Origin of the sequence: Blautia sp. aa_0143, from assembly GCF_004167315.1 — a bacterium.
Classification (GTDB): Bacteria; Bacillota; Clostridia; order Lachnospirales; family Lachnospiraceae; genus Blautia_A; species Blautia_A fusiformis.
Genome location: NZ_RCXU01000011.1, coordinates 57,672 through 115,342 on the forward strand (window position 1 = coordinate 57,672; position 57,671 = coordinate 115,342).

At 46.1% G+C, this 57,671-nt stretch carries 55 protein-coding genes (2 of these 55 cut by a window edge); 52 read left to right on the top strand and 3 right to left on the bottom strand.

Annotated elements, in window-relative coordinates:
* The 27 genes from EAI83_RS07105 to EAI83_RS17220 form a co-directional block, all read left to right on the top strand.
* Positions 1–563, top strand: the 3' portion of a protein-coding gene (locus EAI83_RS07105; protein ID WP_015524825.1) for a sulfide/dihydroorotate dehydrogenase-like FAD/NAD-binding protein. Its footprint begins 325 nt before the window's first position; only the last 563 of its 888 coding nucleotides appear in the window; its start codon lies off the left edge, out of view; it ends in the stop codon at positions 561–563.
* Positions 563–1,957, top strand: a complete 1,395-nt coding sequence (gltA, locus tag EAI83_RS07110; RefSeq protein ID WP_021650554.1) for an NADPH-dependent glutamate synthase — start codon at positions 563–565, stop codon at positions 1,955–1,957. Before EAI83_RS07105 ends, gltA begins: the two co-directional genes overlap by 1 nt.
* Positions 1,958–2,137: 180 nt before the next feature.
* Positions 2,138–3,013 (top strand): undecaprenyl-diphosphate phosphatase, encoded by an 876-nt coding sequence (locus EAI83_RS07115; RefSeq protein WP_015524826.1) that lies wholly within the window; start codon positions 2,138–2,140, stop codon positions 3,011–3,013.
* A gap of 23 nt (positions 3,014–3,036) precedes the next feature.
* Positions 3,037–5,784, top strand: a complete 2,748-nt coding sequence (locus tag EAI83_RS07120; protein ID WP_129974878.1) for an FtsK/SpoIIIE family DNA translocase — start codon at positions 3,037–3,039, stop codon at positions 5,782–5,784.
* Entirely contained in the window at positions 5,781–6,260 is a 480-nt protein-coding gene (gene rlmH, locus EAI83_RS07125; protein ID WP_021650552.1) for a 23S rRNA (pseudouridine(1915)-N(3))-methyltransferase RlmH, read from the top strand. Before EAI83_RS07120 ends, rlmH begins: the two co-directional genes overlap by 4 nt.
* A 115-nt stretch (positions 6,261–6,375) precedes the next feature.
* Entirely contained in the window at positions 6,376–6,663 is a 288-nt protein-coding gene (gene groES / locus EAI83_RS07130) for a co-chaperone GroES (RefSeq protein WP_044960825.1), read from the top strand.
* Positions 6,663–7,157, top strand: coding sequence for an MATE family efflux transporter (locus EAI83_RS07135; RefSeq protein ID WP_330547771.1), 495 nt, complete (start codon positions 6,663–6,665; stop codon positions 7,155–7,157). The genes groES and EAI83_RS07135 overlap by 1 nt, the downstream gene beginning before the upstream one ends.
* 17 nt (positions 7,158–7,174) lie before the next feature.
* Entirely contained in the window at positions 7,175–7,420 is a 246-nt protein-coding gene (locus EAI83_RS17750) for a hypothetical protein (RefSeq protein WP_330547772.1), read from the top strand.
* Between the two features lie 222 nt (positions 7,421–7,642).
* On the top strand, positions 7,643–9,214 hold the full coding sequence (locus EAI83_RS07140) for an ABC transporter substrate-binding protein (RefSeq protein WP_129974879.1): 1,572 nt from the start codon (positions 7,643–7,645) through the stop codon (positions 9,212–9,214).
* Between the two features lie 99 nt (positions 9,215–9,313).
* Complete coding sequence (locus EAI83_RS07145; protein WP_192926473.1) at positions 9,314–10,264, top strand: ABC transporter permease; 951 nt, start codon at positions 9,314–9,316, stop codon at positions 10,262–10,264.
* Between the two features lie 13 nt (positions 10,265–10,277).
* Positions 10,278–11,111 (top strand): ABC transporter permease, encoded by an 834-nt coding sequence (locus EAI83_RS07150; protein WP_021650546.1) that lies wholly within the window; start codon positions 10,278–10,280, stop codon positions 11,109–11,111.
* 15 nt (positions 11,112–11,126) lie between these two features.
* Positions 11,127–12,086 (top strand): ABC transporter ATP-binding protein, encoded by a 960-nt coding sequence (locus EAI83_RS07155; protein WP_022426783.1) that lies wholly within the window; start codon positions 11,127–11,129, stop codon positions 12,084–12,086.
* On the top strand, positions 12,083–13,060 hold the full coding sequence (locus EAI83_RS07160) for an ABC transporter ATP-binding protein (protein WP_129974883.1): 978 nt from the start codon (positions 12,083–12,085) through the stop codon (positions 13,058–13,060). Before EAI83_RS07155 ends, EAI83_RS07160 begins: the two co-directional genes overlap by 4 nt.
* A 77-nt stretch (positions 13,061–13,137) precedes the next feature.
* On the top strand, positions 13,138–14,358 hold the full coding sequence (locus tag EAI83_RS07165) for an L-cysteine desulfidase family protein (protein WP_129974924.1): 1,221 nt from the start codon (positions 13,138–13,140) through the stop codon (positions 14,356–14,358).
* A 44-nt stretch (positions 14,359–14,402) separates the two neighbouring features.
* On the top strand, positions 14,403–15,194 hold the full coding sequence (locus tag EAI83_RS07170; protein ID WP_022426781.1) for an NYN domain-containing protein: 792 nt from the start codon (positions 14,403–14,405) through the stop codon (positions 15,192–15,194).
* Positions 15,191–16,153 (top strand): tRNA dihydrouridine synthase, encoded by a 963-nt coding sequence (locus tag EAI83_RS07175; RefSeq protein ID WP_129974885.1) that lies wholly within the window; start codon positions 15,191–15,193, stop codon positions 16,151–16,153. Before EAI83_RS07170 ends, EAI83_RS07175 begins: the two co-directional genes overlap by 4 nt.
* Positions 16,150–16,695 (top strand): DUF2284 domain-containing protein, encoded by a 546-nt coding sequence (locus tag EAI83_RS07180; RefSeq protein WP_015524841.1) that lies wholly within the window; start codon positions 16,150–16,152, stop codon positions 16,693–16,695. Before EAI83_RS07175 ends, EAI83_RS07180 begins: the two co-directional genes overlap by 4 nt.
* An 84-nt stretch (positions 16,696–16,779) precedes the next feature.
* Positions 16,780–17,043 carry a YabP/YqfC family sporulation protein gene (locus EAI83_RS07185; protein WP_015524842.1) on the top strand — a complete coding sequence of 88 codons (264 nt, stop codon included), beginning with the start codon at positions 16,780–16,782 and terminating at the stop codon, positions 17,041–17,043.
* Positions 17,043–18,248 carry a sporulation protein YqfD gene (locus EAI83_RS07190; protein ID WP_129974887.1) on the top strand — a complete coding sequence of 402 codons (1,206 nt, stop codon included), beginning with the start codon at positions 17,043–17,045 and terminating at the stop codon, positions 18,246–18,248. Before EAI83_RS07185 ends, EAI83_RS07190 begins: the two co-directional genes overlap by 1 nt.
* Positions 18,241–19,266 (top strand): PhoH family protein, encoded by a 1,026-nt coding sequence (locus EAI83_RS07195; protein WP_114002426.1) that lies wholly within the window; start codon positions 18,241–18,243, stop codon positions 19,264–19,266. The genes EAI83_RS07190 and EAI83_RS07195 overlap by 8 nt, the downstream gene beginning before the upstream one ends.
* Positions 19,263–19,757, top strand: coding sequence for an rRNA maturation RNase YbeY (gene ybeY / locus EAI83_RS07200; protein WP_129974889.1), 495 nt, complete (start codon positions 19,263–19,265; stop codon positions 19,755–19,757). The genes EAI83_RS07195 and ybeY overlap by 4 nt, the downstream gene beginning before the upstream one ends.
* A 63-nt stretch (positions 19,758–19,820) precedes the next feature.
* Positions 19,821–20,870 (top strand): DUF3048 domain-containing protein, encoded by a 1,050-nt coding sequence (locus EAI83_RS07205; RefSeq protein ID WP_243113457.1) that lies wholly within the window; start codon positions 19,821–19,823, stop codon positions 20,868–20,870.
* Positions 20,871–20,904: 34 nt separating this feature from the next.
* Entirely contained in the window at positions 20,905–21,768 is an 864-nt protein-coding gene (gene proB / locus EAI83_RS07210) for a glutamate 5-kinase (RefSeq protein WP_044960851.1), read from the top strand.
* A gap of 16 nt (positions 21,769–21,784) precedes the next feature.
* The gene (locus EAI83_RS07215; RefSeq protein WP_044960849.1) at positions 21,785–22,006 is read left to right on the top strand and encodes a DUF896 domain-containing protein; all 222 of its coding nucleotides are present in this window, start codon (positions 21,785–21,787) and stop codon (positions 22,004–22,006) included.
* Positions 21,984–22,544: a 5-formyltetrahydrofolate cyclo-ligase gene (locus tag EAI83_RS07220; RefSeq protein WP_022426775.1), complete on the top strand. Its 561-nt coding sequence runs from the start codon at positions 21,984–21,986 to the stop codon at positions 22,542–22,544. Before EAI83_RS07215 ends, EAI83_RS07220 begins: the two co-directional genes overlap by 23 nt.
* A 43-nt stretch (positions 22,545–22,587) precedes the next feature.
* On the top strand, positions 22,588–23,838 hold the full coding sequence (locus EAI83_RS07225; RefSeq protein WP_129974891.1) for a glutamate-5-semialdehyde dehydrogenase: 1,251 nt from the start codon (positions 22,588–22,590) through the stop codon (positions 23,836–23,838).
* A 112-nt stretch (positions 23,839–23,950) separates the two neighbouring features.
* Positions 23,951–27,016 carry a hypothetical protein gene (locus EAI83_RS17220; RefSeq protein WP_192926474.1) on the top strand — a complete coding sequence of 1,022 codons (3,066 nt, stop codon included), beginning with the start codon at positions 23,951–23,953 and terminating at the stop codon, positions 27,014–27,016.
* Between the two features lie 89 nt (positions 27,017–27,105).
* On the opposite strand, the gene EAI83_RS07235 is transcribed toward EAI83_RS17220, so the two are convergent.
* Entirely contained in the window at positions 27,106–27,837 is a 732-nt protein-coding gene (locus EAI83_RS07235; protein WP_021650531.1) for an ABC transporter permease, read from the bottom strand.
* 54 nt (positions 27,838–27,891) lie between these two features.
* Positions 27,892–28,734, bottom strand: coding sequence for an ABC transporter ATP-binding protein (locus EAI83_RS07240; RefSeq protein WP_021650530.1), 843 nt, complete (start codon positions 28,732–28,734; stop codon positions 27,892–27,894).
* Positions 28,735–28,883: 149 nt separating this feature from the next.
* On the opposite strand from EAI83_RS07240, the gene EAI83_RS07245 reads away from it, so the two are divergent.
* The 24 genes from EAI83_RS07245 to rpsA all read left to right on the top strand — a co-directional run bounded on the left by EAI83_RS07245 (position 28,884) and on the right by rpsA (position 55,387).
* Entirely contained in the window at positions 28,884–29,417 is a 534-nt protein-coding gene (locus EAI83_RS07245) for a hypothetical protein (protein WP_243113458.1), read from the top strand.
* Positions 29,418–29,494: 77 nt separating this feature from the next.
* The gene (locus EAI83_RS07250; protein WP_015524854.1) at positions 29,495–30,388 is read left to right on the top strand and encodes a M14 family zinc carboxypeptidase; all 894 of its coding nucleotides are present in this window, start codon (positions 29,495–29,497) and stop codon (positions 30,386–30,388) included.
* A 482-nt stretch (positions 30,389–30,870) separates the two neighbouring features.
* Complete coding sequence (locus EAI83_RS07255) at positions 30,871–31,350, top strand: signal peptidase I (protein WP_021650528.1); 480 nt, start codon at positions 30,871–30,873, stop codon at positions 31,348–31,350.
* A 2-nt stretch (positions 31,351–31,352) separates the two neighbouring features.
* Complete coding sequence (locus EAI83_RS07260; RefSeq protein ID WP_015524856.1) at positions 31,353–32,000, top strand: TasA family protein; 648 nt, start codon at positions 31,353–31,355, stop codon at positions 31,998–32,000.
* Positions 31,997–32,581: a hypothetical protein gene (locus tag EAI83_RS07265; protein WP_129974893.1), complete on the top strand. Its 585-nt coding sequence runs from the start codon at positions 31,997–31,999 to the stop codon at positions 32,579–32,581. The genes EAI83_RS07260 and EAI83_RS07265 overlap by 4 nt, the downstream gene beginning before the upstream one ends.
* Positions 32,578–33,801 (top strand): hypothetical protein, encoded by a 1,224-nt coding sequence (locus EAI83_RS07270; protein ID WP_129974895.1) that lies wholly within the window; start codon positions 32,578–32,580, stop codon positions 33,799–33,801. Before EAI83_RS07265 ends, EAI83_RS07270 begins: the two co-directional genes overlap by 4 nt.
* On the top strand, positions 33,798–37,070 hold the full coding sequence (locus EAI83_RS07275) for a SpaA isopeptide-forming pilin-related protein (RefSeq protein ID WP_129974897.1): 3,273 nt from the start codon (positions 33,798–33,800) through the stop codon (positions 37,068–37,070). The genes EAI83_RS07270 and EAI83_RS07275 overlap by 4 nt, the downstream gene beginning before the upstream one ends.
* 160 nt (positions 37,071–37,230) lie before the next feature.
* Positions 37,231–39,252 (top strand): GGDEF domain-containing protein, encoded by a 2,022-nt coding sequence (locus tag EAI83_RS07280; RefSeq protein WP_193758455.1) that lies wholly within the window; start codon positions 37,231–37,233, stop codon positions 39,250–39,252.
* A gap of 108 nt (positions 39,253–39,360) precedes the next feature.
* Positions 39,361–40,548 carry a D-alanyl-D-alanine carboxypeptidase family protein gene (locus tag EAI83_RS07285; RefSeq protein ID WP_129974901.1) on the top strand — a complete coding sequence of 396 codons (1,188 nt, stop codon included), beginning with the start codon at positions 39,361–39,363 and terminating at the stop codon, positions 40,546–40,548.
* 87 nt (positions 40,549–40,635) lie between these two features.
* Positions 40,636–41,670 (top strand): molybdopterin-binding protein, encoded by a 1,035-nt coding sequence (locus tag EAI83_RS07290; protein ID WP_129974903.1) that lies wholly within the window; start codon positions 40,636–40,638, stop codon positions 41,668–41,670.
* A 1-nt stretch (position 41,671) separates the two neighbouring features.
* Complete coding sequence (locus EAI83_RS07295; RefSeq protein ID WP_129974905.1) at positions 41,672–42,478, top strand: metallophosphoesterase; 807 nt, start codon at positions 41,672–41,674, stop codon at positions 42,476–42,478.
* A gap of 9 nt (positions 42,479–42,487) precedes the next feature.
* Complete coding sequence (locus tag EAI83_RS07300; protein ID WP_059085667.1) at positions 42,488–43,273, top strand: segregation and condensation protein A; 786 nt, start codon at positions 42,488–42,490, stop codon at positions 43,271–43,273.
* A 23-nt stretch (positions 43,274–43,296) separates the two neighbouring features.
* Entirely contained in the window at positions 43,297–43,866 is a 570-nt protein-coding gene (gene scpB / locus EAI83_RS07305; RefSeq protein WP_021650518.1) for an SMC-Scp complex subunit ScpB, read from the top strand.
* 73 nt (positions 43,867–43,939) lie between these two features.
* Positions 43,940–44,737: a zinc dependent phospholipase C family protein gene (locus EAI83_RS07310; protein ID WP_129974907.1), complete on the top strand. Its 798-nt coding sequence runs from the start codon at positions 43,940–43,942 to the stop codon at positions 44,735–44,737.
* A gap of 112 nt (positions 44,738–44,849) precedes the next feature.
* The gene (locus EAI83_RS07315) at positions 44,850–46,073 is read left to right on the top strand and encodes a D-alanyl-D-alanine carboxypeptidase family protein (RefSeq protein ID WP_129974909.1); all 1,224 of its coding nucleotides are present in this window, start codon (positions 44,850–44,852) and stop codon (positions 46,071–46,073) included.
* Between the two features lie 141 nt (positions 46,074–46,214).
* Positions 46,215–47,651 (top strand): acyl-CoA carboxylase subunit beta, encoded by a 1,437-nt coding sequence (locus EAI83_RS07320; protein WP_021650515.1) that lies wholly within the window; start codon positions 46,215–46,217, stop codon positions 47,649–47,651.
* Positions 47,652–47,664: 13 nt separating this feature from the next.
* Positions 47,665–48,426 carry an OadG family transporter subunit gene (locus EAI83_RS07325; RefSeq protein ID WP_021650514.1) on the top strand — a complete coding sequence of 254 codons (762 nt, stop codon included), beginning with the start codon at positions 47,665–47,667 and terminating at the stop codon, positions 48,424–48,426.
* 23 nt (positions 48,427–48,449) lie between these two features.
* Positions 48,450–48,830: a biotin/lipoyl-containing protein gene (locus EAI83_RS07330; RefSeq protein ID WP_015524870.1), complete on the top strand. Its 381-nt coding sequence runs from the start codon at positions 48,450–48,452 to the stop codon at positions 48,828–48,830.
* Positions 48,831–48,845: 15 nt separating this feature from the next.
* Positions 48,846–49,994, top strand: a complete 1,149-nt coding sequence (locus EAI83_RS07335) for a sodium ion-translocating decarboxylase subunit beta (RefSeq protein ID WP_015524871.1) — start codon at positions 48,846–48,848, stop codon at positions 49,992–49,994.
* A 36-nt stretch (positions 49,995–50,030) separates the two neighbouring features.
* Positions 50,031–51,443 carry an oxaloacetate decarboxylase subunit alpha gene (locus EAI83_RS07340; RefSeq protein ID WP_118608840.1) on the top strand — a complete coding sequence of 471 codons (1,413 nt, stop codon included), beginning with the start codon at positions 50,031–50,033 and terminating at the stop codon, positions 51,441–51,443.
* A gap of 103 nt (positions 51,444–51,546) precedes the next feature.
* Positions 51,547–52,776, top strand: a complete 1,230-nt coding sequence (locus EAI83_RS07345) for an NAD(P)/FAD-dependent oxidoreductase (RefSeq protein ID WP_092070645.1) — start codon at positions 51,547–51,549, stop codon at positions 52,774–52,776.
* Between the two features lie 25 nt (positions 52,777–52,801).
* Positions 52,802–53,467 (top strand): (d)CMP kinase, encoded by a 666-nt coding sequence (gene cmk, locus EAI83_RS07350; RefSeq protein ID WP_015524874.1) that lies wholly within the window; start codon positions 52,802–52,804, stop codon positions 53,465–53,467.
* Positions 53,464–54,330 (top strand): 4-hydroxy-3-methylbut-2-enyl diphosphate reductase, encoded by an 867-nt coding sequence (ispH, locus tag EAI83_RS07355; protein ID WP_114002443.1) that lies wholly within the window; start codon positions 53,464–53,466, stop codon positions 54,328–54,330. The genes cmk and ispH overlap by 4 nt, the downstream gene beginning before the upstream one ends.
* Positions 54,311–55,387, top strand: coding sequence for a 30S ribosomal protein S1 (gene rpsA / locus EAI83_RS07360; RefSeq protein WP_015524876.1), 1,077 nt, complete (start codon positions 54,311–54,313; stop codon positions 55,385–55,387). The genes ispH and rpsA overlap by 20 nt, the downstream gene beginning before the upstream one ends.
* A 102-nt stretch (positions 55,388–55,489) precedes the next feature.
* On the opposite strand, the gene EAI83_RS07365 is transcribed toward rpsA, so the two are convergent.
* Positions 55,490–56,509 (bottom strand): ribonuclease H-like domain-containing protein, encoded by a 1,020-nt coding sequence (locus EAI83_RS07365; RefSeq protein WP_129974911.1) that lies wholly within the window; start codon positions 56,507–56,509, stop codon positions 55,490–55,492.
* A 479-nt stretch (positions 56,510–56,988) separates the two neighbouring features.
* Between EAI83_RS07365 and rsxC the strand changes: the two genes are divergently transcribed.
* Positions 56,989–57,671 carry the 5' portion of an electron transport complex subunit RsxC gene (rsxC, locus tag EAI83_RS07370; RefSeq protein ID WP_021650509.1) on the top strand. It continues 643 nt past the right edge of the window, so only the first 683 of its 1,326 coding nucleotides appear in the window; its start codon is at positions 56,989–56,991; its stop codon lies off the right edge, out of view.

Here is a 57,671-nt window from a genome sequence, read left to right on the forward strand (position 1 = left end):
TATTCGTAGCCGGTGGTGTCGGTACCGCACCTGTTTATCCGCAGGTTAAATGGCTCCATGAGCACGGCATCACAGCGGATGTTATCCTTGGTTCCAAGACTAAGGATATGGTTATCCTTGAGAAAGAGCTTGGCGCTGTTTCCAATCTTTATGTTACAACAGATGACGGTTCCTATGGCCGTTCCGGTATGGTAACAAAGACTCTTGAGGATCTTGTGACAAACGAGGGCAAGCATTATGATGTCTGTGTAGCGATCGGACCGATGATCATGATGAAATTTGTCTGTCTTCTTACCAAGAAGCTTGGTATCCACACAATTGTCAGCATGAACCCGATCATGGTTGACGGAACCGGTATGTGCGGCGCTTGTCGTCTCCAGGTCGGTGATGAGATCAAATTTGCCTGCGTAGACGGACCGGAGTTCGACGGACATCTCGTTGATTTCGATCAGGCTATGAAGAGAAGCCAGATGTATAAGACCCAGGAGGGCCGTGCATTACTGAAGCTTCAGGAAGGCGATACCCACCACGGTGGATGCGGACATTGCGGAGGTGACAACTAATGGCAGATGCAAAAATGTTAAAAAAAGTTCCTGTAAGAGAGCAGGATCCGAAGGTACGTGCGACAAACTTCGAGGAAGTATGTCTTGGATATAATCAGGAAGAAGCAATGGAAGAGGCACAGAGATGTCTTGGCTGTAAGAAACCGAAATGTGTAGAGGGATGTCCGGTATCCATCAATATTCCGGGATTTATCGAGCACATCAAAGAAGGCAACATGGAAGAGGCTTACAAGGTGATCGGTTTATCTTCCGCACTTCCGGCTATCTGTGGTCGTGTATGTCCGCAGGAATCCCAGTGTGAGGGACAGTGTATCCGCGGTAAGAAGGGCGAGGCTGTTTCTATCGGTAAGCTGGAGAGATTCGTTGCAGACTATGCTCTGGAGCATGATATCAAACCTGCAGGAGCAGAGGTTAAGAACGGACATAAGGTTGCAGTGATCGGTTCCGGTCCATCCGGACTTACCTGTGCAGGTGACCTTGCAAAGGCAGGATACGATGTAACTGTATTCGAGGCTCTTCATGAGCTTGGCGGTGTTCTTGTTTACGGTATTCCGGAGTTCCGTCTTCCGAAGCAGAAGGTTGTTAAGAAAGAGATCGAGAAGGTCAAAGAGCTTGGCGTTAAATTCGAGACAAACGTTGTCATCGGTAAATCCACTACCATCGATCAGCTGATCGAGGATGAGGGATTTGAGGCTGTATTCATCGGTTCCGGTGCAGGACTTCCGATGTTCATGGGTATCCCGGGTGAGAATGCAAGCGGTGTATTCTCTGCAAACGAGTACCTGACAAGAAGCAACCTCATGAAAGCATTCGATGATTCCTATGATACACCGATCGCAGCAGGCAAAAAGGTTGCAGTTGTCGGCGGTGGTAACGTTGCCATGGATGCTGCAAGAACAGCGCTGAGACTTGGTGCTGAGGTACATATCGTATACAGAAGAAGTGAGGCAGAGCTTCCTGCACGAGCAGAGGAAGTTCATCACGCTAAGGAAGAGGGCATCATCTTTGATCTTCTTACAAATCCGAAGGAGATCCTCGTTGATGAGAACGGCCACGTAAACGGTATGAAGGTTGTCAAGATGGAGCTTGGTGAGCCGGATGCATCCGGAAGAAGACGTCCGGTAGAGATTCCTGGTTCCGAGTATGATATGGATGTAGATACTGTCATCATGTCTCTTGGTACTTCACCGAACCCGCTGATCTCTTCCACAACCAAGGGCCTTGACATCAACAAGAGAAGATGTATCGTTGCCGAGGAAGAAACCGGTAAGACATCCAAGGACGGCGTATATGCCGGTGGTGATGCCGTTACAGGTGCAGCTACCGTAATCCTTGCCATGGGTGCAGGTAAAGCTGGTGCAAAAGGTATCGACGAATATCTGAAAAATAAATAAGCAGAAAGTCTGTTTATAAACAGATCCTCCGACTGTGTTTTCTGATGCAGCCGGAGGATTTTTTTTCTTGCAGATCAAAAAAAGAACATTTGTTTGAAACTTTTGCCAAGTGAAGATTGTAAGTTTTACTCAGTTATGCTATAATGTGTTGGAAAAAATTTAAGAAAAGGAAATATCATTATGTCAGTGATACATGCGATTATATTGGGAATCATTCAGGGAATCACCGAATTTCTGCCGGTGAGCAGCTTCGGACATCTCTGTGGAGTGCAGGATCTTTTGGGCGGTACCAGAGGCTCCGGTGTGCTTTTTGAAGTGATGCTCCATCTGGGAACTATGATAGCTCTGATCCTTGTTTTTCTGAAGGACATCAAGAAGATCGGGATCGAGCTGATCGGAATGATACTGGATCTGATCGGAAATGCCAATATTTTTCTCTATAACCGTAGGACTGGGAAAGAGCTTACCTACGCAAAGATCATAAGCGGAACTTACCGGAAGCTTACTGCCCTGATCATGGTATCCACTATTCCTACAGTCCTGATCGGATATCAGTGCAAACGACTTGTTGTGCGAAGCGCATCCTCACACATGTTTTCCGGGATCGGAATCCTTCTTACAGGTGTGATCCTCCTTGTTGTGGACTACAGTAATGTCAATGGCAGCAAGGGAACAAAAGAAACCAGCTTCGGAGATGCTATGTGGATGGGTATCTGCCAGGGTCTTTCTGTGTTTCCGGGACTTTCCAGGCTTGGACTTACCATGAGCGCAGGACTTTTCTGCGGCCTCGGACGGAAGTTTGCAGTGAAATATTCGCTGCTGATGAGCATTCCGGCTGTGGTGGGAGCTTTTTTTGTGGAGATGGGAGAGTTCACTTCTGTTCATATGACTGTTGGCCAGGGATTTACTTATGTTCTTGGAATGATCGTGGCCGGGATCACAGGCTATCTGGTGATCCGTTTTATGCTTAAGCTTTCGAATCAGGTCAGACTGCGTTATTTTGCATTTTATTCTTTTGCAGCCGGAATCCTTATTCTGGCAGCGAATTATATTTGATATCAACTGGGAGGAGTCTGACAATGGCAGCTTCAAAAACGACAAAAAAAAGAAAAAGAAAACCTGCGGCGAAGCAGCAGCCTGTCGGTAACCGCTTTCAGACAGAGATTCTGATCCTTGTGATGTTTGCGGCCTGCCTGATCCTGATGATCAGTGCATTTGGTATGGGAGGGATCGTAGGAAATGCCATCAGTGCCGTATGCTTTGGCATCATGGGACTTTGTGCATATATTTTCCCGATCCTGCTTTTTGCCGGAGTTACGTTCCTGATCGTGAACAATACCAACCGCCTTGCCTACAAAAAGGTACTGGCGGGCGTGGTATTTTTTGTGTTCCTCTGCGGCTTTCTTCAGCTGATCACAGAGGGCTATACGCCAAGTACCACGTTTTCGGATTATTATTCACTGAGTTCGGAATACCGTACCGGTGGTGGAGTATTCGGTGGTGCAGTATGTATTTCCACAGCATCCGCTTTTGGCGTTGTGGGCGGAACTGTGATCATCGTTCTGGTGCTTCTTGTGTCTCTCATCATCATAACACAGAGATCCTTCTTCGGATTTATGAATAAGATCCTGGACTTTTTTACAGATGCAGCAAGAGAGGGCAGAGAAGCTTATCTTGAGGGACAGCCGGACAGAGAAAAGCAGAAGGAGCTTCGCAGAAAGATCCGTGCGGAAAAAAGAGCGGAGAAGATCCGCCGGCTGGAAGAAGAGCTGGAGGAAGAAGAACTTGCCCTTACAGAGAAAGATTCGGAAAATATCTCAAAAAAACAAAAGAAAAAAACAAGAAGATCGCAGAAAGAAAGACAGGCTGCGGTGAAGGCGAACCGGGAAGGAGAATTTAATCTTCCTTCTTTCCTTGATGAACAAAAGGCTGTACTTCCGGCAGATACAGATCTGACAGAAGAGGATCCAGGGCTTGATGAGAAACCGGAGGAGCATGCTCAGCCGCTTGAATTCCAGATCCACCGTTCACAGCCGCAGCCGGCCCGGGAAGAGTCGGAGGAGCCGGATTTCGAAAGAGAAATGCAGGAAGTCGAAGAGGAGGATGTTTATGCCGGCTATGAGGATGTAGATATTCCCGAGATGCAGCAGATCCTGCCGGCAAAAACTGAGACAGCAGCAAAAGCTTCCCGGGAAACAGGAAAGGCAGCCGTTCCTGCTGAGATAAAGGAGGATCCTCGGCCGGAAGCTGAACAGAAGGCATCCCATCAGCCCTCCAGAAACCCGAAGTCATCTCAGACAGAGATCGAGCATGGGATCAGAAATATCCAGCATGAGATCAGCCAGGGAGAAGCTCCGGAGAAGAAACCATATCAGTATCCGCCGCTGAAGCTTCTGAAGCGCGGAGATGGCAGATCTCAGGGAGATTCCGATGCACATCTGCGCAAAACAGCGCAGAAGCTTCAGGAAACCCTGCATAATTTCGGCGTCAATGTAACCGTTACCAATGTGAGCTGCGGACCTACCGTTACCCGCTATGAGCTGCAGCCGGAAATGGGTGTGAAGGTCAGCAAGATCGTTGGTCTTTCCGATGATATCAAGCTGAATCTTGCTACACCGGATATCCGCATCGAAGCACCGATACCGGGAAAGGCAGCCGTGGGGATCGAGGTTCCGAACAAGGAGAACAGCCCGGTCATGCTGCGGGATCTTCTTCAGTCAGAGGAGTTTAAAAATGCGAAATCCAAGCTGTCCTTTGCAGCAGGTAAGGATATTGCCGGAAAACCGGTAGTGGCAGATATTGCCAAGATGCCGCATCTTCTTATCGCCGGAGCAACCGGCTCCGGAAAATCCGTCTGCATCAATACGCTGATCATCAGCATCCTTTATAAGGCTACACCAGATGAGGTGCGTCTGATCATGATCGATCCGAAGGTGGTGGAGCTCAGTGTATATAACGGGATCCCGCACCTGTTCATTCCGGTGGTCACAGATCCGAAGAAAGCGGCCGGTGCGCTGAACTGGGCTGTTTCCGAGATGACCAGTCGTTACAATGCCTTTGCGGAATATGGGGTACGTAATCTTGGAGAATATAACAAAAAGGTTGCCAATATGCGGGTCCCGGAGGGAGAAAAGGCACCTGAGAAGATGCCGCAGATCGTGATCATCGTGGACGAGCTTGCGGATCTTATGATGGTTGCGCCGGGAGAAGTTGAGGATGCGATCTGCCGTCTGGCCCAGCTGGCACGTGCAGCAGGTATCCATCTGATCATTGCTACCCAGAGGCCATCGGTCAATGTCATCACAGGTCTGATCAAGGCCAATATGCCGTCCAGGATCGCATTTTCCGTATCCTCCGGCGTGGATTCCAGGACGATCCTGGATATGAACGGTGCCGAGAAACTTCTTGGCAAGGGCGATATGCTGTTTTATCCTCAGGGGTATCAGAAGCCGGCCAGACTGCAGGGTGCTTTTGTTTCCGATGAGGAGGTCAGTGCAGTCGTAGAATATGTTTCTGACAAAAATCAGGGTGCTGTTTATGATACCTCCATCGAGAAGCAGGTCAATACAGCCGGTGTCCCGGGAGGAGCCGGCGGCGGTGACAGAGATGTCTATTTTACAGAAGCCGGTAAATTTATCATTGAGAAGGAAAAGGCCTCCATCGGTATGCTTCAGCGTATGTTCAAGATCGGATTTAACCGTGCGGCAAGGATCATGGATCAGCTTTGTGACGCAGGAGTGGTAGGTCCGGAGGAAGGAACCAAGCCAAGGAAGGTTTTGATGTCAGCAGAAGAATTTGAGAATTATCTGGAGGAGAACGGCGGATGAAAATAAGTATCCTGACAGTAGGGAAGATCAAGGAAAAATATCTGCGGGATGCCATTGCGGAGTATTCCAAGCGCCTCGGGCGTTACTGCAAGCTGGAGATCATAGAAGTGTCCGACGAAAAAACACCGGATAATGCCAGCGAAACAGTAGAAGATGCCATTCGGAACAAGGAAGGGGAGCGTCTTCTTAAATATATCCGGGATGATGCGTTTGTGATCACTCTGGAGATCGGAGGCGAACAGCTGACCTCTGAGAACTTCGCACGGAAGATCAACGAGCTGGGAATACGTGGGACCAGCCATATCCAGTTTGTGATCGGCGGCTCTATCGGTCTTGGAAAAGAAGTACTGAAGAGATCAGACTATGCTTTAAGCTTTTCGAAGATGACATTTCCTCATCAGCTGATGCGTGTGATCCTTCTGGAACAGATCTACCGCAGCTATCGTATCATCAGCGGAGAGCCCTATCATAAATAATATCATACTACATATCCGCAAATATCTTGACAATTTTCGGATATGTAGTATGATAAAAAAAGAGTAGCACTCGGAGCTTAAGAGTGCTAATAATCACAGAAAGAAGGAAATGAATATGGCATTAAAACCAGTTGCAGACAGAGTTATCGTAAAATATTTTGAGACAGAAGACAAAACCGCATCCGGCATCGTACTTCCGGACAGCTCCAAGGAGAAAACCCAGCAGGCAGAGGTTATCGCAGTAGGTGGCGGTAAGGTCGTAGACGGTAAAGAAGTACCGGTACAGGTAAAGCCGGGCGACCGTGTGATCTACGGAAAATACACAGGAACCGAGATCAAATATGAGGGTGAGAAATATCTGGTGATCAACGCAGATGATATCATTGCCATCGTAAAAGACTGATGAAGAATTTTTATCGTAATTTTCTGAAATTATGCTCCATGCTGGTGCTGCAGAATGTAGTGACCTTAAGTGTCAATTTTGCGGACAACATTATGTTTGGAGCCTTCAGCGAAACTGCATTATCCGGTGTGACCACCGTAAACCAGGTACAGTTCGTCTTTCAGCAGCTGCTTATGGCTCTGGGAGACGGACTTGTCATATTCGGAAGTCAGTACTGGGGAAAGAAAGAGACAGAGCCGGTAAGGAAGATCGGTGCCTGGGCCATGCGCACAGGCTTTTTTATTGCCCTTGTGCTGTTTATCCTGGCCAGTCTTTTTCCAACACAGCTGCTGGGGCTTTTTACAACAGACCAGGCGATTATTGAAGCCGGTCTTTCCTATCTGGCGATCATCCGGTTTACTTACTTTTTCTTTGCAGTGACGCAGATCCTGTTTGCTACACTGCGCTGTGTGGAAATTGCAGGGGTTGCCTTCGGGCTTTCGGTAATGACTTAAGTGTAGTAATGGTGGGAATGTCCTATCAGATGCCGACAAACGGTGGTATCATCCGGGGAAGCGGAAGCATTGCCTATTCCATGAAGGTGGACCTGATCAGTACCTGGGGGATCGTGATCCCTCTGTCCATGTTTATGGCATTTGTGGTCAAGGCATCTCCGGCAGTGGTGGTATGCTGCCTGAATGCAGATCAGATCTTTAAATGCGTGCCTGCATTTTTGAAGTGCAATTACGGACACTGGATCAAAAATATGACGAATTAAGGAAATATATATAGATCAGAGGCAAGATACAGAAAATTTATCTTGACGCCTGTGTGATCTGTATGTAGAATAAATACAAGCTTTAACGAAATGCAGTAAAAAAATCTCTGAAGAGCTAGGGACAGCTTGACAAAGGTAATATGGTATAGTATTATCTTGCCTATATCATATTAAACTGGTGGGAAAAGAGGAATACTCACTGAAACACAGGAGGAACAGGAAATGAGAAAAAAAGTACTGGCAGCGCTTTTGGCAGCTGCAGTGGCAGGAACAACTGTTATGTCAGGAATGACTGTTTTTGCAGCAGAAACAGAAGGAACCAAGGCGGAAGGCGGAAATATTACCATTGCAGAAACAGCAGATCCGCAGAACATCAATCCGCTTTATGTTGTGGATCAGACAAGCTTCGATATGATGCAGGCACTGTACAGCCCGTTTTTTGAGATCGTGAACGGAGAGATGTATTACGGAAACGGACTTTGCGAAAGTGTAACAGCCAATGATGATGCCAGCGAATTCACACTGAAGCTCAAAGACGGACTGAAATGGCATGACGGTCAGCCGATCACAGCCGATGATGTGGTATTCACCATGCAGGTGCTGGTAGATGAGAAGCAGAATGTTCCGTATTCTTCTTACGGATACGTTAATGACAAGGCAGTAGAGGCAGAGAAGGTTGATGACCTTACAGTCAAGATTTCCCTTGGATCATCTTCCGCAGGATTTCTTGGCGGACTGAGCCAGGTTTACTGTATTCCGAAGCATATTTATGACGGCGTGGAGAATATCGGAGAAAGTGATCTCAACAATGAACCGGTGGGAAGTGGTCCTTTTAAGTTCGAGGAATACAAATCCGGAGAGTATTATAAAGTAACAAAATTCGATGACTATTTTGATGATGTAAATCTGGATTCCATCACCTTCAAGATCGTAAAGGATTCCAGCTCCGCCAATGCGGCACTTGCAAGCGGAGATCTGGATGCACGTCTGATCAGCGCAGATGATTACGATACCGTCAGTGCTTACGATAACGTAAACATCAATACCTATAATTCCGGACGTGTCAACGCCATGTTCATGAATGAGCTGAACGAAGATCTTCAGGATGTAAAGGTACGTCAGGCGATCGCATACGCACTGAATAAAGAGGAGTTCTGTCAGTTTGCTTTCCTTTCCGAGGATTATGCAGAGCCTGCAGATTCTATTTTTACACCGGATACACTCTACTATACAAAACCGGACAATACCTACGACAATGATCCGGCTAAAGCACAGGAGCTCCTTTCCGAAGCAGGAAAGACAAGTCTTTCTCTGAACCTGATGTATATCTCCACAGATAAGACAATGGAGAGTGAAGCTCTGTATGTACAGTCTGCCCTTGCCAATGTAGGAATCACCATCAATCTTCTTCCTACAGATGAGTCTACCTTCAAGAATAAGACAAAGGATACGGAGTGCACAGATTATGATCTGGTACTGAGCTTCTACACTCTGGGAGAAGAGCCGAGCCTTTATGCAGACATGAGTTCTTCCGACAGCCGTTCCAACTATTCCAGGATCAAGGATACAGATCTGGATGCATTGTGGGAAGATGGCAACAGCACTGCAGATGAGACAAAACGTGGCGAGATTTATAAGGAGATCCAGAATACGATCAATGATAACATGTATATCTATCCGATCGCTTATTCCAATGGTTTCTATGCGGTAAGTAAAGATTTCGGAGGCTTTGATGAATGTCTGTTAAAAACTATTTATTATGATTATTCCAAGATTTACACATTGGAGAAATAAATAATTTTATAGCGGATGAATACCGGAAACAGAAAGAGGCTGACGCGTTTTTTGCGCCAGCCGATTTCCTGTTTTCGGGGAAAATAAAGGAGGTACATTTTGAAGAAGATCGTAAACCGTCTGATACAGTGTATTCTGACACTGTTTATTGTCTCTGTTCTCTGCTTTGCACTGACAAAAGCAGCGCCCGGAGATCCTGTCCTGACTTATGTGGAACCAAATATGAGTGAAGAATATATCCAGAACCTGAGAGAAAGCCTGGGACTTACAAAGCCTGTCTATGAGCAGTACTTTCTGTGGCTGGGAAGGATCCTTCACGGGAATTTCGGAAATTCCCTGATGAATAACCGACCGGTCCTGACACAGATGCTGGAGAGGCTTCCCGCAACCGTGATCCTAATGGGAACCAGCATGCTGCTTGGTTTTCTCATTGCCATTGTACTGGGCCTGTATTCCGGAAAGAATAAAAATGGTGTTCTGGATAAGATCACCAGCATGTTCTGTTATGTAGGTATCTCCATTCCTACGTTCTGGTTCGGTATCATGCTGATCTATCTCTTCAGTGTGCATCTCCATATCCTGCCAAGTATCGGTATGCATTCAGACGGCAACTGTTCCTTAGGAGATCTGATCCTGCATATGGTCATGCCCTGCGCAGTTCTGACCTTTGCAAATGCGTCACAGTACATCCGGTATTTAAGAAGCAGTACCATTACGGAAATGTCCTCCGATTATGTTATGGTGCAGAAGGCTTACGGAATGAAAGAGTCTGGAATCCTTTTCCGGCATGTACTGAAAAATGCCATGCTTCCTATGATCACAGTTCTCGGAATGAGCCTGCAGTCTCTGGTTTCCGGTGCCATTATCACCGAGCAGGTTTTTGCATGGCCGGGAATCGGTCAGCTGGCAGTGACCGCTGTTATGCAGTATGATTATCCCCTGATCATGGGAATCACCATGTTTACCGCGCTTCTCGTGGTGCTCGGAAATCTTCTGGCAGATATCCTGTATGCTGTCTTTGATCCGAGGATCCGCAAAGCAGGATGTTAGGAGGTAAAGGGACATGAGAGAAAATATCTGGAAAAATATCAAACTTGGTTTTAAGACAAATAAACTTGCAGTGGTAGGTGCAGCAGCGATCATCCTGCTGGCACTGATCTCCATTTTTGCCTTTTTGTATCCGGTAGATCCCAATGCCATCAGCGCCACAGAGCGACTGAATGCTCCATCCATGGCACACCTTTTCGGTACGGATGATATGGGACGGGATTATCTGGCTCGCTGTATTTACGGAGGAAGAGCATCCCTTCTGGTGGGCTTCCTTTCCATGGTGCTTTCGACAGCCCTTGGTGTGATCATCGGTTCCATCAGCGGTTTTGTGGGAGGAACGGTGGATGCGGTGCTGATGCGTCTGGTGGATGCGCTGATGAGCCTTCCGACATTCCTGATCATGATCGTTATGAATGCCTTCCTGAAACCGGGACTTCAGAACATTGTCCTGATCATCGGCTTTCTGACCTGGATGAACATTGCCAGGATCGTCCGTGGCGAGACCATTTCCCTGAACGAGAGAGAGTATGTCATCTATGCAAAGATCTCCGGACAGAAGAAATTCTCCACCATTGTACATCATATCCTGCCTAACATCATGCCTACCATTATCGTGGCTGCAACCATGAACATTGCCAATGCCATCCTGATGGAATCTGCACTGAGCTTTTTCGGCCTGGGTATCCAGCCGCCTACGGCTTCCTGGGGAAGTATGTTGAGCAATGCACAGCGCTATATCCAGCAGGCACCGTATCTGGCTATTTTCCCCGGAATCCTGATCCTGATCACGGTCGTCAGCTTCAATTATCTGGGAGAAGTATTAAGAAAAGTATTCGAGCCCAAGTAAGGAGGACATTTACATATGGAAAAATTACTGGAAGTAAAAGATCTGAAGGTGTCTTTCTTTACAGACCTTGGAGAGACACAGGCAGTAAAAGGTGCAGGCTTTGCCATCGGTGAGGGGGATTTTTTCGGGATCGTAGGAGAGTCCGGAAGCGGAAAGAGCGTAACCACCAAATCCATTCTCCGTCTCGGACCATCCAACTGTAAGATCATGGGTGGTGAGATCCTGTTCCGGGGAGAAGATATCCTGAAGAAAAATGAAGCAGAGCTCCGTGAGATCCGCGGTGGTGAGATCGCCATGATCTTTCAGGATTCTCTTTCCGCACTGAATCCGGTTTACACTGTTGGTAATAAGATGGTAGAGCTGATCCGGCGCCATACCAATATGAACAAAAAAGAAGCAAAGGCCCGGGTGCTGGAGCTTCTCACAGCCGTTGGCATCACAGACCCGGAAAAGGCTATGAACAGCTATCCCCACGAGCTTTCCGGCGGTATGCGCCAGCGTGTGATGATCGCCATGGCCATGAGCAGTGACCCGAAGATCCTGATCGCAGATGAGCCCACCACAGCCCTGGACGTTACGATCCAGGCGCAGATCCTTCATCTGCTTCTGGAACTTCAGAAAAAAAACAATATGAGCATCATCCTGATCACCCATGATCTGGGCGTTGTAGCGCAGACCTGTAAACGGGTAGCTGTCATGTGTGGTGGCTACGTGGTGGAAGAAGGAACTGTAGAAGAAATCTTTCTTCATCCGGGACATCCCTATACACAGGCACTGATCGCAAGCATGCCGCGGGTGGGAGGTACCTTTGAACAGTTTCTGGAGAGAGATCTTTCGGACGGAAACGGTGATCTGTGTCCCTTCCTGAATCGTTGTAAATATGCGGACAAAACCTGTGAAGCCTGTCTTCCGAAATATTATGAGGCTTCAGAGGGACACAGGATATTCTGTCACAGAAGGGAGGAGAAGAGATGAGCAAGCCCTTAATTGAAGTAAAAGATCTGAAAGTATATTTTAAACAGAAATCTCCGAAGCTTCTGTCCTTTAAGCCGGGCATACTGAAGGCTGTGGATCAGGTAAGCTTTTCGATTGAAAAGGGGAAAACCTTCGGTCTGGTAGGAGAATCCGGAAGCGGAAAATCTACCATCGGAAAGGCAATCCTACGTTATCATAAACCCACAGGCGGTGAGATTTTTTATGAAGGAACAGAGATCGGAGCCATGGGTGAAAAAGAACTGCTTCCATACCGCAAAAAAATGCAGTCCGTTTTTCAGGATCCCTATTCCTCTCTGGACCCAAGCCATACAGTGCAGGATATCATCTGTGAGCCTATGGCAATCCATAAAATGTACACGCAGAAAGAACGTAAGGAGCGTGCAAAAGAACTGATCCGCGTGGTTGGCCTTAAAGAGCAGGATCTTCTGAAGTATCCTCATGAGTTTTCCGGCGGACAGCGTCAGAGGATTTCCATTGCAAGAGCACTTTCCGTACAGCCGGAATTTGTAGTCTGTGATGAGCCCATTTCTGCACTGGATGTTTCCCTGCAGGCCCAGATCGTCCAGATGCTTCAGGATCTTCAGGAAAAATACGGGCTGACCTATCTGTTCATCAGCCATCAGCTGCAGGTGGTCCAGAAGATCTGTGATGAGATCGGGGTGCTTTATCTTGGAAATCTCATGGAGATCGCAGATGCAGATAAGCTCTATTCCAATCCGCTGCATCCTTATACAAAAATGCTGATTTCCTCGATTCCGGTTCCTGACCCGAGAGCCAAAACTCTGGATCAGATCGTTACGGATACCGGAGTACAGTCCAGATCTATCGGGGGCTGTCGCTTCCATAACCGCTGTCCGTGGTGTGAGGAACGCTGCAGGCAGGAAACCCCGGCACTTCGTCAGGTGGAGCCGGGACATATGGTAGCATGTCATAAATATCAGGAAAAGAAATAATCATAAAATACGGGAAGGTAAATAAAAAAGTGGACAAAAATATATATAAAAACTATCTGGCGATCCTCCGTGAGGAGATGATCCCGGCTATGGGATGTACAGAACCGATCGCTCTGGCCTATGGTGCGGCAAGAGCAAGAGAGGTCCTTGGGAAAGAGCCGGAGCGTATCGTAGCAAAATGTTCCGGAAATATCATCAAAAATGTGCGTTGTGTGATCATTCCCAATTCAGGAGGCTTAAAGGGGATTCCTGCAGGTGTGATCCTTGGGGCGGTGGCAGGAGATGCCTCACTGAATATGGAAGTTCTTTCCAAAGTCGATGAAAAGGGCAGGGCACGCTGCCGGGAACTTCTGGAGGCAGATATCTGTAAGGTGGAGCTTCTGGACACGCCGGTAGTCCTTCACATTATCATCGAAATGTATGCCGGTGAAGATGCCGTCAGCCTGGAGATCAAATACGACCATATCAACGTGACCAGGATCAGCAAAAACGGAGAGATCCTCCTTGATGTAGATAAAGCAGTGGAAGAAAAGGAAGAGACGGACCGTGGCCTGTTAAATCTGGAGGATATTCGGGAATTTGCAGATACCGTAGAGCTTTCCGATGTAAAGGAGCTTCTGGATGCGCAGATCAGAAGCAATATGGCCATTGCTCATGAGGGAATGACCGGAAAATACGGCCTGGGTATCGGACGCGTGATCCGTGAAAATTATTCTCACGATATGCTCACCAGAATGAGAAGTCTTACCGCAGCAGCTTCTGAGGCACGTATGGGTGGCTGTGATATGCCGGTTGTTATCAATTCCGGAAGCGGAAATCAGGGAATTGCGTGCTCTGTTCCGCTGATCGTCTATGCAAGAGAGATGGAGCTGCCGGATTACAGCCTCTACAGGGCCCTGGTGTTTTCCAATCTCCTCACAGTTTATCAGAAGCAATATATAGGGAAGCTGTCTGCCTTCTGCGGTGCGGTATCGGCCTCCTGTGCAGCCGGAGCTGCCATTACCTATATGGTAGGCGGAGATATTTCCCTGATCAAAAAAACGATCGAGAATACCCTTGCCAATATTCCGGGAATCATCTGTGATGGGGCCAAGATTTCCTGTGCTGCCAAGATCGCAGCCTGTCTTGACGCAGCCTTCCTGGCGCATCATCTTGCCATGAACGGGCAGTCTTATGCACCTTATACAGGAATTCTCCAGGAAGAAACCGCAGAGACCATCAGCTGTGTGGGTCAGATCGGAAAAGACGGTATGAAGGAAACAGACAGAGAGATCCTCAAGATCATGCTGGAGCATTGATCCGTATCGGAGACGGCACAGATTAAACAGAAAAGGTTGGATTTATGGACAACGAATTAAGAATTGCAATACTGATCGATGCAGATAATGTATCAGACAAATACATCAAGATCATCGTGGATGAAGTGGCAAACATCGGCATAGCCACCTACAAACGGATCTATGGAGACTGGACCAGTGCACGGCTTTCCTCCTGGAAAAAGGTTCTTCTGGAGGATTCCATCATTCCTATCCAGCAGTACAGCTATACCACTGGAAAAAACGCCACCGATTCGGCGATGATCATTGATGCCATGGATATTCTGTATTCCGGAAATGTGGATGGATATTGTATTGTTTCTTCGGACAGTGATTTCACCCGTCTGGCAGCAAGGCTCCGGGAATCCGGAATGCTGGTCCTGGGTATGGGTGAGGAGAAGACGCCGAAGCCGTTTATTTCCGCATGCAACCAGTTTAAATATCTGGATCTTCTCTACCGCAACCAGCAGGAGGAAGAGAAGAAGGAAGATCTGGCTACTGCAGCAGAAGCTAAAAAATCCGGAAACAGCAGCAAACAGAGCAGCTCCGGCTCCAGGAAGAACAAAGATCTCAAGCGGGTGCGCAAGGCCATTAATGCCATCATCGAGAAATTTTCTGACGAAGAGGGATGGCTTTCCTCCGGACAGCTGGGCGATCAGCTTGGGAAACGACTTCCGGATTTTGATGTGCGTAATTACGGATATTCCAAGCTGACCCCCTTTATCAAATCTCTGGGAAATTATGAGACAGGCAGGATCCCCACAGGAAGCGGAGGGAGAAAGCAGATCTATTTCCGGATGAAGGAGGATAAACAATGAAGAATTATCTGGCACCTATGGAGGGCGTAACCAACTGGGTTTACCGGAATGCATATCATGACTGTTTTTATCCCATGGATAAATACTTTACGCCCTTCATCACTGCCAAGCCCAATAAACGTCTCAGCAGCAAGGAGATCAAAGAGGTATCACCGGAAACCAACGGAGATCTTCCGGTGATCCCCCAGATCCTGACCAACAATGCGGAGGATTTTGTGAAAACAGCGCATATCTTCCGGGATGAATACGGACACAGGGAAGTGAATCTCAATCTGGGATGCCCCTCGGGAACTGTCACAGCCAAGGGAAAGGGTGCCGGTTTCCTGGGCGAGCCGGATAAGCTGGAACGTTTTCTGGATGAGATCTTCGAAAAGACCGGGATGGAGATCTCCATAAAAACGAGAGTGGGAACGGATTATGAGGAAGACTGGGAACGGCTTCTTGAGATCTACGGCAGATATCCGCTGAAGGAGCTGATCATCCATCCACGCCTTCTGAAGGATCATTATAAGGGGGTTCCCAGATATGGACTGTATGAGGTGGCAAGGGAAAAGCTGAAGGTTCCCCTGGGATATAACGGGGATATTTTTTCGGTGGAGGCTTATCAGGAAATCCGGGAGAAATTTCCGGATGCAGACAGCGTCATGTACGGAAGAGGCCTGATCGCAAGGCCCTATCTTCTGGATGCCATTATGCAAAAAGAAGACGGAGAAGATCACCGGGAAGAATACCGAAAAAAGCTGCGGCAGTTCCATGACCGTCTTTACCGGGATTATCAGGAATATCTTTCGGGAGAACGAAATGTACTTTTCCGCATGAAGGAATTGTGGAGTTATATGGCACCGGGCTTTACCAATTATGCCAGATATCTGAAAAAGATCAAAAAATCCCAGCATTTTGGTGACTATGAGGCAGCAGTTATGAGCCTTTTTGGAGAACAGGAGATCTTAAAGGTATGAACAGTATAAAAGAAAAATTTGATGAGTTTATTTCCCAGTATCCCATTTTTGAGTATCGTGTGCTGGATACCGGGGATATTAAAGTACAGTCTCGTGTGCGTACGATCTGTAAACAGGAATGTGAACGTTATGGAAGCACATGGGCCTGTCCGCCGGCAGTGGGAGAGCTGTCAGAATGCGAAAAGAAGATCAGGAGCTATCCGAAAGCAGTTTTCTTTTCCAGCGTTGCGGAGGTATCGGATATCATGAACATGAAGGAGATGCTTTCCACAAGAATGGAACACGAAGCGCTTACAGAGAAGGTACGTGATTTTCTGGAGGGAGAGGGCTATGAGACCTTTACGCTTTCCACGGAATCCTGTGACTTCTGTGAACGCTGTGCCTATCTGGACGGAAAACCATGCCGTTTTCCGGAGCATATGCATCCATGTCTGGAAAGCTATGGCGTGGTAGTCAGTGAGATCGTAGAAAAGGAAGCTATGGAATACAATCTGGGTGGAAATACCATTCTCTGGTTTTCCATGGTGCTGATCCGCAGATAAAAGACAAAAAGCAGATACAGTGAAAGATACATAAGAAGAAATCCTCCGGCATAGATTAATGATAAAAGCCGGAGGATTTTTTTAATGAGAAAAATGTCAGCTTTTCTGGAGCTTCCCGGGGAACCGGCATTTCGGGAGGTGCAGGTGATACTTACGGGAAAACGCCGGGCAGTGATCGAAAATTACCGGAATATCCAGAGCTATACAAGGGAGGAGATCCTGATACTGACACCTTCCGGCAGACTTGTGATCCGTGGGAAAAACCTTGTGATCCCCTGCTACACAACCCTTGAACTATGTATCCGCGGGCAGATCGAAAGCATTATGCTGGAGGAGGGAAATAAGTAATGGTCCCAGGTTTTGTGCGGGTTTCTGTTAAGGGACAGCAATGCCAGCGGTTCGTGAACCTTTGCAGAGGCAGGGAAATGGATCTGAAAAGGATCATCCGCACCGGTGAGACGGAGCTTCAGCTGACCATGAAGGTAGCGGATTTTCTGCAGATCTCGCCACTGCGGAGAAAAACAGGGGTACATATCCACATCCTGAAAAAAAAAGGGCCTTTGTTTTTTCTGCTTTTCTGTAAAAGAAGAAAAATGATCCCCGCGGGGTTTCTGGCAGTTTGCTGCCTCCTTTTTTTTCTGTCAGGCAGAGTGTGGAACGTTGAGATCCGGGGAAATATTTTAAATCCCACACCCCAGCTGATGAGCTTTCTGAAAGAGCAGGGGGTCTGTTTCGGAGTATCCAGAAAAAAGATCAGTTGCAGTGCACTTGCAGCTTCCATGCGAAGAGAATTTCCGGAGATCACCTGGGTGTCTGCCGGATTTTCGGGAACGGGCCTGCGTTTTGATATCCGGGAGGGAACTGCCGGAGAAAAAGCAGAGTCGGAAGAAAAATCCTGCAGTTTGTTTTCAACTCTGGACGGTGTGATCGATTCCATGGTCACACGGCAGGGAACTCCTCTTGTCAGGGCCGGGGATGAAATAAAAAAAGGCCAGGAACTGGTTTCCGGGATCGTGGACATCACCGATGACAGTCAGGAGGTCATCCGCTATGCATATGTTCAGGCAGATGCGGATATTTACATCCGACATACCATTGCCTATTACGATACCTTTCCGTTGGACATAGAGAAAAAGGTATGGTCTGATAAAAAGAAAACAAGGCTTTTTTTTCAGCTGGGAAACTGGTTTCTGGACTTTTCCTCTCCTCTGAAACAAAATGAGGAACGCCTCGTCAGTCGGGAACCTCTTTTCAGTATCGGGATTTTTCGTTCTCCTGTTACCCTGGGGATCGCTGCGACCAGGAAGTACGAAGTACAGAAAGAGCAGCTGACAGAGGATGCCGCAAAAAAACAGGCTATACAAAGGCTTTATGCCTATGAAGAAAAATTAATAGAAAAAGGGGTTCAAATATCTGAAAATAATGTTAAAATAGAAATAAATCACCAGGACTGTGTCAGCAGAGGCACTCTTACCGTCATTGAACGGACCGGAAGAGAAGCCCCCACAGAAAAAAAGACGCAGCCAAAAGAAAGGACACCAGAGGATGGCTAGCAGCATTATCGAATTATATGTGGATGTGCCGGCAGACCGCCAGGCGAATATTTTCGGACAGTTTGACGAGCATCTGAAGCTGATCGAACGTACTCTGAACGTAACCATGATCTTCCGTGACGGTTCTCTTAAGATCCTGGGAAGCCAGGAGGGAGCCACACAGGCCAGGGCGATCGTGGAGGAACTGAACACACTTGCGGGCAGAGGCAATACCATCACACAGCAGAATGTGAATTACGCACTTTCCCTTGCCATGGAGAAGATCGGCTCCGTGATGGAGGAGATCGACAAGGATTTTATCTGTAATACCATACAGGGCAGACCCATCAAGCCCAAGACTCTCGGACAGAAGGATTATGTGGAACAGATCCGTAAGAAGATGATCGTGTTCGGCGTGGGACCTGCCGGAACCGGCAAAACCTATCTTGCCATGGCTATGGCAGTAACTGCTTTTCGCAATGAGGAGGTTTCCAGGATCATTCTTACCAGACCGGCCATTGAGGCAGGCGAGAAGCTGGGATTCCTTCCTGGCGATCTCCAGAGCAAGGTCGATCCCTATCTGCGTCCTCTTTATGACGCATTGTATCAGATCATGGGCGCAGACAGCTTTGCCAAAAACATGGAGAAGGGGCTCATCGAGGTTGCACCTCTTGCCTATATGAGGGGACGTACACTGGATAATGCCTTCATCATCCTGGATGAGGCACAGAATACCACACCTGCCCAGATGAAGATGTTCCTGACCAGGATCGGCTTCGGTTCCAAGGTGATCGTCACAGGAGATGCATCCCAGAAGGATCTTCCCAGGGACGCCACGTCTGGTCTGGATGTAGCGATGAAGGTGCTGAAGAAGATCGATGATATCGGATTCTGTCAGCTGACCAGCAAGGATGTTGTACGTCATCCACTTGTACAGCAGATCGTACAGGCCTATGACGATTATGAAAAAAAACAGAAGCCTGCCAAATCCAGGAAGGATGACAGGTATGCTGTGAAAAATAAGGAGTACAGAAGATGACCATAAATATCGAATATGAGACAGATCAGGAGTTAGGCATTGACTATGCTGCCCTTGCATCCCAGGTTGCGGACAAGGTTCTTGAAATGGAAAAATGTCCCTATGACGGACAGGTCAATCTTGTCCTGACAGACAACGAGGAGATCAAGAGGGTAAATACGGAATTCCGGAATATCCAGGCTCCTACGGATGTGCTGTCATTTCCTATGATCCCCTTTGAGACACCGGCGGATTATTCCGTTGTGGAAGAAGATGAGTCCTATTTTGATCTGGACAGTGATGAACTCCTTCTTGGAGATATCATGATCTCCGTGCCCAAGGTTTTTGCCCAGGCAGAGGAATACGGACATAGTGTGACAAGGGAATTCTGTTTCCTGGTGGCACACAGTATGCTGCACCTTCTGGGCTATGATCATATGACAGAGGATGAGGCGAAGGTCATGGAAACCAAGCAGGCAGCGGCACTGAAGGAGCTGGGGATCAACCGCTAGACGGGCTGTCCCACGGAAAAGCTAAGCGGAAAACTCTTCTGCTTTAAGAAAAGGAGGTAATATATGAGAATGAAAAAGACAGGTATCCTGGCAGGTATCACAGCTGCATGCATCTGCATTGCCCAGACTGTTCCCGCTTTTGGAGCAGGGCAGGATCTGGTAGGCTTTGTCCCCAATGAGGAAAAGCAGGAAGAAACCCAGGTAAAGAGCTATCTTACCGGCGAAAATGTTCCGGAGAGCATTGGACGGAGAAGACCGGTTGCCGTGATGATGGGCAACAACAGTGTCGGAGCTCCCCAGAGTGGTATCGGACATGCCGGTGTTGTCTACGAAGCGCCGGTGGAAGGTAATATTACCCGTCTTATGGGCATTCTCGAAGATTACAATGGGCTGGAACGGATCGGTTCCGTTCGCAGCTGCCGTGACTATTATCTCTTTTATGCCAACGAATTTAATGCGATCTATGCCCACTACGGACAGGCTGCCTATGCACTGCCTTATCTGGAGCAGCATGTGATCGATAACCTCAACGGGATCCAGATTGGCAAGCTTGCTTTTTTCCGCACAACAGACAGGAAGGCACCTCACAATGCCTACACAGATGCCAGTCACCTTCAGGCAGGCATAGATGCCATGGGATACAGCCAGGAATATAAAGAAGAATATACCGGACATTATCTTTTTGCAGAAGATGGTACAGAGACTGTACCGGATGGGATCACAGCCAGCCTTGTGAAGCTGGATAATTTTACTGACAATCATCCGTGGTATGAATACGATGAAGAGACAAAGGAATATAAGAGATTCCAGTTTGGCAAGGAACATGTGGATCAGCTGGATAATGAACCGCTTACCTGCGACAATATCATCCTTCAGTATTCATCCTGCCCGGCCTACGATGGAAACGGCTATCTGAATATTGATGCCATTTCCGGCGGAGAGGGCAAGTTTATTACCAGAGGCAAAGCTATTGATATCCGCTGGGAGAAGGATTCTCCATGGGGGATCACGCATTATTACGACGGAAATGAACAGGAGATCCGCCTGAATCCGGGTACTACCTGGGTGGAGATCGTACAGAATGACCGGATCGATTCCGTTACTTATCAGTAAGACTAATATACAGGTATCAGGAGAAACAAAAAACATGAACGCAAATTACAGGGAACGACTGAAAGACAAGAAACGCATTGTTATCAAGATCGGATCATCATCACTGATCCACGCAGAAACAGGAAGACTGGATTTCCGTAAGCTGGAGATCCTGGCCAGAGAGCTCAGTGACCTTCATAACCAGGGGAAAGACGTAGTGCTGGTATCCTCCGGAGCCATTGCGGTAGGTGCAGCTGCACTGGGTATGAAGGGAAAGCCGGCAGAGCTTGAGAAAAAGCAGGCCTGTGCAGCTGTGGGACAGGCCAGGCTGATGACCATTTATCAGAAGCTTTTCGGGGAATACAATCAGATGGTGGCACAGATCCTGATGACCAAGAATACCATGGTCAACAATACCAACCGCAGGAATGCCCAGAATACCTTCCAGCAGCTTCTGGCAGAAAAGGTGATCCCTATTGTAAATGAGAACGACTCGGTATCCTCCTACGAATTCCAGAACCTGGTAAAATTCGGAGACAACGATACCCTTTCCTCTGTGGTTGCTGCACTGATCGATGCGGATCTTCTGATCCTCATGTCCGATATTGACGGTCTTTTTACAGACGATCCCAATTCCAATCCGGATGCACAGTTTATCGACATTGTAGAAAACATGGATGATAATATGCGTAAGCTTGGCAAATCCTCCACAGGAAGCAATGTCGGTACCGGTGGAATGGCAACCAAGCTTACCGCTGCGATCATCGCCACTGCGGCAGGGGCGGACATGGTCATTGCCAACGGAAACGACTTCCACAACATCCACAGGATCGTGGAAGGCAGGAGCTGCGGAACATTATTTGTAGGAAACAAGAAGGAAGAATTCTTCCTCATTGATTATATCGAAAAACTGCTTTAAGGAGAATAACATTATGATGGACAATATCAAGATCGACAGGATCAACGCACTGGCACATAAACAGAAAAGTGTAGGTCTTACCGAGGAAGAAAAGGTGGAACAGGCGAAGCTTCGGAGAGAATATCTGGATGCAGTGAAAGGAAATCTCCGTGCGCATCTGAATAATATCGATATCAAAGAAAAGGATGGCAGCATCACCAATCTTGGAGAAAAATATGGAAGAAAAAAAGGAAATTAGAAAAAAGATCTTCAAAGCCAGAAAAGAACATACCGATGCCTGGATCCGGGAAAACAGTCTCCGGATCACAGAGGCCCTGACACAGCTTCCGGAATACCGGAATGCAGAACGGATCATGGCATACGCAGATTATAACCATGAAGTGATCACACGCTATATCATCGAGCAAGCCTGGAAAGACGGCAAGGAAGTGGCAGTGCCAAAGGTTTTCGGAAAGGATATGGTATTTTACAGACTGACCGATTTCAGTCAGCTAGAATCCGGCTACTTCGGGATCCCTGAGCCAAAGGAAGACGGAGAAACGGTTTCTTGGGAAGAAGCCATGATGGTCATGCCCGGGGTGGCTTTTGACGTGAATTGCAACCGGGTAGGCTATGGCGGCGGTTTTTATGACCGTTTTCTGGAAAAACATCCGGAGGTCTGCCGCGTTGCAGTAGGATTTTCCTTCCAGATCCTTCCGGAGGTTCCCACAGAGCCTACGGATATCCGTCCGCAGGTCATTGTGACGGAAGAGAATATATACCGCGATGCACAGTAAGATATTGCTGTAAAGACAGAAAGAAAGGCAGGAATATTTGGAAATGAATGAAATGCTTGAAAAACTGGGACAGAATGCGAAAGATGCGGAGACAGTCCTTCGAAATCTTTCCACAAATGACAAAAATATAACCCTGGAAGCTGTGGCAAAGGCTCTTGTCGCTCATACAGATGAGATCCTGAAGGCCAATGCCCTGGATGTGGAAAACGGCAAAAAGAATCAGATGCCGGAAGGACTGATTGACCGTCTGATGCTGACACCGGAGCGGATCGAAGGAATGGCAGACGGACTTCGTCAGCTTACCGGTCTTGAAGATCCCATCGGGGAAGTTACCGGTATGAAAAAACGTCCCAACGGACTTCTGATCGGACAGAAACGTGTTCCCTTAGGTGTGATCGGCATCATTTACGAAGCGCGTCCCAATGTTACCTCAGATGCATTCGGTCTCTGCTTCAAAACCGGAAATGTCGTGATCCTGAAGGGTGGAAGCGACGCAATTCATTCCAATACTGCCATTGTCAACTGTATCCGTGAGGCATTGAAGGCCTGCGGCATTATCGAGGATGCTATCCAGCTGATCCAGGATACCTCCAGAGAAACGGCTGCGGAATTTATGAAGCTGAACCGGTATGTGGATGTACTGATCCCACGTGGCGGAAGAGGACTGATCAAAGCAGTGGTAAACCAGAGTACGATCCCTGTCATCGAGACCGGAACCGGAAACTGCCATATCTATGTGGACGAGACTGCAGACCTTCAGATGGCAGCGGATATTGTGATCAATGCAAAGACCCAGCGTGTGGGTGTATGCAATGCATGCGAGTCCCTTCTTGTAAACCGTAAGGTGAAGGATGATTTTCTGCCGGTACTGGCCGGACGCCTTAAGGAGAAGCATGTGGAGGTCCGTGCAGATGAAGCGGCAAAGGCTCTGATGCCGGGAGCAGTTCCTGCAACAGAAGAGGACTGGGGAACAGAATATCTTGACTATATCCTTTCTGTAAAGGTAGTGGATTCCGTGGAGGAAGCCATTGCACATATCAATAAATATAATACAAAGCATTCGGAGGCTATCATTACCAATGATTATACCCATGCCCAGAAATTCCTGGATGAGGTAGATGCAGCGGCAGTTTATGTGAACGCTTCTACCAGATTCACCGATGGAAACGAATTTGGATTCGGTGCGGAGATCGGGATCAGCACCCAGAAGCTCCATGCCAGAGGCCCAATGGGACTCCTTGCACTGACCACCACCAAGTATATCATTTATGGTAATGGACAGGTACGTCCGTAAAACAGATAAAGTAAAGCGGATTCTTTGGTCCGCTTTACTTTTTTGAAGCGTTGTGCTATACTTTTTTGTAATTGGATTTAAACAGACTAACTCATAACAGGAGGACTTATAAATGAAAAAAAAGCAGCTTTTTGCAGTCCTGCTTGCAGGTTCCATGACTGTTGGAATGGCACCTGCCGCAGCGTTTGCCGCTGAAGATACCGGAGCGGTAACAGAGGCAGAAGCACCGACTGCAGACGAGAATACAGAAACACCAGATGACGGAGCAGCTGTGGATGACCAGTCCCAGAGTGAAGCCGACGCCCAGGCGGCAGCAGAAGCCCAGGCAGCGGCTCAGGCAGAGGCCGAAGCCCAGGCAGCAGCCCAGGCTCAGGCGGAGGCAGAAGCGCAGGCAGCAGCCCAGGCCCAGGCGGAAGCAGAAGCCCAGGCAGCAGCTCAGGCTCAGGCGGAAGAGGCGCAGCAGGAGCAGCAAACTACTGCGGCAGATGCAACGGTTACTACTGCGGCAGAACTTCAGGTAGCGATTAATAATGCACCTGATTTTGCAGGGTCTATTGATGATAGTGATTTATATACATCTGCTTATAAGATTCTGATCAGTGCATCGTTTAATCTCACAGATACTATTACCGTTCCTGCCAATAAAAATATTGCAATTTTTGGTGCAACAAATGCTACAACTGTAGTTGGACGTGGAAGTGTTGCAGGAGATATGTTCAAAGTAAGTGCAGGAAGTATTTTGTCCATGACACAGAATGAAGGTGACGGCTCCTCAGAAATCGGTAAACTTTCTGTTGAAGGTAATAAAGACGATGGAACTGCAGCCGATGGATCGATCGTTTCAGTAGAAGCTGGCGCTAAATTTGTGATGACGACAGGTGTTACCCTTTCCAAGAATGTTTCCACTGCAGCAGGAGCGGCAGTTAAAAACAGCGGTAAACTTGTAATTACAGGTGGAGAGATCAAAGATAATGTATCTACAGGCGGAGCTGTTTACAGCACAGGTACAGTTTCACTTGAAAAAGGTGAGGGTGCGTCTGATGACGAACCAAAGATCATCGAGAACTATACAAGCGCAGAAAAGAGCGTAAAATCCAATATCGTATTAGGACAGCAGGATCAGAGTGCTGGAAGTATCATCATTGCTGGTGCATTTGAGAACCAGAATGTTGGATATTCCGTAGAGAATCCGGCAGTTGACTATACAGTTTTCCAGAAGCCTGAATCTTTAGCTGCGGATGCATTTGCAAAGGCAATTAAGGCGATGAGCTATGAAGGCGACCAGAGTTATGGAATAAATACAGCTACAGGTCTGCTTGTTTCCAACATTCCAACGATTAATATTGATAATCCTACAAGTAAAGAAGCAAATACTGTTTCTGTAACCTTCACATCTGATAAAGCAGGTACATATTACTATAAATATGTTGCAAAAGGTGCGGAAGCTCCGACCATCGAGACAGCTACAGAAGGTGGAACGGTTAAGGCAGGAGAAACTACTTCCCTGAAACTTACCAAGGTCACAGACAAGACTATTGACCTTTATGTATGGGTAAAAGAAAGTGAAAGTGGTAACGCCATTGTTGGTGAAGGTGTAAAGAAGGATATTGCAGTAACACAGGCACAGAATCCAGTTGATCCGAAACCGGCAGCACCAAAGGTTACAAAAATCAGCGCAGAAAGTAAAACAGCAACAACTGCAGAAGTAGTTCTTCAGTCTGATAAGAGTGGTACATGCTATTACAAATGGGTGGCAAAGGGAGCGGATAAACCTTCCATTACAACTAAAGACAGCAAGATTGCGGTCACCGCAAAAAAAGATTGTAAGATTGATCTGAAAAATCTGGAAGGTGATGCGATTGATCTCTATGTGCAGGTAGTAGCAAAAGATGGATCAAAGACAGCAGTGACCAAGATTGCAACTGTTACTTTGAAAGAAACAGCTAAAACACCTGCGAAGATTTCCAACGTAAGCTACAAATGGAAAGGTCATACATCTGCGACTGTAACTATGCGTTCTGATAAAGCAGGTGTGTACTATTATGAATGGGTAAAACGTGGTTCCAAAGCTCCGACAGTTGATAAAATGAGCAAAGGAACAAAGGTTTCCGCAAATAAGGATTTCACGATCAGTTTGAAAGATTTGGATGCAAACAATGCGATTGATGTTTATGTGAGTATCAAAGGAACTGACGGAACTGTAAGTACACCAAAGAAGATTACATTGGATGAAGCTAAGCGTCCGGCAAATGTCAGATGGGTTGGCTTTTCATGGATCAACCATACATCTGCGAATGTTACCCTTATTTCGAATAAGAGCGGTACCTGTTATTATAAATGGGTTTCTCGTAACAGTGATGGCACATCTGCCACTCCGAAAGATCTTACATCTACCGGAAAACAGATAACATTTACTGCTGATAAGAAATTTAATATCGGTCTTGAGGATTTAGATTCTGACAACCCAATTGATCTTTATATCCAGATCAAAGATAAAAATGGTGTTTTGACGAATCCATTGAAAATAGCATTTAAAGAAGATTCCAGACCGAAAGTTGCAGATCCAACTCCGACTGACACACCGGATGCATACATCCCAAATGTAAAAGAGAGCGTAGTACAGGGACTGGATGAGGCAATTCAGTTCTATCCGAATCAGTTCTATGAATTTACTGTGATCGGTGCAGGAACAACCAATCAGGATCCAAATGAGGGTGATGTGAAGTGGGTTCCGGTTTACTGGAGTACAGCTGCAAACCCAACCCAGAGCCAGATGCATACAGCATGGAAGATTGGTTCCGGCAAGGGAATCAACAAAGACGCTACATACAACCTGTACGTATTCTTCCAGAAATACATCTACACCGGTGGTCAGTGGCAGGAGACAGACACCATTGAATCCGCAGTATATCAGTTTAGGTCTGCAAAACTGACACCTACCGGAACTCCGGGAGCAGACGGTACATACGGTACCGGCGGCCAGACAGGTTCTGATCCGGATGCAACCATAACAGGAGAGGCATCTGCAACATCCTCCAATGGAGGCAACGGAACCAGATCTAAGAATGCAGTATCAACAGCCGATAACTCACCGATCGGAACCATGTCCGCACTGGCAGTGGCATCCCTTCTTGCAGGTGGATATGTGATCGTGAGAAGAAGAAAAAAGAACATCTAAACGCACAATAGCCAAAATAGCATAACAAATAAAAAAACACCGGTTTTCCGAAAGAACAGGAAAGCCGGTGTTTTTTTGTAAAGATAAATTTACAGATTTTTTTTCTTATAGATAAACCAGGAAGCTGCAATGCTGAATGCAATTAGATAGACTGTCAGGATCAGGACACTGAGGTAATTGACACCACCGCCGGAAGCAATGGTACGGATCAGATGACTGGTCTGTGACAGTGGAAGAGCAGCTACAAAATTCCCAAGAAAGCCCGGGATCTTCTCTGTAGAGAAGAAGGTGTTGCACAAAAAAGCCATTGGCATAATGATATAATTGGAAAAACGAGGTACATCCGCATGGTTTTTGGCAAGGAAAGAAACCACAACACCGATGGCTGAAAATACAGCACCGTTGAGGAACATCACCAGCAATGACCATCCGTTGAACACAAGACCGGTTCCGATCGGCATGGTCAGAAGAAGGATGATTCCTCCTGCATAAAGCCCGCGGAGACTGCCTCCGATGATCTGTCCGGCAATAAACTGCCACAGAGGTGTCGGAGATATCATAACCTGGTCAAAGGCTTTCTCATAAAGACGCTGCACATTCAGATTCTGTGCGATAGCATTAAAGCTTCCGTTCATTGTAGTCAGTGAAACTACACCAGGGATCAGGAAATTCAGATAAGGCTCTCCGTGTGAGGAGGTCTGAATCCCCATTCCAAAAACAATCAGATACATCAGCGGCGCGATCATGGCCGCCAGCGTGATCTTATAGAAATCCCTTCGGAACTCCACCCATTTTTCCCATAAAATAGTAAGTATTCCCATGATAATTCATCGTCCATTCTATTAAATTATAAGATAACTGTGGCTGACGCCGGCTTATCGCTGCATCAGATGCCTGCCTGCGCGCTCCACAAAAACATCCTCCAGAGTTGTCTCGCGAAGGGTGCACTGTCCGTCCAGAGAGGACAGAAAAGAGATGGCTTCTTCCCGACTGTGGAAGTAGTGGCTTTTTGCCCCTTCCGGTGTTTCCTGATCTACGGTGTATTTGCCCAGTCCGTCGATCAGGCCCGATGGAGTATTGATCTCCTCTAGTTTTCCGTGATCCATAAGTGCTACCCGGTTGCAGAGAGACTGTGCCTCTTCCATATAGTGGGTTGTCAGAAGAATGGTCAGATTTTTTCCGTTCAGCTGACGGAGAAGATTCCACATTTGTCGTCTGGATAGCGCGTCCATGCCTGCAGTGGGCTCGTCCAGAAGAAGGATCTCCGGACTTGTGAGAAGTGCCCGGCATACCATAAGCTTTCGTTTCATACCACCGGAAAGCTTCCTTACAGTCCGCTTGCGGAAGGGAAGAAGTCCACAGAAATCCAGAAGCTCTTCAGTTTTCCGTTTGATCTCTTTTCGTGGCATGAAATAAAGACGGCCCTGATATTCCATGATCTCGTCCATGTTCATATCCTGGCGCATGGAATATTCCTGCGTGATCACGCTGATCTTGCGCTTCAGATCCGGTCGGTTGCGTCCAAGTGTCTGCCCATCAATGAGGATTTCGCCCTCTGTGGGCAGGAGCAGAGTGGAAAGCAGACTGATCGTGGTGGTCTTTCCGGCACCGTTGGGTCCCAGCAGACCGAAAAATTCGCCGGTTTCTATGCGAAGATCCAGAGAATCCACAGCAGTAAAACTGTCGAATTTTTTTGTGAGATTTTTTGTTTCGATCATCTCTGTTCATTTCCTTTCGTTTGTATACAAATTTCACTCTATTATACTGGAAAAGAAGAGACATTTCAACAATTCTGAGATGTTCTTTACAGAAAAGGGGCGTTGTGTTATAGTGATACGAAGGAAAAACAGAAAACGGAGAGAAAACCATGAAACACAGGATGAGAACAATAATGCTGCTTCTTCTGACTATGCTGCTGCTATGCCCGATACAGGTTCTGGCTGCAGGTGGAGAGAACGCAGTGAAGACAGATCTGGAGGACGGAGAATATTCCATACAGGTGGAGCTGGAAGGCGGAAGCGGAAAGGCCAGCGTTTCTTCCCCCACATTGATGCTGGTAAAGAATGGGAAGATGTATGCACGGCTCCAGTGGAGCAGCTCCAACTATGATTATATGATCGTAGATGGGGAAAAATATCTCAACGAGAGCGAGGAAGGCAGAAATTCTGTTTTTACTGTCCCGGTAACTGCCCTGGATGATAAGATGGAAGTGATCGCAGATACACTGGCCATGGGCGCCCCGCATGAGATCGATTATACGCTGACCTTTTATGAGGCTTCCATTGGCTCCAAGGGCCAGCTTCCTCAGGAGGCAGCAAAAAGAGTGGTTGCAGTTGCGCTGGTGATCATCATCGGCGGCGGTATCCTGAATTATTTTGTAAACAAAAGGAATCGGTGTTAAACCGGTTCTTTTTTTATGCCCTTTCGCATAATATACATAATAATGAACATGTATAAAGATGGAAGGAAGGGAACATCATGGATACAGTACAGGATAAAACCTACGAAGCAATTTATTATTCACTGTGGGAGGCAGCCAGGCGTTACAGCAGCTTTACACAGTTTCGGGTAATCGGAAAAAGCCACGATGACCGGATGATCCCTATGCTGGAGATCGGACAGGGAGATGCCTGTATTTTCTGTGTGGCCGGTTTTTCCGGAACGGATGGACAGATGACGGACAGGCTTACCAGGATGGCACTGGAGCTTTGCAGAATATATGAATGCAACTGGACCGTGGACGAGCTTTATGAGGTAAAAAAGCTCCTGGATCAGACCAGGCTTTGTATCATACCGGTGGTCAATCCGGATGGATATGAGATCTGCCGGAAGGGCTACAATACTGTGCGAAATCCCATTTTCCGTCAGATGCTGAAAATGCAGGATGTTCCCTGCGATGAATTCGAGGGAAATGCAAGAGGAATGGATACTGCAAGGAATTTTCCTACTACCTTCTGCAGCAGAAAAAAGATCCATCAGCAGCCTGCCAGTGAAAATGAGACACGTGCACTGATCCGGATCTTTCAGGAATACGGAGGACGTGGCCTGCTGGTTTTCTGCGGATATGGAAAAAAGGTGGTTTATTATCGGCGGGATCAGAATTTTTCCACTGGTCAGAGATGCTACCGTCTTGCACGTCACTTAAAAAAATGTACCAGGGGAAAGCTGGAGCAGCTTGCAATAGAACGAGAAGCGCAGAACGGGCGAAGGAGCACAGGCAGGCCGGAACAGTATTACGGAGAAATGATCCGCCAGCCGGCTTTCCGGATCGAATTGCCGGTAAATTCCGGAAATAAAGAAGAGGAAGAACGGGAAATCCGTGATCTGATGCTGCTTCCATTGGAATATATTTACTCTCTGGTACAGCTGTAAAAAAATCTGGCGTTGCACGGATGCAGGGTCTGTCAGCTTATGAAAAATAGGGTGACAGACATACCCGCTGAGAAACCAGTGTCGAATCCTGTCGGACGAATTTGATTGACTTCCGGATCTGCGGACCCTATAATAACATCATCTGAAACAAATCTTTTTTAACAAATGTCGCAGGAATCTTTCACCTCTGTAAGTAATGAGAGGAACTGCACATCTGAGCATATCTGCTCGAATAATTTCCATTCAGTATTTTTGCTGTATTATTATTTTGATCATGCTTGTCCTCACTTCAAAATCTGTGAGTTTAAGTGATGGGAGCATGTTGCGAATTGCCATATTAACTGCTATACAGGGAGGACTTTTTTATGGCTCAATTTATGTGGGGCAGGTCTCCGCCGGAATTTTCCTGATATCCGAACACTGTTTCTTTCCCTGCAGAGGGAAGTGATCATCAAATATCGTATGTAGAACAGAATACAGGAATGAAAATATTTTTTCGATGTATCGGCAACACAGTTCTGGGACTGATGCTGGTGATGGCATTGGTGCTTCTTATTCCCGGACTTTTCGGGATCCGGCCCTATGTGGTCTATTCCGGATCCATGGAACCTGAGATCCCAACCGGAGCTGTGGTTTTTACAAAGGAAGGAGAGTTTTCTCCGAAAAAGGGAGATATCATTACTTTTCATAACGGAGATACCGTTGTCACCCACAGAGTGGTTAAAAAAGAAAAGGATATCTTTATCACAAAAGGTGACGCCAACAAGACAGAAGATCCTGTTCCCGCAGAGGCGTCACAGATCATCGGGCGGGTAGTCTTTCACCTGCCTTATCTGGGCTACGTGATCCATTTTCTGAAAGCCCGGATCCCTTTTGCCGCAGTTTGCATAGCGGCATGTCTGTCAGTACTCTTTGATCTGGCATATACCCCAAAAAAGAAAAAAATACAGGGAGGAATTTAATCATGATGAAAAACAGAAAACTGGTAAAAGGAATTGCACTTGCTGCTGTGATCACTGCACTGGCAGCCGGAGGAACAGCTGCATATCTTACGGATTTTGAAACGGCAACCAACAGCTTTACCGTAGGAAAAGTGGATATCGACCTGGATGAGCCTAACTGGAAACCGGAGGACAATACAGATCTGGTTCCTACTCAGGTGATCCGGAAGGATCCCTATGTAGCAAATAAAGGAGTAAATGAAGCATTTGTCTATCTGGAAGTTTCTGTTCCGGTTCGAAATGTGATCACGGTAGCCAAGGATGGCACCAGAAATGCACTTGCAAAAACAGAGCTGTTCAGCTTCACCAAAAACAAGGACTGGACACAGCTGGAGCGGACCGAAGTGGGGCAGAATATGGTTTACACCTATGCATATAACCACATCCTGAAGCCGGGAACAAAGACAACAACTCTTTTTGATACAGTAACCTTTGCCAATATCATCGAAGGTCAGCTAGATACACAGCAGATCGATATGCCGGTACGGGCTTATGCGATCCAGGCTACCAATACCGGGGATGACAAGACTACGGTTCTGGAGCAGGCAACTGCTGCTTACCAGAAATATGTAAATCAGAATAAAGGACAGGCCGGTGGTGTCACGAAATGAATAAATTAAAAAGACCCTTTTTCCTTCTCCTGATAACAGGGCTCCTGTGCGCAACAGGGACTGCGGCGTATTTTTCAGACTTCGAAAAAAAGATAAATTCTGCTGCAGTAGGGTATGTGACAACGGAGATCGAGGAAGATTTTCCGGATCCTACACCTACGCCTATGGAGAATGGTCCATCCTACAGAAAAGAGATCCGGATCGGAAATTTTTCCGGCAGTGTGAAAGGGTTCCAGGCAGACTGCTATGTGAGGATGTCCCTTTCCTACTCCAATGACGATATCGGCAGAGGCGTGAAATTAACAGGTCTGGATACGGCAAACTGGGTGTATAACAGTCAGGACGGCTATTATTACTACCGGAAAAAAATATCCGAGGGTGAAAAAACAGCTCCTCTGTGTACCGGATTTCAGATCGATCCCCAAAAGATCGATGATACTTACAGGGACAGCATTAAGGATTTTGAGATCAATGTTTATGAGGAAGCTGTACAGGCAGAAGGATTTTCAGATTATGAAAGTGCGTGGAGGTATTTTTCAGATCCGGTTTCTGCTCAGGCAGAAAGGAGGGGGAATGCTTGAAAAAACACCTTAAAGCCCTGCTGGCAGGTGCTGCTGTGGCAGGCAGTATCCTGGCGTGCACGGCTGCTTATGCCAGATTTTCAGATTCCGTGACAGTGACCAATCACATATCAGTGGGAGATATCAATATTTCTCTTCAAGAACTGGAAAAAAAGGACGGCCGAGAAATGAAATATCAAGATCGCCGGATCGTTCTTCCGGGAGATGAAATATCCAAGATCCCAAGGATCACCAATCGCTCAGAGCCCTGCTGGGTAAGGGTGAAGATCTCTTATACAGATGATCTGGAAGGTTTGGATGGTCTGGATGACAGGAATCTTACAGGAATGTCACCGAGATGGATCCGGAAGGGAGAGTATTTTTATTATACCAGGAAGCTGGAACAGGGAGATAGCGTGGATATTTTTACCGGTGTGACTGTACCATCTCAATGGGATGAATCCTACCAGGATAAGAAGCTGGGGATCACCATCGTGGCGGATGCTGTCCAGGCGGCAAATTTTGCACCGGATTTCCGTGCCATGTCACCCTGGGGAAATCAGAAGATCTTAAGATGTATCCACGATACCGATGGTCTTGTGGTTCAGAAAAAAAGTCCGGTGGATCTGAAGGTGGAGTTTGAAGGAAATGCGCACAAACTGATCGCGGCTCCGGAAGACTTTTTTTCCGGATTTTCCACGGCAATGCCGGGAGATGTTTTTCATGATTCTGTAGAGATCCGTAACACAACGGAGCATGCTGCAGAGATATTCTTCCGCACATCACCGGAATGTAAATCGGTAAAGGATCAGGAATTTCTGAAAAATCTGAAGCTGGTGATCACCATGAATGATAAAAGGCTGTATTCCGGGGATCTTCTGGCTGCGTCTCTCAATAAAGCCGTGTCCCTGGGGGAATTTTCCAGCGGAGAAAAAGGAAACATGAGATTTGAGGTTACGGTTCCGGCAGAGCTGGATAATCTATATGCTTTGCGGGCAGCAGATGTGAAATGGATCTTTTCTGTGGAGGAGGATCAGGAGACGGTGGATACTAGCCCTGTTCCACGCCGGAATGGCAGGAAAGAAAGCACAGAAAGAGCTTCCGGAAATAACAGTTCTTCGGTAAGGACAACACCAGTGAAGACAGGAGATGAATCTCCTGTGATCCTGTTTGCACTGATGGCTGGTATGGCGCTGCTTACCTGCAGTCTGACGCTATGGAAAGGAGGACGAAAAAATTGAAAAGAAGAATGATCGGTGCATGGCTGGCATTGATGATCACAGCTTCTTCTCTTGTGGTTTCGGCCAGTCCTGCAGCAGATATGAGTTCGGTATCAGCAGATCCGCAGCAGGAACAGACAGAACCGGAGGAAGAAGAGGAGGCCCCGGATATTCCGGTAACAGATCAGCCTGGGGAGGCTGAGATGCCGGTTCCGACAGCCTTGCCTGAACCGGAAACGGTGGAGGAAGCTTTTGAAGAAAGTAAAGACAATACTGAAAATACGGACAGTGATGAGCTGATCGAACCGGAAGCTGTTTCAAAAGAAGGAGAAAATATAGCTCTGACAGAGATACCGGAGCAGACAAAGGATCCGGGATTTACTGTATTCACGGAAGAAAACGCGGAAATCCTTACAGGAGAAAGTGAAGAGGATCAGGAACTGATCCAGGATATCGAAAACGGAGAGATTATTGCTCTTTCTGCAGCACTTCCCGGGGAGTTCCGGGAAGCTGGCAGTGCGGAAGTAATCTCAGAAGGAGAGGATGCTATCGCAGCTACAGCACTTTCCCCGTCCCAGTATTATCTGGACAGCTGGACCAGGGTTTACTGCGATGAGATCTGGACAGCTGCCAATGATTTTCTTGGTCCCGGAAATAAAACCCGTATGGGATGTACGTATCGTTCTGTACATTATATCGATGATACAGGAGAGGAAAAGGTTTCACCTCTGTATTGCCTGAAAGCAACTCAGGATGGACTGGACAGTATGACGCTGAAGAATGAGGCAGTAAAAGCACTGACTAATTCTGTAATCCAGAAGCTTTTGTACTTTGGTTACGGAGGACCGGGGGATCTGGGAACCGGATACGACCCCTCCTGCAGTCACATAGACTGGTCAAAATGGCAGAACCGTTATGTATTTACGCATATTGCGCTGTCAAAGGTATATTTTAATGACTGTGGATATGCCACAGCAGCAGAAGTAGAACATACAGGGATAAACCGCCTGATCGATAAGATCCAGACATTGACGATCCCTGCAAGAAACAAAGCTGCCGTTTATGTTTCCGAAGACGGTTCCTGGGCAGCAGCATCCGGAAAGACGATCCCGTTAAGTGTATTTCGAAGCAGACCTGCAGGTTTTCCCTTTGTTCCGGACAGTATGAAGGACGGATTTCAGATGAGTACTCTTATGAAAGTGACGGATGGAGCAAAAGCAGGAAACGGGATCACCATAACAAGAGGATCCGCAGAAAAATGGCAGCTGGCCTACTGGACGAGCGCAGCGGATTATAATTCACAGAAAACCAATCCCAAAATGATGTCGGGGACAAGCCTGAGCCTTAAGGATGGGGCATATTTTTTTCTGATCTTTCCGTTAAATGCATCTGCGACAAAGAAGTTTTCCTGTAAAATGCTGCTTCAGCCGGTTTCCTATATCCTGGTTGACGGAAGTGCCCAGGCAGGAAAAGATGGAGTACAGGATTTTGGTGCTTACGTATACCAGGGAACAAGAGGAAGCCTTTCGTTTTCAGTAAAGCCTTCGGTTTACGGCAATGCAAAGCTGGTCAAGAAGGAACCCAACACGGGAAAACTGATCCAGGGAGCGCAGTACGGACTGTTTGCAGCAGAAGCTCTGACCTCCGGATACCGGACTATGTACAGTAAGGATCAGAAGGTTTCAACCGGAACAACAAACGCCAGTGGAGAGATCCTTTTTTCAAAACTGGTTCCGGGAAAATACTATGTGAAAGAAACGAAAGCCGCTGCAGGCTATAAACTGAACACCGCTATCAAAAATGTTACAGTAACCGGCGGAAAGACGACAACCGTCAGCGTAACGGATATCATGGATATCAGCGGAACAGTATCCATCAGAAAGAAAGACGGAAATACCGGCGATCCACTGGCAGGAGCTGAATTCACCCTGTATCAGTGGAGTAAAAAAAGCAAAGCCTACGTAACCTTAAAAAAACTGGCTTATGATGGACAGAAGCGTACCTATAACTCCGGGAAATTTAATTATACCGAAGACAATCAGGGAAAATTCCGTGTGCGTGAGACAAAATCTCCTCCCAATTACACCGGAAACTGGCAGAAGAATTTTACGCTGGATAAGCCGGGAGAAAAGCAGGAATTTCTGTTTGAAGCAGTGAACTACCAGACTGAAAAACGAAGGATTGAAGTTCGTAAGATCGATGCGAAAACCGGTGAGATCCTGAAAGGTGCGGAATTTACACTTTATGAATACAGTGCAGCCAAAAAAGCTTATAAAGAAAAAGGAACTCTTCTGGATTATGACATCTCCAGTGAACTTTATGTAAGTGGTGAACTTTTGAAGACTTCGGATAATGAGGGAAAATATAAGATCGCGGAAACAAAGACTCCGCCCGGATATACAGGAAGCTGGGAAGAAGAGGTGAATATCACAGACAAGGATGCACGCCTTTCCTTTGAAGTTGTCAATGAAAAGGAAAAGGAATATAAAGGGGTGATCCGTCTGAGAAAAACAGACATCTATACCGGGGAAGTTCTGGAAGATGCTGAATTTACCGTGCTTCAGTGGAATAGAGGGAAGCAGACTTACCAGAATGACCTGGGCGGGCAGAGCATCCTGAAGTTTGACGGAGAAACCGGATGGTACTCTACCGAAGAGCTGGTGCTCACAGATGACAATCAGGGAAGGTTCAAAGTAGTGGAAACAAAAAATCCGGAAAACTATACAGGCAAATACGAAAAGGAGGTAATCTTTCAGAAAAAAGAAAACACAGATACAGACATTGTGGATTTAAAAGCAGAGAATACTCCGGTGACACTTCCACTGGGAAGCATCACCATCATAAAAAAGATCAAAGAGGAGGATATTACCTGGGCTCATGGAAATCCAACCTTTTCCTTTGTGGCAGAAGGTACGGATCTATCCGGAAATCCTCACAGATATGAGGATTATGTGACCTTTACCAGAGGAAGCTATGAAACCGATAAAAATGGCTATGCAACATTATCGGTCACTCTCAGGAATATCCCGCTGGGGCAGTATACGGTCTGGGAAAAACCGGTACTACGCTACTATCTGAAAGATGTACGGGCAAATACAGAGAATGTCCGCATCATAAAAGGCGCTGCACCTGCATATGGTACAGATCCCCGGAAGATTGCTTCCGGTACGGCTGCTCTGACAATGCAAAACAAAAATGCATCGCTGACTTTTGTAAATGAGAAATCCAGATATGATCGATATTCCCACAATGACAGCATAAAAAATACCATACCAGTATCATTTTCATGAAAAAAGACAGTAGGGCAGGAGTAATCCTGCCCTCCGCAGCGTATTTTATATAGTAAAAAACAAACTGTAAAAAGAAATAAAAGAACTACATATATACCCAAAGATATGGTATACTTTTTTACAAATACTGTGAACTCAAGAACTCTCTGGGAGGTCGATGATGAAAACAGACGAAAAAAATCCCGTTTTTGATATTCGGGATACATTGGAAAAATACGCTTGCATTTATCGAAATACTACACTGAAGCTTTTTCAGTACTGTCAGGAGACGGACATATATGAACGTTTGGATGAATACCTGAGACCTGTAAAAAATATTACGGATTTTAAGACCAGTGGACAGAAATACAGCAATGTTTATAAAGACGACTGGAAGTACCTGACGGATTTTCTGACATCCCGGGAAGGCGGGACGATAGAAGTGCGGTGTATCAATAAAGACGGTAATGCGAGTCTTCTGACAGTACGGGGATTTATAGCACAGGATAAAAATACCGGATATCATTATTTCATAGGAAGCTCCAGAGATATCACCAGGGAGAAGCTGCAGGAAGAATTTCTTGAGGAACGTGCCCAGAAAGATCCTCTGACCGGAGTGTATAACCGCTTTTTCGGAAAAGAACTGATCGATGAATACCTTGCATCCAGAAATCCCTATGCAGGATGCGGGATGATGGTGCTTGATGTAGATTATTTTAAAAATGTAAATGATACTTACGGACATATGTTCGGTGATGAAGTCCTGAAACGTTTTGCGGAGCTGTTTGTGGCTTTGTTCGACATTAATGATGTGATCATGCGTCTGGGTGGCGATGAATTTGTGATCCTTTTGAAGGATATCAGCCATGCAGCGATCATGAAAAAGGCAGGAAAACTGATACGGGAAGTGCAGAAACTTAAATTTCCGGGAACCACGTATCTGGCAACCTGCAGTGTGGGGATCTGCTTTCTTCCGGAAAATGTTTCCGGATATACATATCAGCAGCTCTTTGAAAATGCAGACTGGGCACTTTACCAGGCAAAGAAAAATGGAAAAAACCGCTATGCTTTCTGTGATAATCTGAGACGTTTTGAGGATAAGACAGAGGAAAAGCAGGAATTATACGAGGGTGTTGAGATAGATGCCAGATATCTTCATAATGATATTGTTTCTACTGCATTTGAAATATTTGAAAAAATGAGCAGCTTTCAGGCAGCGATTGAACTTCTGATGAAAGTGATCGGTCTGAAATTCCGGCTTAACCGGATCACAGTCCTGCATACCAAGGTGGCAGAGCAGAAAATAAACAGGGTTTTTCAATGGGTTTCGGAAGAAGAATACAGGCTTTTGATAGATGAGATACATTTCTCAAAAAGTGATTTTATCACATTGTTTCGCCACAATGATGAATATGGTACTGTGGTGATTCAGGAGAATGATCTGGCTGAATATTCGGAACAGGGAAGAAAGAATGTGTTACAGTGCGGAGCAAAAACTGTAGTCTGTGCTGCTATGTATTACGAGGGAAGCTATACAGGGGCCATTGCATATGTGACCTGCCAGGAAAAAAGGCTCTGGTCCAGAGAAGATCGTAAGCTGTTGGGAGAAGTGACCAAGATCATTTCCGCGCATTATGCCAAGAACCAGGCATTTAACAGTGCTTATCGTAGCATTGCTGCAGAATCCGGACGGGATCAGCTTACCGGATTGTCTTCTTTTTCAAGATTTCGCGAAAATGTGGAGAAAATGCTGATCGGAGGTTACGGGCCGGGACATGCAGTGATATATACCGATTTTGAAAAATTTAAACGTATTAATGCAAAATACGGATATCGTGTGGGAGATCAGATCCTGCGGCAGTTTTCCGAGTATGTGATAAGCGTTCTAAAAACAGATATGGATGTATATTTTACCAGGGCGATCTCTGATCATTTTATCCTTTTCACTCCATGTGATATGGATGTTGATCCGGAAACATCTGTTTTAAAGACCAATCAGGAGTTCTTACGGCAGATGAAAGAGAAATATCCGGATATGGAGCTCTGTCTCCGCACTGGGATCTATCTGATCACCAAAGAATGTGACAATGCATCTGAGGCGATCGATGCAGCGAATTATGCAAGAAAATATGCTGCTGGAAATTGTGAAACAGGTGTTAAGCTGTATGACGAAGAACTGAAAAAGCAAAGCGATGCAGAGTGAAAGATACAGGAATACGGCCCGGAATCTATGCTTTTTCAGAATTTCAGGAATAATCTTTCAGGAAAGCTTTTACAATAGAACAGAGATGTTTGCGGCAGGAGTGAGCTTATGAACAGAAGTGTTCCGGAAAGTCTTTTGATCTGTATTTTAGTCTTATGCCTGGCTCTGACACCCATTGGTGTCAGGGGAGAAACGGAAGATAGTGGAAAAGCACAGCAGCTGATCGAAGCGCCGGGTGCAGTCCTTATGGAAAAAGAAACCGGTACCGTGATCTATTCCAGGGATCCTGACACCCGAAGAAGCCCGGCCAGTATTACAAAGATCATGACATTGATTCTGATCTTTGATGCTATCCGTGAGGGAACCCTGCATCTGGAGGATAGCATTACCACCAGTGCTTATGCCAGATCCATGGGAGGGTCTCAGGTATTTCTGGAAGAAGGAGAAAAGCAGACTGCAGAAACCATGATCAAATGTATTGTGATCGCTTCCGGAAATGATGCCAGCGTAGCTATGGCGGAGCATGTTGCGGGAACAGAACAAGCCTTTGTGGAGAGGATGAACGAGAGGGCGAAGGATCTTGGAATGAAAAATACCCATTTTGTGGATTGCTGCGGGCTGACGGAATCACAGGAGCATTATACAACTCCCTATGACATTGCACTTATGAGCAGGGAGCTCATCAGCAGATATCCGGAAGTTCTTACATATTCATCTGTCTGGATGGAGGATATCACACACGTTACCAGAAAAGGATCCTCGAAATTTACACTGACCAACACAAATAAACTGCTGCGCAGCTATGAGGGGTGTATGGGACTTAAAACAGGCAGCACCAGTATTGCAAAATACTGTCTCAGTGCTGTGGCAGAACGAAATGGGATCACACTGATCGCCTCAGTGATGGCCGCACCGAACCCGAAAACAAGATTCCGGGATGCAGCAGCTCTTTTAAATTACGGCTTTTCTAAATGCACATTGTATCTGGATGATGCTCTGGAGCCACTGAAACCTATGAAGCTCCACAAAGGAGTCAAAGAGCAGGTTCCGCTTGTATATAGAGGGAAATTCCGATATATCAGCACAGATGGAACGAAACCTGACAATGTTAAGAAAAAGTTGATCCTTCCCAAAGAACAAAGTGCGCCGGTGAAAAAAGGGCAGAAAGCAGGGGCACAGGAATACTATCAGGATGGGAAAAAGATCGGTAGTCTGGATATCCTGTACGGGGAAACAATAAAAAAGGCCGGATACCATGACTGGCTGGAAAGAACCTGTCAGGCATTTCTTTTGTGATGCCTGCAACATATTTTGACAAAAAGGGCAGACTGGATGTATAATACAACGGATTGAAGAAATAGCAGAACAGGGAAGGGATTTTGGATGAAAGAAATCAGAACAGAAGACGCAGTGGGACACATTCTGTGCCATGATATCACGCAGATCATAAAAGATGAGAAAAAAGGCGTTCTTTTCAAAAAGGGGCATGTAGTGAAAGAAGAGGATATACCACTGCTGCTCTCTGTAGGAAAAGAACACCTTTTTGTGTGGGAGAAAAAACCGGGGATTCTTCACGAAAATGAAGCTGCAGAGATCCTTTACAAAATCTGTGCTGGAAATTCTTCCAAAGTACATGGAACTGAGATCAAAGAAGGTAAGATCGAGGTGGTATCAAAGATCGATGGTATTCTGAAAATACGTCGTGATGCACTTGTGGCTGTGAATTCTCTGGGAGAAATGATGATTGCTTCCAGACATGGCGATTTTCCGATAAAAAAAGGTGATAAGGTTGCAGGAACCAGGATCATTCCGCTTGTGATCGAGAAAGAGAAAATGGATGCAGCAGAGAAGGCAGCAGGAAACCTTCCGATCTTTGACATTCTCCCTTACCAGCAGAAAAAAGTAGGGATCGTCACAACCGGAAGTGAGATCAAAAAAGGACTGATCCAGGATACCTTCACACCGGTACTCCGGGAAAAGCTTTCCGGGTTTCCGACAGAAGTGACAGGCCAGGTGATGCCGGGAGATGATAAGGAAGAGATCACAAAGGCAATTCTTTCTTTCGCAGATGCAGGAGCAGATCTGATCATCTGTACCGGCGGAATGAGTGTGGATCCCGATGATCGTACTCCGGGCGGGATCCGGGATACCGGAGCAAAAATCGTAACCTATGGAGCACCTGTACTTCCGGGAGCTATGCTGCTTGTGGCATATCTTGAGAGGAACGGAAGATCCATACCGGTACTTGGACTTCCGGGCTGCGTCATGTACGCAAAAAGAACGGTATTTGATCTGATCCTGCCCAGAGTAATGGCGGATGATGAGATCAAGGCAGAGGAGATCGCCAGGCTGGGAGAGGGCGGACTTTGTCTGAACTGTCCGGTTTGCACTTTCCCGAACTGCGGATTTGGAAAATAATATGAAAAAATTCAGAATCAAACAATATGAGATCCATATGGACAAGATCCATGCCCCACAGGGCGTGCGGATGATCCTTCTTGCGGATCTTCACGGGATATCCTACGGAAAAGACAATATACGGCTGACAGAGACGATCCGAAAACTTGCCCCGGACGTGATCCTTTCTGCCGGCGACATGGCTGTACGTACAGAAACGGATACTCTGGTAACTGCATGTAAGCTGCTGACAGAGCTTGCCAGGGATTTTCCCGTGTATTATGCACTTGGTAATCATGAATATAAAATGTGCCTTTCCGAAGAATATCGGCCATATTATGCGAAATATGAAAAGGCACTGAAAAAAGCTGGCGTGCATATTTTAAGGAACGGACATGAAGCTATGGTCCTGCAGGGAGAGCACTTCTGTTTCTGGGGCCTGGAGCTTCCCATCAAATATTATCACAAGCCGAGATCACCGAAGCTGAAAAAAGAAGTGATGGAAGAACTGATCGGAAAACCTGAAGATAAAGGGATGCAGATCCTGCTGGCACATAATCCAAAATACGGAAAAACCTATTTTGAATGGGGCGCGGATCTGATCCTGTCCGGACACTATCACGGAGGCGTTGTCCGCCTTAGTGAACATTACGGTCTTTCATCTCCTCAATATCTGTTTCTTCCGCCGTTTTGCTGTGGAGACTTTCACAAAGGGGATCAGCATATGATCGTCAGTGCTGGACTTGGAGAACATACCATTCCCCTTCGGATCCATAATCCAAGGGAACTGCTGGTGATCGATATAAAACCTTCCGAAAAAATGAAATGAGGAAACCCTATGGCATTATCTGTTAAGCTGAATGTATTTGAAGGCCCTCTGGATCTTCTGCTTCACCTGATCGACAAAAACAAGATCGATATCTATGATATTCCTATTGTGGAGATCACAGATCAGTATATGGAATATCTGCATTCCATGGAAAAAGAAGATCTGGGGATCATGAGTGAATTTCTTGTCATGGCAGCTACTCTTCTGGATATCAAATGTAAAATGCTTCTTCCGAAAGAAGTGAATGAGGAAGGAGAAGAGGAGGACCCCAGAGCAGAGCTTGTGCAGAAGCTGCTGGAATATAAGATGTACAAATATATGTCCTATGAATTACGGGACAGGCTTGGAGATGCGGCAGGGGTTTATTACCGAAAACAGGATCTTCCGGAAGAAGTGCTACAGTATACTCCACCGTCTGATCCCCAGGAACTTCTCCGGGGTCTGACATTGGAGCGGATGAGTGCGATCTATCAGGCTTTGATCCGCAGACAGGAAAATAAGATCGATCCGATCCGAAGTAAATTCGGAAGGATCGAAAAAGAGGAAATATCACTTTCCGATAAATTGCTGGAAATGAAGGAATATGCAAAAACTCACCGAAAATTCAGCTTTCGCAGGCTGATGGAAAACCAGCATTCCAAAATACAGCTGATCGTGACATTTCTGGCAATTCTGGAATTGATGAAAATGGGACATGTTCATGCAGAACAGGAAGATCTTTTTGATGATATTCATGTGGAAGTTATCACGGATCCGGACACATGGAAGAATCTGACAGAGTTCGCAGATGAATAATATAGTAGGAATGAGGACAATAAGTGGAAATCAAACGAATTGAAGGAGAAATCGAAGCCATCCTGTTTGCAATGGGAGAAGCAGTGGAATTACCCCGTATTGCCAGAGCGATCCGTCAGGATCCGACAACAACGGAAAATATCATCCGAAATATGATGATCCGTTATCAGGAAGAAGAGCGGGGGATCCAGATCATAGAGCTCGAAAACTCCTTTCAGCTTTGTACAAAAAAAGAATACTATGATTCTCTTATCCGGATCGCAGCGCAGCCAAAGAAACCCACGCTGACAGACGTTATGCTTGAAACCCTTTCGATCATTGCCTACAAACAGCCCGTTACAAAAGCAGAGATCGAAAAGATCCGAGGGGTAAAATGTGATCATGCCATCAATAAGCTGATGGATTATGATCTGGTGAGAGAACTTGGACGTCTGGATGCTCCGGGTCGCCCGATCCTCCTGGGAACCACCGAAGAATTTCTGCGTTGCTTTGGTGTCCATGGGCTGGAAGACCTTCCGGAAATGGATCCGGTCCAGCTGGAGGATTTCAAGGCGGAAGCAGAGGAAGAGATCCAGCTGAAGCTGGACGTATAACAAATAACACGGACAGATGCCGGTTTACCGGGACCTGCCGGACAGATCAGAAAACAGAAGAGGAGTGACGAAAATGCCCACAACATACGCACATGATCTTTTTGGAAAAAGGGTTTACCGGAAACTTTCCGCAAAATTACAGCATCTGATCCGAAGCAACGGAAATCTGTACCGGATCGGACAGCATGGTCCGGATATCCTGTTTTATTATTTTATATCCAAAAATCCGGTGACACAGTACGGAGTGCAGATGCATGGACGGAAAGCAAGAGAATTCTTTGAAAAGGGCATGGCGAAGGTCCGAGAGGAAAAAAATCCTGCACTGATGGCTTACCTGCTGGGGTTCGGATGTCATTATATCCTGGATTCTACCTGTCATCCTTACGTCAATCAGGTAGCTGCCGAGGGGAAAATCTCACATACGCTCTTTGAGAAGGAATTTGACCGTATGCTGATGTATGAAACCGGCAAAGATCCATTGCGTTTTTATCCGTCGCATGGGATCCGTGCCAGTTTTCTCAGTGCATGGACGATACACCAGGTACTACCGGCGATCCGTACCTGGAACATTTATCTGTCATTGAAAATGATGAAGATATTCACCTGTATTTTGGTATGTGATGATGGAGGAAGGAAGAGACGCCTTTCGGAACATGCCCTTTCCCCCGCAGGAAAAAAGATATCTGCGTTTATTACCGAATTTTTTATGAGCCCGGAGCCGGAGATCGACTGTAAGGAGGAGCTTCTTAAGCTGGACAGTCTGATGGAAGAGGCACTTGCCAAGGCACCGGATATGCTGGAAGAGCTTGCTGCACTGGCAGTCAGGCCAGGGCATCTTTCTGACAGATGGGACCTGACCTTTAACGGATGATCGATCCCGGCAGACAACAGATACAAGTGATATCCGGATGCTATCCCCGCATAAAATTAAATATAACAGTTACTGTAAACAGTTATATGAACCGTGTACGGGGTGATGCATTATGAGCAAACGGTGTACGGCCGCTGTCGTGCTGATGACAGCGGTCCTTATTATTTGTCAGATCTTTCCGGTAAAGGCGGCAGATGACGAAAATCTATATGCACTTTCTGCAGTTCTCATGGATGGGGAGACCGGCCGTGTGCTGTACGGAAAAGAAGCATACAAAGGACGGCCGAATGCCAGCACCACAAAGGTAATGACCTGTATTCTTGCTCTGGAGCTGGCAAAGGGAGATGATTACGTACAGGTTTCCAGGAATGCGGCATCTCAGCCACAGACACGTCTTGGCATGCGGGAAGGCCAGCAGTTTTATTTGGAGGATCTTCTCTATTCCCTGATGCTGAAAAGCCATAATGATTCCGCAGTGGCCATCGCGGAACATATCGGCGGCTCCGTAGAAGGTTTTGCAGAGAAGATGAATGAAAAAGCAAAAGAGCTGGGATGTAAGGACACACATTTTGTTACACCCAATGGTCTGGATGGAGAAGATGAAGGCGGTATCCATCATACAACAGCCCGGGATCTTGCCTTGATCATGGCGTATGCAATAAAAAATGCAACATTTGTCCATATTACCCAGACTAGAGATTATACTTTCACGGATATCTCAGGAAAAAAGCATTATTCGGTACATAATACCAATGCTTTCCTGGATATGGAAACAGGAGTGATCTCCGGAAAAACAGGATTTACAGGAAATGCTGGATATTGTTATGTCTGCGCAGTCCGACAGGACGAGCGATTATTTATCGTGGCTCTTCTGGGATGCGGATGGCCCGGAAATAAAAATTATAAATGGAGCGATACTAAGAAGCTTCTTTCCTATGGCAGGGAAAATTATCAGTATATGATGCTGCCGGAGCTTCCACAGCTGCCTGAGATCCCGGTAACAGAAGCAGCACCGGGAAAAGAAGATCCATATCCGCAAAAGTCCGATCGTTCCGGATATCCTCCCAAACAGGTTATGCTGAAAATACACGCAGTACTTTCTGAAAAAGATCGTGAGAAAAGATATCTTCTGAAAAAAACAGAAACGATCACATGGGAAACGGAGCTTCCGGATAAGCTCCAGGCACCAATACAGAAAAACCAGAAGATCGGTACACTCCATGCAAAGCTCAACGGAAAAGAACTCCTTTCCTGCCTTGTAACCGCCGATGACAAAATCGACAGAATTACCTATAAATGGTATGTGGATAAAGTATTTAAGGATTATTTCCATTAATTTAGCGACCCCTGGCATATGTCAGGGGTTAATTTTTTAACGTTCGTGACGAAAAGTATTGAATTTTCTGCAAAAAAAAGGTACAATTATACTCGGCTGAATTTTTGGTTATATTAATAAAAAAATGGAGGGCATAGTATAATGAGTAATGCGACACAAAGCGTAGCGGCTGCAAGGATCAATTCCCTGCTTGACGCCAACAGTTTTGTTGAGATCGGACAGGCTGTCACAGCCAGAGCTACGGATTTCAACATGACTGAAAAAAAAGCACCTTCAGACGGTGTGATCACCGGATATGGTGTGATTGACGGCAGTCTGGTGTATGTATACAGCCAGGATGCATCTGTACTGAACGGAACAGTTGGTGAGATGCATGCCAAAAAGATCGCCAAAATTTATGATCTCGCTCTGAAAGTTGGAGCACCTGTTATCGGTCTTGTAGACTGTGCGGGACTTCGTCTTCAGGAGGCTACCGATGCACTTGAGGCATTTGGTGAGATCTATCTGAAACAGACACTGGCATCCGGTGTTATTCCACAGATCACTGCTGTTTTCGGAACATGCGGCGGTGGAATGGCAGTTGTACCGGCTCTTACAGACTTTACATTTGTAGAGGAGAAGAAGGGCAGACTGTTTGTAAACACTCCAAATGCACTGGAAGGAAACAGAGTGGAAAAATGCGATTCAGCTTCCGCACAGTTCCAGAGTGAGGAGACAGGACTTGTTGACGGCATCGGAACAGAAGAGGAGATCCTTGGACAGATCCGTACACTGGTCAGCATGCTTCCGGAGAATAATGAAGACAATGACAGCTTCAAGGAATGCACAGATGACCTGAACAGAGTATGTGATGATATTGCAGGCTGCACAGGCGACACAGCTATTGCGCTTTCAAGAATCGCTGATAATGGTGAGTTTTTTGAAACAAAGGCAGCTTACGGCCAGGATGTCGTAACAGGCTTCCTTCGTCTGAACGGAGCTACCGTTGGCGCTGTTGCAAACAGAAGCGAATCTTACGATGCTGATGGCAATAAGACAGAGATTTCCGACGGAACTCTTTCTGCAAGAGGTGCAAGAAAAGCAGCAGACTTCGTAAAATTCTGTGATGCTTTTGAGATTCCGGTACTTACTCTTACTAATGTAACAGGATTTAAAGCTACACTCTGCAATGAGAAGATGATGGCTAAATCCGTAGGTGAGATGGTACATGCTTTTGCATCTGCGACTGTACCGAAGGTAAATGTTGTAATTGGTAAAGCATACGGAACTGCATACGTTGCCATGAACAGCAAATCTGTCGGAGCAGATATGGTTTATGCATGGGATACAGCTGAGATCGGTATGATGGATGCTTCCCTTGCAGCAAAGATCATGTATGAGGGAGCTGACGCTTCTACACTGAATGAGAAGGCAGCTGAGTACAAAGAACTCCAGAACGGTATCGCATCTGCAGCAGCAAGAGGATATGTGGATACTGTGATCAAAGCAGAAGATACAAGAAAATATGTAATCGGTGCTTTTGAGATGCTGTTCACAAAAAGGGAAGACCGTCCATCCAAAAAGCATGGAACAGTCTAAGTGAGGTGAGCGTATGAGACAGTTTTATAAAAAGATCTCTTCTGTCTGCATGGCACTTCTTTGCGTAGCTGCACTTCTGATCGGATGCACAGCTACTGCATGGGCTGCTGATGAGATTGATGATTCTGTAAAGAGTCAGCTTGTCACAACAACCAAGGGCCTGACGGATGCGATCATCGCAATGTCCGAGGATGATATCCAGGGATATCTGGAATCAGAGGATGCTTTCACACAGAGTGCTGCAAGTGCATGGGATGGCTCCAGAGAAGAGCTTGGTGAGAAAAAAGGTGATATTGATGAGAAAGATATCACAGTGGAGTATTCCGATGATCAGTATACCGTTGTTGTTCCGGTATCCTTCGAGAAAAACAAAGCGAATTTCACTTATGTATTTGATAAATCAGGAACCCCGACTTCTCTTACAGTTGATGTGAATTATACACTGGCACAGAACATGGAGAAGGCAGCGATGAATACAGTGATGGGTCTCGGAACAGTATTTGTGATCCTGGTATTCCTGATCTTCGTGATCTCTCTTTTCAAATATATTCCCGGACTTGTGGAAGGAAAGAAAAAAGAGAGCAAACCGGCTCCGGCAGCCGCAGCACCGGCTCCGGTTGCAGCACCAGTTGCTGAGCCTGCTGTTGAGGATGTGACAGATGATGGTGAGCTTATTGCCGTGATCGCCGCAGCGATCGCTGCTTCTGAAGGCAAAACAAGCACAGACGGATTCGTAGTACGTTCCATCCGCAAAGTCAACCGCAGAAAAAGATAATCATTATTTAGGAGGATTTTAAAATGAAGAGTTATACAATTACTGTTAACGGAACAGCATATGAAGTTACTGTAGAAGAGAACGGAAACGCAGCAGCTCCAGTTGCAGCAGCACCAAAAGCAGCAGCTCCGGCTCCTAAGGCAGCTCCGGCAGCAGCTCCTAAGGCAGCAGCTCCGGCAGCAGGCGCAGGTTCTGTTAAAGTTTCCGCAGCCGTTCCTGGAAAAGTTGTAAAAATCGTTGCATCTGTTGGACAGAGCGTAAAAGCTGGTGACAGCGTAGTGATCGTTGAGTCCATGAAGATGGAGATCCCGGTTGTTGCTCCTCAGGACGGAACAATCGCCAGCATCGATGTTGCAGAGGGTGCTGCCGTTGAAAATGGAGATACTCTTGCAACAATGAACTAAACAGGAGGTAGACAAATGTCTTATGTAACAAATACCCTGTCAAACCTGATCCATCAGACAGCATTTTTCAACCTTACTTGGGGAAACTACCTGATGATCGCAGTGGCATGTGTGTTCTTATATCTTGCCATTAAACATGGTTTTGAGCCGCTGCTGTTGGTTCCGATCGCTTTTGGTATGCTTCTGGTAAATATTTATCCGGACATTATGCTGAGCATTGAGGATTCATCCAATGGCGTTGGCGGACTTCTTCATTATTTTTACTTAATGGATGAGTGGAGTATTCTTCCTTCACTGATCTTCCTGGGTGTCGGTGCGATGACAGACTTCGGTCCGCTGATCGCAAACCCGATCAGCTTCCTGATGGGAGCAGCTGCACAGCTTGGTATTTACCTTGCATACTTCCTTGCAATTTTCCTTGGATTTAATGGTAAAGCAGCAGCAGCGATCTCTATCATTGGTGGTGCTGACGGCCCGACTTCCATTTTCCTTGCAGGTAAGCTTGGACAGTCTTCTCTTATGGGACCGATCGCAGTGGCAGCATATTCCTATATGTCCCTGGTACCGATCATCCAGCCTCCGATCATGAAGGCTTTCACAACAGAGAAAGAGCGTAAGATCAAAATGGCGCAGCTCCGTCCTGTTACAAAACTTGAGAAGATCCTTTTCCCGATCGTTATCACAATCGTTGTTTGCCTGATCCTTCCGACAACAGCTCCCCTTGTTGGTATGCTGATGCTCGGAAACCTGTTCCGTGAGTCCGGAGTTGTTAAACAGCTTTCTGAAACAGCTTCCAACGCTCTTATGTACATCGTAGTAATCCTTCTCGGAACATCTGTAGGTGCTTCCACAAGTGCTGAGGCGTTCCTGAACGTAGATACACTGAAGATCGTAGTTCTTGGTCTTGTTGCCTTTGCCTGCGGTACTTTTGGTGGTGTTATGCTTGGTAAGCTTCTCTGCAAGGTTACTCACGGAAAGATCAATCCTCTGATCGGATCAGCCGGTGTTTCTGCCGTTCCTATGGCAGCCCGTGTATCCCAGAAGGTTGGTGCTGAGGCAGATCCTACAAACTTCCTGCTGATGCATGCGATGGGACCGAACGTTGCTGGTGTTATCGGTACAGCGGTTGCTGCCGGTACATTCATGGCGATCTTTGGTGTCTAACCCATTGTCTTATAAAAATTTGTAAGGAGAATAATTATGGCAGAAATAGAGAAAAAACCTGTGAAAGTTGTGGAAACGATCCTGCGTGACGCTCATCAGTCCCTGATCGCTACACGTATGAGCACAGAGCAGATGCTTCCGATCATTGAGAAGCTTGACAAAGTCGGCTACTATGCAGTAGAGTGCTGGGGCGGTGCTACTTTCGATGCTTCCTTACGTTTCCTGAAAGAGGATCCGTGGGAAAGACTTCGTAAACTTCGTGACGGTTTCAAAAACACAAAGCTTCAGATGCTGTTCCGTGGACAGAACATCCTTGGATATCGTCCATATGCAGATGATGTAGTAGAGTATTTTGTACAGAAATCCGCAGCTAACGGTATCGATATCATCCGTATCTTTGACTGTATGAATGACCTTCGTAACCTTCAGACAGCTGTAAAAGCAGCAAACAAGGAGAAAGCACATGCACAGGTTGCAATGGCTTACACACTAGGTGATGCTTACACACTTGATTACTGGACAGATCTTGCAAAACGTATCGAAGATATGGGTGCAGATTCCATCTGTATCAAAGATATGGCAGGACTTCTTGTTCCGTACAAGGCTACAGAGCTTGTTCAGGCTCTCAAAGAGACTGTTAAGATCCCGATCGATCTTCATTCTCACTATACATCCGGTGTTGCTTCCATGACATATATGAAGGCAGTAGAGGCAGGTGTTGACATCATCGACACAGCAATGTCTCCGTTTGCTCTTGGAACATCCCAGCCGGCAACAGAGGTTATGGTTGAGACCTTCAAGGGAACACCATATGATACAGGATTTGATCAGCAGCTTCTCGCTGAGATCGCTGACTACTTCCGTCCGATGCGTGATGAGGCTCTTGATACAGGTCTTCTCAATCCGAAGAACCTTGGTGTAAACATCAAGACTCTTCTGTATCAGGTACCAGGCGGAATGCTTTCCAACCTGACATCACAGCTGAAAGAGCAGCATGCCGAGGATAAATTCTACGAAGTACTTGAGGAAGTTCCGCGTGTACGTAAAGACCTTGGTGAGCCACCGCTTGTTACACCGTCCTCTCAGATCGTTGGTACACAGGCTGTATTTAACGTGATCATGGGCGAGCGTTACAAGGTTGTCACAAAAGAGACAAAAGACGTGTTAAGTGGTAAGTATGGCGCAACAGCCAGACCGTTCAATCCGGAAGTACAGAAAAAATGTATCGGAGATATTGAACCGATCACATGCCGTCCGGCAGATCTTCTGGAGGATGAGCTTGATAAGCTTGAGAGTGAGATGGTACAGTACAAGGAGCAGGATGAGGATGTTCTCACATATGCACTGTTCCCGCAGGTTGCCATGGACTTCTTTAAATATCGCCAGGCTCAGAAGACAAAAGTTGATGAGACTGTAGCAGATACCAAGAACGGCGCATACCCGGTATAAAGCACACATAGAAATGCAGATGCATTTCAAAACAGGAAAAGGAGCTTGCTGTATGCAGGCTCCTTTGTGCATAAAAAAGATAAAAAAGGCAGGATAACAGGTAATGTCCAAAGTTGCGATCATAGGCGGCGGTGCCGCCGGAATGCTCTGCGGTGTATATGCTGCGCGCAGAGGACACCAGGTTCACATACTGGAAAAAAATGAGAAACTCGGAAAAAAGCTTTTCATCACCGGAAAGGGACGATGCAACGTCACCAATGATTCCGATACCGAAGAACTTTTTCCGGCAGTGATGTCAAACCGCAAATTTCTTTACAGTGCTTTCTACACCTATGGAAGCAGAGATGTGATGGAATTTTTTGAGGAGGCAGGAGTGCCGCTGAAAACAGAGCGTGGAAACCGGGTTTTTCCGGTATCGGATCATTCATCAGATATTATCCGTGCGCTTGAGCGGGAACTGAAAAAATCCGGAGCGCAGATCCATCTTCATACAGAGGTAAAGGAAGTTTGTACACAGGATGAAAAAGTTACCGGTGTATTACTTTCGGACGGTACCTTTTTTGAAGCGGATACTGTGGTAGTTGCCACAGGAGGGCTTTCCTACCCGTCCACAGGTTCCACAGGAGATGGATATCGTTTTGCTGCTGAAACGGGACATAAAGTTGTTTCCCAGTCACCATCACTGGTACCACTGGTGGCAAAAGAAGATTATGTCTCCAAACTTCAGGGCCTTTCCCTTCGGAATGTGGAGCTTACAGTAAAATCCGGCAAAAAAGTTCTCTATAAAGATTTCGGCGAGATGATGTTTACTCATTTCGGAGTGACAGGACCGCTGATCCTTTCCGCCAGTGCCCAGATCGGCAAAAAGCTGGAAAAGGAGCCTTTGGAGGCTTTCCTGGATCTAAAGCCGGCGCTTGATGCAGAACAGCTTGACGCCCGGATCCTGCGTGAATTTGATGCAAATCATAACAAGCAGTTTAAAAATGTGATCGGTGTTCTTTTTCCGTCTTCTCTGACTCCGATCATGATCGAAATTGGCGGTATCCCCGGGGAAAAACCGGTACATGAGATCTCCAGGGAAGAGCGTCAGGCTTTTGGCCGTCTGATCAAGGCTTTTCCGTTTACGATCACGGGAATGGGAGAGTTTAAGGAAGCGATCATCACAAGAGGCGGTGTGTCAGTAAAAGAGATACAGCCATCCACAATGGAATCCAAAAAAATAAAAAATCTGTATTTTACAGGTGAAGTACTGGATCTGGATGCAGTGACCGGTGGCTATAATCTTCAGATCGCATGGTCTACAGCGTATGCGGCAGCTCAGGCGATAGAATAACAGAAAAGAGGAAGGAGCAACGATTATGGGTATTAATATTGCAATTGACGGACCGGCAGGTGCAGGAAAAAGCACAATTGCAAAAAAAGTGGCAAAGGAGCTGTCCTTTATTTATGTAGATACAGGGGCAATGTATCGTGCCATGGCACTTTATCTTCTGGAAAAAGGGATCAGCGGTGACGAAAAAATCTCTGAAGCCTGTCACGATGCGGATATCTCTATCCGTTATGAGAACGGTGAGCAGCAGGTGATCCTTAACGGAAAGAATGTAACTGCGTTCCTCCGTAAGGAAGAGGTAGGAAATATGGCATCTGTAAGCTCTGCAAATCCGGAGGTGCGTGCACATCTTCTGAAGCTGCAGCGCAATCTTGCAGCCGAGAATAATGTAGTTATGGACGGAAGAGATATCGGAACCACCATTCTTCCCAATGCGGAAGTGAAGATCTTTCTGACTGCAAGTGCAAAGACCCGTGCCAGCAGACGATACCTGGAGCTTACAGAGAAGGGTGAAGCCTGCGATATGGATGAGATCCTGAAAGATATCGTTGACAGAGATGAGAGAGATATGAACCGCGCGGTTTCTCCGCTTAAAAAAGCAGAGGATGCTGTTCTTGTTGATTCATCTGAGATGGGAATTGACGAAGTGGTTGAGAGTATCCTTTCCGTATACAGAAAAAGGGTGAACGGATGAATGTAAAAGTTGCAGAAACTGCCGGCTTCTGTTTCGGCGTACAAAGAGCAGTTGACCGTGTTTATGAGCTGATCGGTTCCGATGCAGCACCGATTTATACACTGGGCCCGATCATCCATAATGAGGAGGTTGTCTCAGATCTCGAAAAAAAAGGTGTGGCTGTGATCTGTGAGAAGGATCTTGGCAGCCTGAAGGGCGGCACTGTTGTGATCCGTTCCCATGGAGTAGGCCGCAGGGTTTATAACACGATCAAAAAATATGGTCTCGGATATGTAGATGTTACCTGTCCTTTTGTGCTGAAGATCCACAAGATCGTTGAGAGAGAAAGCTCCAGAGGTGCCCATATTGTGATCATCGGTGATCCGGACCATCCGGAAGTCCAGGGGATCTGTGGATGGTGTCAGGGACCATATACAGTGATCAGAAATGCTGAGGATGCTGAGAAATTCAATATTTCTCCGGAAAAAGAAGTATGTGTAGTGTCCCAGACGACATTTAATTACAACAAATTTCAAGAATTAGTTGAAATTCTCCGCAAAAAGAGTTATGATAATAATGTTTTAAATATTTTAAACATTTTAAACACTATTTGTAATGCTACCGAAGAACGGCAGAAAGAAGCTAAAGCGATAGCCGGAGAGGTAGACACTATGCTGGTCGTAGGTGGCCGACATAGCTCCAATACTCAAAAGCTGTTTGAAATATGTAAAAAGGAATGTGGAAATACTTACTATATACAAACACCTGTAGACTTGGATTCTGAAATGTTCCAATGCAGTAGTTGTGTAGGTATTACAGCAGGGGCTTCCACCCCAAAGAAAATTATTGAGGAGGTTCAAGAACATGTCAGAGTTAAGTTTTGAACAGATGCTGGAAGATTCCGTAAAAACAATCAGAAATGGAGAGATCGTACAGGGTACCGTCATCGATGTTAAAGATGATGAGATCATCCTGAATATCGGCTATAAAGCAGACGGTATCATCACAAAGAACGAGTACACAAACGATTCAAGCGTTGTGCTTACAGACGTTGTTAAACCTGGCGATACCATGGAAGCAAAGGTTCTCAAAGTAAACGACGGAGAGGGACAGGTTACACTTACCTACAAACGTCTTGCTGCAGAGAAAGGCAACAAACGTCTTGAGGAGGCATTTGAGAACCAGGAGGTTCTGAAGGCTCCTGTAACACAGGTACTTGACGGTGGTCTTTGTGTCAATGTTGAGGAAGCAAGAGTATTCATTCCTGCAAGCCTTGTATCTGACACATATGAGAAAGATCTTTCCAAATATGCAGATCAGGAGATCGAGTTCGTTATCACAGAGTTCAACCCAAGAAGACGCCGTATCATCGGTAACCGCAAACAGCTTCTTCTTGCTGAGAAAGCTGAGAAACAGAAAGAGCTTCTTGCTAAGATCAACGTAGGCGATAAAGTTGAGGGTGTTGTTAAGAATGTTACAGATTTCGGTGCATTCATCGACCTCGGCGGAGCAGACGGACTTCTTCACATCTCTGAGATGTCCTGGGGCAGAGTAGAGAACCCGAAGAAGGTATTCAACGTAGGTGATAAAGTTACAGTTCTTATCAAAGATATCAACGGAGACAAGATCGCACTTTCCCTTAAATTCCCGGAGGAGAACCCATGGCTTACAGCTGCTGAGGACTTCGCAGTAGGAAACGTAGTAAAGGGCAAAGTTGCACGTATGACAGATTTCGGTGCATTTGTTGAGCTTGCACCTGGAGTAGATGCTCTTCTTCATGTATCTCAGATCTCCAGAGAGCACGTTGCGAAACCATCTGATGTACTTTCCATCGGTCAGGAGATCGAGGCTAAGGTTGTTGATTTCAATGGCGAAGACAGAAAGATCAGCCTCAGCATGAAAGCACTCGAGGATAATTCTGCAGAGCAGACAGAGGAGTAATTTCTCAGAAGCTGTACAGCAGTTGAATATTTTGAATTTCAGAGGCCGTCACATTTAATTGTGACGGCCTTTTTTTGATTGGAATTGCGTAACAGAGAGATATTATTTAAGAACAGAAAGATAATATGGCAGGCAGTGTTTCAGATAGGTTTTCTGTTTTAAAGGATCATGCAGAAAAGCTTCTGTTACAGGGAACCAGGTGTAACAGGTTTCCCTTTTGGCAGGTCTTCGGAGCTTTTTGTCCATGCAGGCACTTAAGGCTTTTGGTATGGCAGTGTCTTCGGAAGGGATGTAATCGTAATCCTTATAATTGGAGTAGTATTGCTTTAAACGTCCATTTTGAGACTTTACAAGAAGACGGACACAGTTATTCTGTCCAATTATGTAGATTTCTTCACTATGATTTGAAAATTTAACAGGCAGATCGTAATTAGTTTTAATGGTAAAGGCCAATTGATCGTCTTGAATTTCACAATTTAGTGCTTCGTAATCTTCATTGAAAAGAGCAAGATAGGACAGCATTGAGAAAATTTTTCCAAGTCCCAGAAGATCTTCCTGGTTATGTCCCATAACGATCTCTGCCGCTTCCGGTTTCTTTCCGGAAGCGAATTGTTTGTAAAGACGGATGCAGGCACCTCCATCACAGTAGTTCCGTTCAGTGATACCGAGAAATGATTCCATAGAAGGCTGATTCATCCGTGAAAGCTTTAGAAGTCCCTTGAGCGGCTTTAGTTCCCGGTAAAGGTCCAGAGAAGGTAGCTCCGCAAAAGGGGAAGAGAGTCCGTGGATCTGATATCGTGCATCCAGATAAGGCTGGTCAAAGCTGTCACCGTTATATTGGATCGTACATGAAAAATCCTGAAGGAATTCAGAAAATGTTTTCAGAAGTTCAGGTTCTTCCTCTTCGTTTTCAATCATCCACTGGTACATCTGCCAGTTGTTTTCTTCGTAGGCTACAGCACCGATCAGATACAGAAAAGTGGAATTTCGTGATAGTCCTGTAGTTTCAATATCATAGAAAAGCGGTACAAAACGCTCTGAAAATCCATGATTTTTAGTCAATTTTTTAACAGTCTTAAAGTCTGGAAACCCTTGTAAAATCGGCATTTTTTTAACGATCATGTTAATTTTCTCCTTTATGGATTGTATCTGATTATACACAAAAAAATTGCTTTTCAATAGTGCAATTTAAAGTGAAATGAGTTATAGTTATTAGTAGAGTTGATGATAAAAAACAGGAAATGGTACTGGATTTATGTAGGGATTGACAGTGAAAAAATGACTATTATCGCTTCATAAATTAGTTATTCATTTACAGCTTTTTTACGAGCTGGTGAATATCTTCTACCGAAGTATATCACAGGATTGTGTCTGGATTCAATCTTTCATACATATCCTGCTCAAAGCAGAAGCTACTTTGTTACTGTTCGCTGGTAATGTTTCGCGAAATGATTTATGGGAGCGAAGTAGATCTTGTTTGTCTTGGATGAAATAAGAAAAGGAAAATCAGAAACACAGAATCAACTTTAAAAAAGAGTATATGCGCAACGCAGAAATACCATGTACATGTACTTGCAAAAATAAAGGAGGAGATGAGATCTATGGCATTTTTAACCTTCAGGGGTGGTATCCATCCTTATGACGGCAAAGATTTGTCAAAAAACTGTCCTGTCGAGAAGTATCTGCCGAAGGGAGATCTGGCAATTCTTGTTTCTCAGCACATCGGAGCTCCGGCCAAGCCGATCGTAAAAAAAGGTGATCATGTGCTTGCAGGACAGAAAATCGCAGAAGCAGGAGGATTTGTTTCCGCACCGATACACTCGTCTGTATCAGGAACCGTAAAGGGAATCGAGAAACGTCTGACCGCAGTAGGCGCCATGGGTGATGCAATCATCATTGAGAATGACGGTCTGTACGAATCTGTGGAATATGCACCTGCAAAGCTTTCGGATCTTTCCAAGGAGGATATCTTGAAAAGGATTCAGGAAGGCGGAGTTGTTGGTCAGGGTGGTGCAGGTTTCCCGACACATGTAAAGCTTTCACCAAAGGAACCTGACAAGATCGATCATATCCTGGTCAACGGTGCGGAATGTGAGCCTTATATTACCAGTGACTACCGAAGGATGATGGAAGAACCGGAAAGCATTGTTGGTGGTCTGGAAGTAATCCTGAAAGCTTTCCCGAAGGCAGTGGGATGTATCTGTATCGAGGACAACAAACCGGATTGTATTGCCAGGATGAAAGAAGCCATCAAAGGCAAAGAGCGTATGGAAGTAAAAGAGCT

Excerpts from the sequence above, each read along its gene's own strand:
- gltA (WP_021650554.1), top strand. The coding sequence starts at position 563 with ATGGCAGATGCAAAAATGTTAAAAAAAGTTCCTGTAAGAGAGCAGGAT.
- EAI83_RS07115 (WP_015524826.1), top strand. The coding sequence starts at position 2,138 with ATGTCAGTGATACATGCGATTATATTGGGAATCATTCAGGGAATCACC.
- EAI83_RS07120 (WP_129974878.1), top strand. The coding sequence starts at position 3,037 with ATGGCAGCTTCAAAAACGACAAAAAAAAGAAAAAGAAAACCTGCGGCG.
- rlmH (WP_021650552.1), top strand. The coding sequence starts at position 5,781 with ATGAAAATAAGTATCCTGACAGTAGGGAAGATCAAGGAAAAATATCTG.
- groES (WP_044960825.1), top strand. The coding sequence starts at position 6,376 with ATGGCATTAAAACCAGTTGCAGACAGAGTTATCGTAAAATATTTTGAG.
- EAI83_RS07135 (WP_330547771.1), top strand. The coding sequence starts at position 6,663 with ATGAAGAATTTTTATCGTAATTTTCTGAAATTATGCTCCATGCTGGTG.
- EAI83_RS17750 (WP_330547772.1), top strand. The coding sequence starts at position 7,175 with ATGTCCTATCAGATGCCGACAAACGGTGGTATCATCCGGGGAAGCGGA.
- EAI83_RS07140 (WP_129974879.1), top strand. The coding sequence starts at position 7,643 with ATGAGAAAAAAAGTACTGGCAGCGCTTTTGGCAGCTGCAGTGGCAGGA.
- EAI83_RS07150 (WP_021650546.1), top strand. The coding sequence starts at position 10,278 with ATGAGAGAAAATATCTGGAAAAATATCAAACTTGGTTTTAAGACAAAT.
- EAI83_RS07155 (WP_022426783.1), top strand. The coding sequence starts at position 11,127 with ATGGAAAAATTACTGGAAGTAAAAGATCTGAAGGTGTCTTTCTTTACA.
- EAI83_RS07160 (WP_129974883.1), top strand. The coding sequence starts at position 12,083 with ATGAGCAAGCCCTTAATTGAAGTAAAAGATCTGAAAGTATATTTTAAA.
- EAI83_RS07165 (WP_129974924.1), top strand. The coding sequence starts at position 13,138 with ATGATCCCGGCTATGGGATGTACAGAACCGATCGCTCTGGCCTATGGT.
- EAI83_RS07170 (WP_022426781.1), top strand. The coding sequence starts at position 14,403 with ATGGACAACGAATTAAGAATTGCAATACTGATCGATGCAGATAATGTA.
- EAI83_RS07175 (WP_129974885.1), top strand. The coding sequence starts at position 15,191 with ATGAAGAATTATCTGGCACCTATGGAGGGCGTAACCAACTGGGTTTAC.
- EAI83_RS07180 (WP_015524841.1), top strand. The coding sequence starts at position 16,150 with ATGAACAGTATAAAAGAAAAATTTGATGAGTTTATTTCCCAGTATCCC.
- EAI83_RS07185 (WP_015524842.1), top strand. The coding sequence starts at position 16,780 with ATGAGAAAAATGTCAGCTTTTCTGGAGCTTCCCGGGGAACCGGCATTT.
- EAI83_RS07190 (WP_129974887.1), top strand. The coding sequence starts at position 17,043 with ATGGTCCCAGGTTTTGTGCGGGTTTCTGTTAAGGGACAGCAATGCCAG.
- EAI83_RS07195 (WP_114002426.1), top strand. The coding sequence starts at position 18,241 with ATGGCTAGCAGCATTATCGAATTATATGTGGATGTGCCGGCAGACCGC.
- ybeY (WP_129974889.1), top strand. The coding sequence starts at position 19,263 with ATGACCATAAATATCGAATATGAGACAGATCAGGAGTTAGGCATTGAC.
- EAI83_RS07205 (WP_243113457.1), top strand. The coding sequence starts at position 19,821 with ATGAGAATGAAAAAGACAGGTATCCTGGCAGGTATCACAGCTGCATGC.
- proB (WP_044960851.1), top strand. The coding sequence starts at position 20,905 with ATGAACGCAAATTACAGGGAACGACTGAAAGACAAGAAACGCATTGTT.
- EAI83_RS07215 (WP_044960849.1), top strand. The coding sequence starts at position 21,785 with ATGGACAATATCAAGATCGACAGGATCAACGCACTGGCACATAAACAG.
- EAI83_RS07220 (WP_022426775.1), top strand. The coding sequence starts at position 21,984 with ATGGAAGAAAAAAAGGAAATTAGAAAAAAGATCTTCAAAGCCAGAAAA.
- EAI83_RS07225 (WP_129974891.1), top strand. The coding sequence starts at position 22,588 with ATGAATGAAATGCTTGAAAAACTGGGACAGAATGCGAAAGATGCGGAG.
- EAI83_RS17220 (WP_192926474.1), top strand. The coding sequence starts at position 23,951 with ATGAAAAAAAAGCAGCTTTTTGCAGTCCTGCTTGCAGGTTCCATGACT.
- EAI83_RS07235 (WP_021650531.1), bottom strand. The coding sequence starts at position 27,837 with ATGGGAATACTTACTATTTTATGGGAAAAATGGGTGGAGTTCCGAAGG.
- EAI83_RS07240 (WP_021650530.1), bottom strand. The coding sequence starts at position 28,734 with ATGATCGAAACAAAAAATCTCACAAAAAAATTCGACAGTTTTACTGCT.
- EAI83_RS07245 (WP_243113458.1), top strand. The coding sequence starts at position 28,884 with ATGAAACACAGGATGAGAACAATAATGCTGCTTCTTCTGACTATGCTG.
- EAI83_RS07250 (WP_015524854.1), top strand. The coding sequence starts at position 29,495 with ATGGATACAGTACAGGATAAAACCTACGAAGCAATTTATTATTCACTG.
- EAI83_RS07255 (WP_021650528.1), top strand. The coding sequence starts at position 30,871 with ATGAAAATATTTTTTCGATGTATCGGCAACACAGTTCTGGGACTGATG.
- EAI83_RS07260 (WP_015524856.1), top strand. The coding sequence starts at position 31,353 with ATGATGAAAAACAGAAAACTGGTAAAAGGAATTGCACTTGCTGCTGTG.
- EAI83_RS07265 (WP_129974893.1), top strand. The coding sequence starts at position 31,997 with ATGAATAAATTAAAAAGACCCTTTTTCCTTCTCCTGATAACAGGGCTC.
- EAI83_RS07280 (WP_193758455.1), top strand. The coding sequence starts at position 37,231 with ATGAAAACAGACGAAAAAAATCCCGTTTTTGATATTCGGGATACATTG.
- EAI83_RS07285 (WP_129974901.1), top strand. The coding sequence starts at position 39,361 with ATGAACAGAAGTGTTCCGGAAAGTCTTTTGATCTGTATTTTAGTCTTA.
- EAI83_RS07290 (WP_129974903.1), top strand. The coding sequence starts at position 40,636 with ATGAAAGAAATCAGAACAGAAGACGCAGTGGGACACATTCTGTGCCAT.
- EAI83_RS07295 (WP_129974905.1), top strand. The coding sequence starts at position 41,672 with ATGAAAAAATTCAGAATCAAACAATATGAGATCCATATGGACAAGATC.
- EAI83_RS07300 (WP_059085667.1), top strand. The coding sequence starts at position 42,488 with ATGGCATTATCTGTTAAGCTGAATGTATTTGAAGGCCCTCTGGATCTT.
- EAI83_RS07310 (WP_129974907.1), top strand. The coding sequence starts at position 43,940 with ATGCCCACAACATACGCACATGATCTTTTTGGAAAAAGGGTTTACCGG.
- EAI83_RS07315 (WP_129974909.1), top strand. The coding sequence starts at position 44,850 with ATGAGCAAACGGTGTACGGCCGCTGTCGTGCTGATGACAGCGGTCCTT.
- EAI83_RS07320 (WP_021650515.1), top strand. The coding sequence starts at position 46,215 with ATGAGTAATGCGACACAAAGCGTAGCGGCTGCAAGGATCAATTCCCTG.
- EAI83_RS07325 (WP_021650514.1), top strand. The coding sequence starts at position 47,665 with ATGAGACAGTTTTATAAAAAGATCTCTTCTGTCTGCATGGCACTTCTT.
- EAI83_RS07330 (WP_015524870.1), top strand. The coding sequence starts at position 48,450 with ATGAAGAGTTATACAATTACTGTTAACGGAACAGCATATGAAGTTACT.
- EAI83_RS07335 (WP_015524871.1), top strand. The coding sequence starts at position 48,846 with ATGTCTTATGTAACAAATACCCTGTCAAACCTGATCCATCAGACAGCA.
- EAI83_RS07340 (WP_118608840.1), top strand. The coding sequence starts at position 50,031 with ATGGCAGAAATAGAGAAAAAACCTGTGAAAGTTGTGGAAACGATCCTG.
- EAI83_RS07345 (WP_092070645.1), top strand. The coding sequence starts at position 51,547 with ATGTCCAAAGTTGCGATCATAGGCGGCGGTGCCGCCGGAATGCTCTGC.
- cmk (WP_015524874.1), top strand. The coding sequence starts at position 52,802 with ATGGGTATTAATATTGCAATTGACGGACCGGCAGGTGCAGGAAAAAGC.
- ispH (WP_114002443.1), top strand. The coding sequence starts at position 53,464 with ATGAATGTAAAAGTTGCAGAAACTGCCGGCTTCTGTTTCGGCGTACAA.
- rpsA (WP_015524876.1), top strand. The coding sequence starts at position 54,311 with ATGTCAGAGTTAAGTTTTGAACAGATGCTGGAAGATTCCGTAAAAACA.
- EAI83_RS07365 (WP_129974911.1), bottom strand. The coding sequence starts at position 56,509 with ATGATCGTTAAAAAAATGCCGATTTTACAAGGGTTTCCAGACTTTAAG.